Annotated in this window: 51 protein-coding genes, 1 tRNA gene and 1 pseudogene (1 of these 53 running past the window's edge); 27 read left to right on the forward strand and 26 right to left on the reverse strand. The window is 70.9% G+C overall.

Translation table 11 applies throughout. The annotated features are described in order from the left end of the window. Together OO60_RS17975 and OO60_RS17980 are read right to left on the reverse strand one after the other, a co-directional pair. Positions 1-174, reverse strand: partial view of a limonene-1,2-epoxide hydrolase family protein gene (locus tag OO60_RS17975; RefSeq protein ID WP_205624086.1) — the 5' portion only. Its footprint begins 273 nt before the window's first position; 174 of the gene's 447 nt are visible here — the first part of the coding sequence; its start codon is at positions 172-174; its stop codon lies off the left edge, out of view. 16 nt (positions 175-190) lie between these two features. Further along, positions 191-1,108 carry a TauD/TfdA dioxygenase family protein gene (locus OO60_RS17980; RefSeq protein WP_003056135.1) on the reverse strand — a complete coding sequence of 306 codons (918 nt, stop codon included), beginning with the start codon at positions 1,106-1,108 and terminating at the stop codon, positions 191-193. A 311-nt stretch (positions 1,109-1,419) separates the two neighbouring features. Between OO60_RS17980 and OO60_RS17985 the strand changes: the two genes are divergently transcribed. Continuing rightward, positions 1,420-1,770 carry a hypothetical protein gene (locus tag OO60_RS17985; protein WP_244885532.1) on the forward strand — a complete coding sequence of 117 codons (351 nt, stop codon included), beginning with the start codon at positions 1,420-1,422 and terminating at the stop codon, positions 1,768-1,770. Beyond that, positions 1,767-2,339, forward strand: a complete 573-nt coding sequence (locus OO60_RS17990) for a hypothetical protein (RefSeq protein ID WP_003084767.1) — start codon at positions 1,767-1,769, stop codon at positions 2,337-2,339. The genes OO60_RS17985 and OO60_RS17990 overlap by 4 nt, the downstream gene beginning before the upstream one ends. On the opposite strand, the gene OO60_RS17995 is transcribed toward OO60_RS17990, so the two are convergent. From OO60_RS17995 to OO60_RS18015, 5 genes are all read right to left on the reverse strand, one after another. After that, a complete protein-coding gene (locus OO60_RS17995) occupies positions 2,332-3,123 on the reverse strand; it encodes an NAD(P)H-binding protein (RefSeq protein WP_003084764.1) in 792 nt (263 codons plus the stop codon). The two genes, OO60_RS17990 and OO60_RS17995, sit on opposite strands and share 8 nt — an antisense overlap. Positions 3,124-3,183: 60 nt before the next feature. Next, the gene (locus OO60_RS18000; protein ID WP_003084761.1) at positions 3,184-3,591 is read right to left on the reverse strand and encodes a hypothetical protein; all 408 of its coding nucleotides are present in this window, start codon (positions 3,589-3,591) and stop codon (positions 3,184-3,186) included. A 19-nt stretch (positions 3,592-3,610) separates the two neighbouring features. Next, positions 3,611-3,697: transfer RNA gene (locus OO60_RS18005), tRNA-Ser, on the reverse strand. A gap of 76 nt (positions 3,698-3,773) precedes the next feature. Then, entirely contained in the window at positions 3,774-4,202 is a 429-nt protein-coding gene (locus tag OO60_RS18010; protein ID WP_003084759.1) for a nucleoside deaminase, read from the reverse strand. 23 nt (positions 4,203-4,225) lie between these two features. Beyond that, positions 4,226-4,708, reverse strand: coding sequence for a tRNA adenosine deaminase-associated protein (locus OO60_RS18015; protein ID WP_205624177.1), 483 nt, complete (start codon positions 4,706-4,708; stop codon positions 4,226-4,228). A 77-nt stretch (positions 4,709-4,785) separates the two neighbouring features. Between OO60_RS18015 and OO60_RS18020 the strand changes: the two genes are divergently transcribed. After that, positions 4,786-6,051, forward strand: coding sequence for a M20 metallopeptidase family protein (locus tag OO60_RS18020; protein WP_003084754.1), 1,266 nt, complete (start codon positions 4,786-4,788; stop codon positions 6,049-6,051). On the opposite strand, the gene OO60_RS18025 is transcribed toward OO60_RS18020, so the two are convergent. Continuing rightward, entirely contained in the window at positions 6,012-7,961 is a 1,950-nt protein-coding gene (locus OO60_RS18025) for a phosphocholine-specific phospholipase C (RefSeq protein ID WP_033261691.1), read from the reverse strand. The genes OO60_RS18020 and OO60_RS18025 overlap by 40 nt on opposite strands. A gap of 69 nt (positions 7,962-8,030) precedes the next feature. On the opposite strand from OO60_RS18025, the gene OO60_RS18030 reads away from it, so the two are divergent. The 3 genes from OO60_RS18030 to thrS all read left to right on the forward strand — a co-directional run bounded on the left by OO60_RS18030 (position 8,031) and on the right by thrS (position 10,237). Further along, positions 8,031-8,411, forward strand: coding sequence for a VOC family protein (locus OO60_RS18030; protein ID WP_003084751.1), 381 nt, complete (start codon positions 8,031-8,033; stop codon positions 8,409-8,411). A gap of 25 nt (positions 8,412-8,436) precedes the next feature. Then, on the forward strand, positions 8,437-8,904 hold the full coding sequence (locus OO60_RS18035; RefSeq protein WP_003084749.1) for a heme-degrading domain-containing protein: 468 nt from the start codon (positions 8,437-8,439) through the stop codon (positions 8,902-8,904). A gap of 121 nt (positions 8,905-9,025) precedes the next feature. Then, on the forward strand, positions 9,026-10,237 hold the full coding sequence (gene thrS / locus OO60_RS18040) for a threonine--tRNA ligase (RefSeq protein WP_280513807.1): 1,212 nt from the start codon (positions 9,026-9,028) through the stop codon (positions 10,235-10,237). Positions 10,238-10,380: 143 nt separating this feature from the next. On the opposite strand, the gene OO60_RS18045 is transcribed toward thrS, so the two are convergent. From OO60_RS18045 to OO60_RS18065, 5 genes are all read right to left on the reverse strand, one after another. After that, positions 10,381-11,223 carry a MerR family transcriptional regulator gene (locus OO60_RS18045; protein WP_003084742.1) on the reverse strand — a complete coding sequence of 281 codons (843 nt, stop codon included), beginning with the start codon at positions 11,221-11,223 and terminating at the stop codon, positions 10,381-10,383. A gap of 111 nt (positions 11,224-11,334) precedes the next feature. Beyond that, positions 11,335-12,162: an ABC transporter permease gene (locus OO60_RS18050; protein WP_003084732.1), complete on the reverse strand. Its 828-nt coding sequence runs from the start codon at positions 12,160-12,162 to the stop codon at positions 11,335-11,337. Continuing rightward, positions 12,159-13,052: an ABC transporter permease gene (locus OO60_RS18055; protein WP_003084731.1), complete on the reverse strand. Its 894-nt coding sequence runs from the start codon at positions 13,050-13,052 to the stop codon at positions 12,159-12,161. The genes OO60_RS18050 and OO60_RS18055 overlap by 4 nt, the downstream gene beginning before the upstream one ends. 238 nt (positions 13,053-13,290) lie before the next feature. After that, positions 13,291-14,334, reverse strand: a complete 1,044-nt coding sequence (locus tag OO60_RS18060) for an ABC transporter ATP-binding protein (RefSeq protein ID WP_003084730.1) — start codon at positions 14,332-14,334, stop codon at positions 13,291-13,293. After that, complete coding sequence (locus OO60_RS18065; protein WP_205624176.1) at positions 14,331-15,557, reverse strand: extracellular solute-binding protein; 1,227 nt, start codon at positions 15,555-15,557, stop codon at positions 14,331-14,333. The genes OO60_RS18060 and OO60_RS18065 overlap by 4 nt, the downstream gene beginning before the upstream one ends. A gap of 62 nt (positions 15,558-15,619) precedes the next feature. On the opposite strand from OO60_RS18065, the gene OO60_RS18070 reads away from it, so the two are divergent. The 3 genes from OO60_RS18070 (at position 15,620) to lysA (ending at position 18,710) form a co-directional block, all read left to right on the forward strand. Beyond that, positions 15,620-16,324: a GntR family transcriptional regulator gene (locus tag OO60_RS18070; RefSeq protein WP_033261694.1), complete on the forward strand. Its 705-nt coding sequence runs from the start codon at positions 15,620-15,622 to the stop codon at positions 16,322-16,324. Beyond that, positions 16,321-17,226, forward strand: a complete 906-nt coding sequence (locus OO60_RS18075; protein WP_003084724.1) for a dihydrodipicolinate synthase family protein — start codon at positions 16,321-16,323, stop codon at positions 17,224-17,226. The genes OO60_RS18070 and OO60_RS18075 overlap by 4 nt, the downstream gene beginning before the upstream one ends. 140 nt (positions 17,227-17,366) lie before the next feature. Beyond that, entirely contained in the window at positions 17,367-18,710 is a 1,344-nt protein-coding gene (gene lysA, locus OO60_RS18080; protein ID WP_003084721.1) for a diaminopimelate decarboxylase, read from the forward strand. On the opposite strand, the gene OO60_RS18085 is transcribed toward lysA, so the two are convergent. After that, on the reverse strand, positions 18,688-20,232 hold the full coding sequence (locus tag OO60_RS18085) for an APC family permease (RefSeq protein ID WP_003084715.1): 1,545 nt from the start codon (positions 20,230-20,232) through the stop codon (positions 18,688-18,690). The genes lysA and OO60_RS18085 overlap by 23 nt on opposite strands. A 262-nt stretch (positions 20,233-20,494) precedes the next feature. On the opposite strand from OO60_RS18085, the gene OO60_RS18090 reads away from it, so the two are divergent. Further along, positions 20,495-20,971, forward strand: a complete 477-nt coding sequence (locus tag OO60_RS18090) for an Lrp/AsnC family transcriptional regulator (protein ID WP_033261695.1) — start codon at positions 20,495-20,497, stop codon at positions 20,969-20,971. Between the two features lie 44 nt (positions 20,972-21,015). On the opposite strand, the gene helR is transcribed toward OO60_RS18090, so the two are convergent. Both helR and OO60_RS18100 read right to left on the reverse strand, forming a co-directional pair. After that, entirely contained in the window at positions 21,016-23,220 is a 2,205-nt protein-coding gene (helR, locus tag OO60_RS18095) for an RNA polymerase recycling motor ATPase HelR (protein ID WP_081655862.1), read from the reverse strand. Between the two features lie 101 nt (positions 23,221-23,321). Next, positions 23,322-25,139 (reverse strand): laminin G domain-containing metallophosphoesterase family protein, encoded by a 1,818-nt coding sequence (locus OO60_RS18100; protein WP_033261696.1) that lies wholly within the window; start codon positions 25,137-25,139, stop codon positions 23,322-23,324. 79 nt (positions 25,140-25,218) lie between these two features. Here OO60_RS18100 and OO60_RS18105 point away from each other — a divergent pair, with 79 nt between their 5' ends. Beyond that, entirely contained in the window at positions 25,219-25,611 is a 393-nt protein-coding gene (locus OO60_RS18105; protein ID WP_003084705.1) for a VOC family protein, read from the forward strand. Here the strand turns inward: OO60_RS18105 and OO60_RS18110 are convergent. From OO60_RS18110 to OO60_RS18125, 4 genes are all read right to left on the reverse strand, one after another. Next, a complete protein-coding gene (locus OO60_RS18110; RefSeq protein WP_003084702.1) occupies positions 25,587-26,069 on the reverse strand; it encodes a DUF6328 family protein in 483 nt (160 codons plus the stop codon). The genes OO60_RS18105 and OO60_RS18110 overlap by 25 nt on opposite strands. Positions 26,070-26,165: 96 nt before the next feature. Continuing rightward, complete coding sequence (locus OO60_RS18115; protein WP_003084695.1) at positions 26,166-26,555, reverse strand: TIGR03667 family PPOX class F420-dependent oxidoreductase; 390 nt, start codon at positions 26,553-26,555, stop codon at positions 26,166-26,168. A gap of 69 nt (positions 26,556-26,624) precedes the next feature. Continuing rightward, positions 26,625-28,451: a DUF2339 domain-containing protein gene (locus OO60_RS18120; RefSeq protein ID WP_033261697.1), complete on the reverse strand. Its 1,827-nt coding sequence runs from the start codon at positions 28,449-28,451 to the stop codon at positions 26,625-26,627. Between the two features lie 44 nt (positions 28,452-28,495). Continuing rightward, positions 28,496-29,461, reverse strand: a complete 966-nt coding sequence (locus OO60_RS18125; RefSeq protein WP_081655815.1) for a Gfo/Idh/MocA family protein — start codon at positions 29,459-29,461, stop codon at positions 28,496-28,498. Between the two features lie 83 nt (positions 29,462-29,544). Between OO60_RS18125 and OO60_RS18130 the strand changes: the two genes are divergently transcribed. Beyond that, positions 29,545-30,366: a hypothetical protein gene (locus tag OO60_RS18130; protein WP_003078593.1), complete on the forward strand. Its 822-nt coding sequence runs from the start codon at positions 29,545-29,547 to the stop codon at positions 30,364-30,366. A gap of 9 nt (positions 30,367-30,375) precedes the next feature. Here the strand turns inward: OO60_RS18130 and OO60_RS18135 are convergent, their stop codons facing one another. Together OO60_RS18135 and OO60_RS18140 are read right to left on the reverse strand one after the other, a co-directional pair. Further along, positions 30,376-34,074: a caspase family protein gene (locus tag OO60_RS18135; RefSeq protein WP_033261698.1), complete on the reverse strand. Its 3,699-nt coding sequence runs from the start codon at positions 34,072-34,074 to the stop codon at positions 30,376-30,378. Then, positions 34,075-37,821 (reverse strand): ATP-binding protein, encoded by a 3,747-nt coding sequence (locus tag OO60_RS18140; RefSeq protein WP_003078600.1) that lies wholly within the window; start codon positions 37,819-37,821, stop codon positions 34,075-34,077. Between the two features lie 126 nt (positions 37,822-37,947). Here OO60_RS18140 and OO60_RS18145 point away from each other — a divergent pair. The 3 genes and pseudogenes from OO60_RS18145 to dusB all read left to right on the forward strand — a co-directional run. After that, positions 37,948-38,175: pseudogene (locus tag OO60_RS18145) on the forward strand (tRNA-dihydrouridine synthase); the annotation flags it as partial. A gap of 266 nt (positions 38,176-38,441) precedes the next feature. Next, positions 38,442-39,260 carry an abortive infection family protein gene (locus OO60_RS45875; protein ID WP_205624144.1) on the forward strand — a complete coding sequence of 273 codons (819 nt, stop codon included), beginning with the start codon at positions 38,442-38,444 and terminating at the stop codon, positions 39,258-39,260. A 78-nt stretch (positions 39,261-39,338) separates the two neighbouring features. Continuing rightward, a complete protein-coding gene (gene dusB, locus OO60_RS18150; RefSeq protein WP_003078608.1) occupies positions 39,339-40,478 on the forward strand; it encodes a tRNA dihydrouridine synthase DusB in 1,140 nt (379 codons plus the stop codon). Here the strand turns inward: dusB and OO60_RS45880 are convergent. Continuing rightward, entirely contained in the window at positions 40,399-40,800 is a 402-nt protein-coding gene (locus OO60_RS45880; RefSeq protein ID WP_240490674.1) for a hypothetical protein, read from the reverse strand. The two genes, dusB and OO60_RS45880, sit on opposite strands and share 80 nt — an antisense overlap. Positions 40,801-40,909: 109 nt before the next feature. Between OO60_RS45880 and OO60_RS18155 the strand changes: the two genes are divergently transcribed. The 12 genes from OO60_RS18155 (at position 40,910) to phoU (ending at position 54,735) form a co-directional block, all read left to right on the forward strand. Further along, entirely contained in the window at positions 40,910-41,557 is a 648-nt protein-coding gene (locus tag OO60_RS18155) for a VC0807 family protein (protein ID WP_003078614.1), read from the forward strand. Positions 41,558-41,589: 32 nt separating this feature from the next. Continuing rightward, on the forward strand, positions 41,590-42,282 hold the full coding sequence (locus OO60_RS18160; RefSeq protein ID WP_033261700.1) for a GntR family transcriptional regulator: 693 nt from the start codon (positions 41,590-41,592) through the stop codon (positions 42,280-42,282). Then, entirely contained in the window at positions 42,279-43,274 is a 996-nt protein-coding gene (locus tag OO60_RS18165; protein ID WP_033261701.1) for an ADP-ribosylglycohydrolase family protein, read from the forward strand. Before OO60_RS18160 ends, OO60_RS18165 begins: the two co-directional genes overlap by 4 nt. Further along, positions 43,271-44,146: a PfkB family carbohydrate kinase gene (locus OO60_RS18170; protein ID WP_003060128.1), complete on the forward strand. Its 876-nt coding sequence runs from the start codon at positions 43,271-43,273 to the stop codon at positions 44,144-44,146. Before OO60_RS18165 ends, OO60_RS18170 begins: the two co-directional genes overlap by 4 nt. Then, the gene (locus tag OO60_RS18175) at positions 44,143-45,576 is read left to right on the forward strand and encodes a purine-cytosine permease family protein (RefSeq protein ID WP_003060126.1); all 1,434 of its coding nucleotides are present in this window, start codon (positions 44,143-44,145) and stop codon (positions 45,574-45,576) included. The genes OO60_RS18170 and OO60_RS18175 overlap by 4 nt, the downstream gene beginning before the upstream one ends. Continuing rightward, positions 45,573-46,100 (forward strand): cysteine hydrolase family protein, encoded by a 528-nt coding sequence (locus OO60_RS18180; protein ID WP_003060123.1) that lies wholly within the window; start codon positions 45,573-45,575, stop codon positions 46,098-46,100. Before OO60_RS18175 ends, OO60_RS18180 begins: the two co-directional genes overlap by 4 nt. A gap of 10 nt (positions 46,101-46,110) precedes the next feature. Next, positions 46,111-49,080 (forward strand): NACHT domain-containing protein, encoded by a 2,970-nt coding sequence (locus OO60_RS18185; RefSeq protein WP_033261702.1) that lies wholly within the window; start codon positions 46,111-46,113, stop codon positions 49,078-49,080. A 9-nt stretch (positions 49,081-49,089) separates the two neighbouring features. Continuing rightward, complete coding sequence (locus tag OO60_RS18190) at positions 49,090-49,923, forward strand: alpha/beta fold hydrolase (RefSeq protein ID WP_003060117.1); 834 nt, start codon at positions 49,090-49,092, stop codon at positions 49,921-49,923. Positions 49,924-50,009: 86 nt separating this feature from the next. Further along, positions 50,010-50,573: an isopentenyl-diphosphate Delta-isomerase gene (gene idi, locus OO60_RS18195; RefSeq protein WP_033261703.1), complete on the forward strand. Its 564-nt coding sequence runs from the start codon at positions 50,010-50,012 to the stop codon at positions 50,571-50,573. 105 nt (positions 50,574-50,678) lie between these two features. Continuing rightward, the gene (locus OO60_RS18200) at positions 50,679-51,365 is read left to right on the forward strand and encodes a GGDEF domain-containing protein (protein ID WP_003060109.1); all 687 of its coding nucleotides are present in this window, start codon (positions 50,679-50,681) and stop codon (positions 51,363-51,365) included. Positions 51,366-52,552: 1,187 nt separating this feature from the next. Further along, complete coding sequence (locus OO60_RS18205) at positions 52,553-53,986, forward strand: LCP family protein (RefSeq protein WP_003057005.1); 1,434 nt, start codon at positions 52,553-52,555, stop codon at positions 53,984-53,986. A gap of 83 nt (positions 53,987-54,069) precedes the next feature. Beyond that, positions 54,070-54,735, forward strand: coding sequence for a phosphate signaling complex protein PhoU (gene phoU / locus OO60_RS18210; protein ID WP_003057003.1), 666 nt, complete (start codon positions 54,070-54,072; stop codon positions 54,733-54,735). A gap of 127 nt (positions 54,736-54,862) precedes the next feature. Here the strand turns inward: phoU and pstB are convergent, their stop codons facing one another. The 3 genes from pstB to pstC are packed head-to-tail and all read right to left on the reverse strand — an operon-like array spanning position 54,863 to position 57,490. Beyond that, positions 54,863-55,639 carry a phosphate ABC transporter ATP-binding protein PstB gene (gene pstB, locus OO60_RS18215; RefSeq protein ID WP_003057001.1) on the reverse strand — a complete coding sequence of 259 codons (777 nt, stop codon included), beginning with the start codon at positions 55,637-55,639 and terminating at the stop codon, positions 54,863-54,865. Positions 55,640-55,649: 10 nt separating this feature from the next. Then, positions 55,650-56,567 carry a phosphate ABC transporter permease PstA gene (pstA, locus tag OO60_RS18220; RefSeq protein ID WP_003056999.1) on the reverse strand — a complete coding sequence of 306 codons (918 nt, stop codon included), beginning with the start codon at positions 56,565-56,567 and terminating at the stop codon, positions 55,650-55,652. Between the two features lie 2 nt (positions 56,568-56,569). Further along, positions 56,570-57,490 carry a phosphate ABC transporter permease subunit PstC gene (gene pstC, locus OO60_RS18225; protein WP_003056996.1) on the reverse strand — a complete coding sequence of 307 codons (921 nt, stop codon included), beginning with the start codon at positions 57,488-57,490 and terminating at the stop codon, positions 56,570-56,572. Positions 57,491-57,671: the final 181 nt, after the last annotated feature.

Raw genomic sequence — 57,671 nt, forward strand, 5'->3', positions numbered from 1 at the left:
GTACTTGGCCATCACGCGCAGCTGTTTCTCCACCGCCGCGACGCCACGGGCGGCCGGCAGCGGCACGTTCTGGTACACGATGTCGCTCGCCACGAACGTCAGCGCGCGGTCGACGTCGAGGTCCTCGAGGGCCTTCAGGAAACCGGTCACCACTGCTTGGGGTTCATCGGTCATGAGCACAGGCTACGGCTCAGTAGGGTCGATCGCCCGCGATCGCGACGCGCTCGGCGATCCGGACGTGCGGGTGGTAGTCGTTGACCGCGTAGTGCTGCGTCGCGCGGTTGTCCCAGAACGCCACCGAGCCGGGCCGCCAGCTGAACCGGACCTGGAACTCGGGCGTGTGAGCCTGCAGGAACAGGTACCGCAGCAGCCGGTCGCTCTCGTCGCGGTCCAGCCCGACGACGTGCGTGGTGAACGCCTGGTTGACGAACAGGGTGCGCCGCCCGGTCTCCGGGTGCGTCCGGACCACCGGGTGCTCGACCGGCGGGAAGCGGTCCTGCCACCGCGCCAGCAGCGCGGGGTCGGAGAACCGCTCGAAACCCGGGAGGTAGTCGTGGACGGCGGTGAGCCCGTCGATGCGGGCGCGGACGTCTTCGGGCAGGTTGTCGTAGGCCGCGGCCATGTCGGCCCACAGCGTGTCCCCGCCGACCGGCGGCACCTCGATCAGCCGCAGCACCGAGCCGAGCGCGGGGGCGGGCCGCCAGGTGACGTCGACGTGCCAGATGTTCTCGTAGCCGGGCATGGCCGCGGTGCGCTCGAAGCGCGTGACGGCGTCGTCGTCGCCCTTCGGGATGAACGGGTTGGTCTCCAGCTCGCCCCAGTTCGCGGCGAAGGCGCGCTGCTGCGCCGACGTGATGCGCTGGTCGCGGAAGAAGATCACCTTCCACTCGAGCAGGGCGCGGTTGAGCTCTTCGCGCAGGGCCGGGGTGAGCGGCTCGGCGAGGTCGACGCCGTCGATCTCGGCGCCGATCACCCGGCTCAGCGGGCGGAGGGTGAAGAGTTCGAAGTCGTTCTGCGGTTCCCGCAGGATTCGCGGGCCTTCGAGGAGGCCATCCGCGGGCGTGACGGCTTCGCGCAGCGGAATCCGGGCAGGCAGCTCAACGGACATGGTTGTGCTCCAAGGGGTTTCGGGGAATTCGGGCGCCGGGTTCGCCTCAGGCGGGCGGCGAACCCAAGCGGCCGCGGCGCAGCAGGAGCTCTGCGACGCCCTCCCCGATCGACCGCGCGAAGGCCCGGATCGGCGTGCTTTCCGAGGTGGCGGGCATGTGTTCATGGTCGCTTTCGTCGCGGTGCGCGGTCAAGCCGTCCACTTGGTGGAACGCTGTTCAACGCCGCAGGTCAACCGGGATGCCGGCGGCTCGGGAGCATGAGGCAAGATCTTCCCCGATCGGGTGAGCGCCCTTGATGACGGAGGTCTCCATGCCCGAAGGCAGAGGCTCGCGGATCGACAGTGTGAATCCGGGCGGCTTCGGCACTCACGGGAAGGTGCCGGATCGGCTGCGCGCCGGAGCCGACCTGCTCGACCAGGCGGCGGCCGCCGACGACAAGGCGGCGGGCCGGTTCGCCGAAGCCCGCGTCGAGTCGACGCCGTTCGGCATTTCGCCGCAGGCCCGCGAACTGGCTGCGCGCTGGGCCGCGGCGCTGGCAGCGCGCGAGGCGGACGCGCGCGTCCTCGGCGACGCGACGTCCGACCTGGCCGGCCGGCTGCGCATGGCGGCCGAGAGCACCCGGAGCACCGGCTTCCGGGGGCGGTTAGCGGTGGCGCCGTGACCATCGAGGTCTTCGAACACCCGGCTCTGTCGTCGGCGGCGGCGCAGCTGTCGGCGTTGCGCGCGGCGGCGGGCCGGCTCGGCGTCCCGGACCCGGTGGCGGCGCTGCGGCACCTCGACTGCTCACCGGCGTCGATCAGCGCATCGGCGTCGGCGGTCGACACCGGCGCACTGGGGATGACTGCGGCGCAGGAGGAGTTCCGCGCGGGCGTCGACCGCGCGGAAACCGGCGGCAGCAGCGAGGCGTTCGGCACCTGGGCGGACACAGTGGACGGTCAGTACGGCGCGGCGGCCCGCGCGGCCGCATCGACGGCGGCCCTCGGCGTCCGCATCGCCGCCGCACTGGACGAACTCGCGAAATCGGCGGCGGCCGAGGTGTGCTCGCTAGCCGAGGCGGCCTCGGCGGCGGTCGACGCGGTGCTGGCGGGCGACCGGTCCGCCGAGGTGGTGAGCGAGGTCAGCGCCGCGTGCACGGCCGTCCTGCGGACGGTGTCGGCGAAGGTCGCGGCACTGACCGGGCTGGCGGCGGAGCTGGAGCCGTTGACGACCCCGGCGGTCCAGCTCAGCTGAAGTGCTCCCGCGCCCACTCGTCGAAGGGCCGCGCGGGATGCCCGGTGACCCGGGCAACGTCCAGCGACACGGGTTCCGGGTCGTCGACGAGCGACGCCCAGTGATCCACAGCGGCCTTTGCGAATTCCGCACCGAGATAGGTGGCCAGCTGCTCAATCGCCTCTTCCGGCGGCTGTTCTTCCCACGCGACAGGCGTTCCGAGCGCGTCCCCGATGAGCCGCGCCTGTTCGGCGTGCGCGAGGGCTTCCGGGCCGGTGACGAGGTAGATCTGTCCTTTGTGGTCTTCGGTGAGCGCCTTGACGGCCATGTCGGCAACATCACGTTCGTGGACGACGGACCGTTTCGCCTGACCGTAGGCAGCGCGGACGACACCGGTTTTGGCTTGCGGCGCCCAGGCGAGCGCGTTGGTGGCGAGGCCCGTGACGCGGAGGAAGGTCCAGTCACCGGTGACCTTTCGGACGGCGGCCTCGACGTCTCCCCAGACCCCACCGTCCCCGGCTTCGGCTTCGGCTTCGGCGGACATGGCGGAGAGGTAGACGATCTTCTTACCTGCCAGTGGTTCCAGGGCTTCTTCGATGCCGTCAGCGGTGAAGAAGGGCCACAGGAGGTAGACGGCGTCGACCCCTTCGGCGGCTTCCGCCAGGTCCCGGATGTCGCCGCGCACAGCGTCCGGGTCTCCGGTTTCGCCGCGGACGAGAGCCCTGGTGTGGACACCCACGGCCTTGAGCCCGGCGACGACGTGGCGTCCGGTGTGGCCGGTGGCCCCAGTGACGAGAACGGTCATTGGCGTGCTCCTCGTGATCAGCTTGTGCCGCCCACGGTCACACTTCAAGAGCCCTTCAAGTCAAGCGCTCAGTTCGTCCCGCGCCGCATCGAGGAACGCGACCTTGGGGCCCCGGAGGTGGTCCCAGAGGGAGCCCTCGCCGGGTTCCTGCCACAGAACGTGGTCGAGGGCCTTGACGTAGGCACGGGCGAGGCTGTGCAGGGCCGGGGCGAACAGGACGTGGATCATCCGTTCGCCCACCCACAGCTCATCGAGGGCATCAAGGGCGGCCGCTTTCCAGGCTTGCGTGTCATCCCGGTCCTCGGCGGCCCGTTCGGCCTGCTGGGCGACGCGGATGAACTGACGCAGGAGGTCGAGCCGTTCCTCGCGCCGAGCGTCGGCCCGCTCGGCGGCGAGCCGCGAGCCACACCTGCGTCTGCATGCGGCGATTCCTACCGCAAAAACGCCCGGCAACCCTCTATGGGTCACCGGGCGTTCTGCTTGAGAGCGGTGGCGGTGGGATTTGAACCCACGGACGGGATTAACCGTCACACGATTTCGAGTCGTGCTCCTTCGGCCGCTCGGACACGCCACCGCGAAGAACAATACCGGAGCCCCCGCGCACCCCGAACAAGGGGTCCGCTGCCACGCCTGACCTGCGGCAGATGCCCTCAGCGGCACCGAGCGAAGTACGTCTCCAGGACAGCGGCGCACTCCTGCGAGAGCACGCCCCCGTGGACCTCCGGCCGGTGGTTCAACCGCCGGTCCCGGACCACGTCCCACAACGACCCCACCGCGCCCGTCTTCGGCTCCCACGCCCCGAACACCAGCCGTGAGATCCGCGCCAGCACCAGCGCGCCCGCGCACATCGTGCACGGCTCCAGCGTCACCGCCAGCGTGCAGCCCTCCAGGCGCCAGCCGTCGTCGACCACGCGGGCCGCCGCGCGCAACGCCAGGATCTCCGCGTGGGCCGTCGGGTCGCCCAGCTCGATGCGGGCGTTGCGGGCCGCCGCCAGCGGGGTTCCGTCCGGGGCGAACACCACCGCTCCGATCGGGACGTCCGTGCCCGGGGCGCGCGCTGCCTCCAGCGCCGCCTCCACGGCTTCGGTGTCGGACGGGCGTCTCAGAGCTCGTCCAGGAGCTTGGCGAACTCGCTGCCGAACCCGCAGCGCTGCGCCACCATCTGCAGCTGCTCGTCCGGGTACAGGTCGACCTCGCCGACGATGACCTCCAGCTCCGGGCCCGGCAGCCCGAGGTCCGCCAGGATTCCGAGGTCACCCTCGGGCCAGACGGAGTCGTCCTCCTCGTCCGGCGGGTCGACGCGCAGGACGTCGAGGACATCCGCCGCGATGTCGTAGTCCAGCGCCGCCGCCGCGTCCGAGAGCAGCAGCGACGGCCCCCGTGGGCTCGGGCGGACGATGACGAAGAACTCGTCGTCGACCGCCAGGAGCCCGAAGCTCGCGCCGGTGGAACGTAGTTTGCCCAGTTCCGTGATCGCCGCGTCCAGCTCGGTCAGCGCCCCCGGGTCGAGCGCACTGCACCGCCACCGACCGTCTTCTCGGACCACAGCCACCGCGAAGCCCGTGACCGGCTCTTCCACCGCCATGCGCACACCGTATTCCGCCGGGAGATCCGGCGCACGCACGGTGCGCCCGAACCGCCGCATGCGCCACTATCGGGAGCATGACCGGACCTGCTGACCTGCCCACCCTGCCCGGCACCCCGTTCGCCGGCCTTCTCGACGACGCGCGGGCGCTGCAAGGCCGCACGGTCGCGCTCCGGCGCGCGGTGCACCGCAGGCCGGAGCAGGGGCTCCACCTGCCGCAGACGCAGGCCGCCATCCGCGAAGCCCTCGACGGGCTGCCGCTGGAGATCACCGAGGGCAAGGCCACGACCTCGCTGACCGCCGTCCTGCGCGGCGGCCGGCCCGGTCCGGCCGTGCTGCTGCGCGGCGACATGGACGCGCTGCCGCTCACCGAGGAGACCGGTCTGGACTTCGCGTCCGAGGACCCCGAGTCGATGCACGCGTGCGGCCACGACACGCACGTGGCGATGCTGGCTTCGGCGGCGCGGCTGCTCGCGGACCGCCGGGACCGGCTCGCCGGGTCGGTCGTGTTCATGTTCCAGCCGGGTGAGGAGGGTCACCACGGCGCCCGGTTCATGATCCACGAGGGCGTGCTCGACGCCGCCGGCCCGCGGGTCGAGCGCGCGTTCGGCGTGCACATCCTCGCCAACGCGCGCAGCGGGCTGCTGCAGCTGCGGCCAGGCCCGCTGATGGCGTCGGCCGACTCGTTCACCGTGCGCGTCACCGGCAAGGGCGGCCACGGCTCCGCCCCGCAGCACACGATCGACCCGGTGCCCGCCGCCGCGGCGATGGTCGGGGCGCTGCACACGATGATCACGCGCCGGGTCAGCGTGTTCGACCCCGCGGTGCTCTCGGTGACCCGGATCCAGGCCGGCACGACGTCCAACATCATCCCGGAGACCGCCGAGCTCGAGGGCACCATCCGCACGCTGTCCGAGCAGACGCGCGCGCTGGTCCGCGCCGAGCTGCCCAAGGTGTGCGAGCAGGTCGGCGCGGCCTACGGCTGCCGCGTGGTCGCCGACGTCGAGCCCGGCTACCCGGTGACCGTCAACGACGACCGGGTCGCCGCCGAGGTGCTGCGGCTGGGCGCGGCCGTGCTCGGGCCGGGCAACGTCGAACTGCTCGCCGACCCGCTGATGGGCGCCGAGGATTTTTCCTACGTCCTGCAACGCGTTCCCGGCGCCTACGCGTTCCTCGGCGCGTGCCCGCCCGGCGTCGACCCGGCCGAGGCGGCGGCCAACCACTCCAACCGCGTGGTCTTCGACGAAGACGCGATGCCCAGCGGCGTCGCGATGCTCGCCGCCTTCGCGCTCGACGCCCTGGGTCATGGCCCGGTCCGCGACGGGTTGCCGTCCTCCAGGTGACCGGCGAAGCGGCGACGCCACCCCGGCGCCTCGAGCGTCACGTCGTACCAGCCGTTGCTCGCCGGGACCGGGAAGTCGTGCGCGCCCTCCGGGGCGATGGTGACGTCGCTCAGCGCGACCGGTGACGGCCCGCGGTTGGTCACCCTGACCGTCAGGGCGGGCGTGTCGGCGAAGGTGACCTCGGCGTCGAGGCCCACCCCGCCCGCCGCTTCGACCAGGAACCCGTTCGGGCCGTGGATGGCGACGTCGTAGGTCCCGCCGTGCGGGATTTCGCCGGTCATCGAGGCGCCGGGCCCGACGTCGAAGCGCTGCGACGTCCCGCCGGCGTGGTAGGCGTACGCGGCCAGCTGCAGCGCCTGCGTTCCGTGGTTGGCCAGGTGCAGCGTCAGTGCGCCCGGCTCGGCCGCGACCCACGCGACCGGCTGGTACGGCAGCGGGCGCGCCTTCGCCGTGCCGGCGTCCTGCACCAGCGCACCCGGCCCCAGCCCGGGCTTCGGGAGCCGCCGCTGCGTCCGGTCGGCTTCGGCGCGCAACGCATCGGCGTCCGGCAGCAGCGGGATGGTCGTGTCGGGGGCGCGGAAGTCGAAACAGCTGGTCAGGTCGCCGCAGATCGCACGGCGCCAGGCCGAAATGTTCGGCTCGCGCACGCCGGTCCACGTCTCCAGGAAACGCAGCACCGACGTGTGGTCGAAGACCTGCGAGTTGACCCAGCCGCCGCGGCTCCACGGCGAAACGACGGTCATCGGCACCCGCGGGCCCAGCCCGATCGGCACCGGCGGCCCGGACGGTGCACCCTTCTCCGGCCGGTTGCCCGGCAGGTACTCGCCCGGGGTGCCGGGCGGTGGGGTCGGCGGGAGGACATGGTCGAAGAAGCCGTCGTTTTCGTCGTAATTGATGAAGACGACGGTCGATTCCCATAGTTCCGGGTTGTCCCACAACGCTTTCAGCATGCGGTGGACGTAGGCGGCGCCGTCGACCGGCCGAGCCGCGGGGTGCTCGCAGTAGCCGTACGGGGCCACCACCCACGACACCGCGGGCAGGGTCCCGCCCTCGCAGTCGGCGATGAACTCGGCCAGCACGTGGTCGAGGTCCTTGCCCTGCCCCGAATCCGGCAGCAGCTTCTTGCGCAGGTTGGCGCGCTCGGCGAGCCGTCGCTTCACCGGGTCCAGCGAATGCAGGGCGTCGTGGAAGTTCTGGAACAGCCAGAGCGGGTTGTCGCCGTAGTCGCCGACGAAGTGCTCGGGGACGCCGCGCTCTTCGTCGTTCGCGTAGATCCGCCAGGAGATCCCCGCTGCCTCGAGCCGCTCCGGGTACGTCGTCCAGCGGAACGACGGTTCGTAGTCCGGCGCGTTGTGCGTCGCGGGCCCGCCGGCGAGGCCGTCCGGGTCGATCGTGCCGGTCCAGTGGTAGAGGCGGTTCGGGTGCGTCGGGCCCTGGATCGAGCAGAAGTAGTGGTCGCAAAGGGTGAACGCGCTCGCCAGCGCGTGCTGGAACGGGAGGTCGTCGCGGGTGAAGTAGCCCATCGTCATCGGGCTCTTCGCCGCGATCCAGCGGTCGTACGCGCCGCCGTTCCACGCGCGGTGGGTGCTGTTCCAGTCGTGCGGCAGCTCGCCGAGGTCCTGACCGTCCACAACGGACGTGTCGATCCGGAACGGCAGCACCGGGCCGCCCCGGTCGCCGCGCTGGCGGAAGACGTCGCGCAGGGCCGCGCGGTCGCCGAAGCCGCGCACGCCGGCCATCGTGCCGTAGTAGTGGTCGAACGACCGGTTCTCCTGCATCAGCACGACGACGTGGCGGACGTCCTCGACGGTGCCCTTCCGCGGCGCCGGGGCGCAGCCGGCGGACAGCGCGCCGGCGACCGTGGCCGCGGCCGCACCGCCGAGCACCGTGCGGCGCCGGATCCGGCCCATGCCCACCTCCTCGTCCCCCGGACGGCGGCCCGGCCGAGGGGTACGTTCGCCACCGAGAGAGGTGAAGCCATGCTCAACTCAGCGGAACTGGTCGCCTTCGCACCGTCGGCAGACCTCGAGCGCTCGCGCGCCTTCTACACGGATGTCGCCGGGCTCGAGTTCATCGAGCAGACCCCCTTCGCGTGCGTGTTCCGCAGTGGCGCCACCATGCTGCGCGTCACCGCCGTCGCCGAGTTCACGCCGCAGCCGTTCACGGTGCTCGGCTGGGCGGTCGCCGACATCCGGGCGGCGGTGGCCGAGCTGCGCGGCCGTGGCGTGGAGTTCCTCACCTACGACACGCTGCCACAGGACACCGACAAAATCTGGACCACGCCGGGCGGCCGGATCGCGTGGTTCGCCGATCCGGACGGCAACGTGCTGTCCTTGACCCAGTTCGCCGCTGGCAATTAAACAACAGTGTTGATTTAATAGGCCCATGACCGAAGCCGAACGCCTCGCCCAGCTCTTCGAGCAGGAGGAACGCCTCCAGTTCACGACGTTCGACAACGAAACCGCGCTCGCCCTCGGCCGGCAGATGCTGGACGCCGCGGCCGACCGCGGGCTGGCGGTGACGATCTCGATCCGGCGCAACGGCCAGCGGCTCTTCCACGCCGCGCTGCCCGGCACGTCGGCGGACAACGACGGCTGGATCGACCGCAAGAGCCGGGTCGTCGACCGCTACGGGCACAGCTCGTTCCTGATCGGGACGCAGTTCCGCGCGAACGGCGGCTCGTTCGAGCAGCACTCCCGCCTCGACCTCGGCGAGTTCGCGGCGCACGGCGGCGTGTTCCCGGTGCTGGTGCGCGGGGTCGGGCCGGTCGGCACGGTCGGCGTGTCCGGGCTGCCGCAGGCCGAGGACCACGCGTTCGTCGTCGAGCAGCTGGAGCGGTTCCTCGACTCCTGAAAAGGAGTGGCGGCCGCTGCTACCGTCAATTCCATGAAGCGCGCACAGACGACGACGCCGGAGAGTGTCCCGGCGCGCTGAACGACGTTTCGAGCCCGGGGCGGGTGCCCCGGGCTTCGTCTTGTGGTCTCCCGCCTCGCCGTCCACGAGGGAGTCCCCGATGCACGACCACCGCAAGCTCGGCCGCGAACTCGGCCTGTTCGGCACCGACCCGCTGATCGGCGCCGGCCTGCCCTACTGGCTGCCCGACGGCGCGCTCGTCCGCCACAGCCTGGAGGAGTACGTCCACGACCTCGAACGGCGGGCGGGGTACCGGCACGTCCATTCGCCGGTGCTGGGCAAACGCGAGCTGTACGAGATTTCCGGGCACTGGTCGCTCTACCGCGACGACATGTTCCCGCCGATGGACGTCGGCGGCGAGCAGCTGGTGCTGCGGCCGAGCCTGTGCCCGCACCACGCGCTGATCTACCGCTCGGCCGGCCGCAGCTACCGCGAGCTCCCGCTGCGGATCGCCGAGCTGGGCGGGATGTACCGGTCCGAGCTCTCCGGAGTGCTCGGCGGCCTGAACCGGGTGCGCGCGATCCAGCTCAACGACGCGCACGTCTTCTGCACCCTCGACGAGGTCGAAGCCGAGGCCGCAGCCGCGCTGGCCCTGATCCGGCGGGCGTACGACGCGCTCGGCATCAGCCCGGCACGCTTCCGCCTGTCGCTGCCCGATGACGGCGGGAAATACGTCCAGGGGGACTGGGACCGCGCGATCGGCATCCTGCGTTCGGTCCTCGACGGCCTCCCGTACGACGCCGTCGAGGGCGAAGCGGCGTTCTACGGACCGAAGATCGACATCCAGATCGCCGACGACGCGGGCCGCGAATCGACCCTGTCGACCATCCAGGTCGACTTCCACCAGCCCGCGCAGTTCGGTCTGGAGTACGTCGGCGCGGACGGCGCGAAGCACCGGCCGGTCATGCTGCACCGGAGCATCATCGGCAGCGTCGAACGCGCGGTGGCCCAGCTGATCGAGGTCCACGGCGGCGCGTTCCCGGGGTGGCTGGCGCCGGTGCAGCTCCGGTTGCTGCCGCTGTCGGCTGCGGAACTGCCGTACGCGCGTGAGGTCCTGGAGCGGTGCGGTGACCTGCGGGCCGAGATCGCGTCGGAGGGCAGTTTGGGTGCCCGGATCCGGGAGGGGCGGCTGGTGCCGTACCAGGCTGTGATCGGGCCGCGGGAGGCTGGTAACGGGCTGCTTTCGCTGCGACTGCGGGACGGAAGCCGACTTGATGCTGCTGGGGCGGCGGAGGTGCTGGCGCGGATCGGGGCGGAGGTCAAGCGGCCGTAACCGCGGCCAAGCGGCCGTGACGATCGGGCAGCCACAGCCGCGATCAGGCGGTCGCAGCTCCGGTCAGCCAGCAGCCGCCGGGGTCAAGCAGCCGCAGCGCAATCAGCCGACCGCAGCCCCCGGTCGCCCAGCCGCAGCCGCGGTCATGCGGCCGTAGCCGCGGTCAGCCAGTCGAGCGTCGGGGCCAGGCTTTCCGGCGCCGCCCAGCCGTTGACCACCGCGAGCAGCTCCAGGTACCGCTCGCGGCGGGGGTCGCGGACGAGCCCGAGCCAGGTCCGCAGCTCGCCGCGGTCGCGCCCGAGGCGCTCGACGATCGCCGCGGCTTCCGGCGACGCCGGGTCCACGCCCGCCGCCAGCGCCGGCGTGACGGCGTCGCGCACCTGCGCGGCCAAGTCGCGGCGCAGCCCGCCTTCGTGCTGCTCCACGAGGCGGCGGAGAACCGCGCGGAACTCGCCGTCCCGGGTCAGCCCGGCCAGCTCGATCCACGCGTCGAGCTGGCCGGGGCTCGGGTCCTCGGGCAGTTCCGGGGTCAGCGTGCGGGCGACCCCGGCGAGTTCGGGACGGTCGCCGAGGGCTTCGGCGAGGAAGTCGCCGACCAGGCGGCGGCGTTCGGCGGCGGACAGCCGGGCCAGCTCGTGCATGCGCGTGGTCTCCTCAGTGGTCGAGCCGCGGCCGGCGACGGCCGTCAGCACCGCGTGCCGCAGCCGCAGCACGCGAATTTCCGCTTCCAGCGCCTTCGCGTGCGTCGCCGCGACGTCGGCGACGGTCGCTTCGCCGTCGACGATCCGGCGGATCGCAGCCAGCCCGAACCCCAGCTCACGCAGGGTTCGCACCAGGCCGAGCCGGGCGAGCGCGGCGTCGTCGTACTGCCGGTGACCGGCGGCGTTGCGCCCGGACGGCGGCACGAGCCCGCGGTCGGAGTAGAACCGGACGGCCTTGATCGTGAGCCCGGTCCGGCGGGCCAGGTCGCCGATCGAATACCGCATGCCGCCAGCCTGGCACCTCCCCTTGCGGGAGGCGCAAGGACCAGATTCGCCCGATCGTGTCGATCATTTGTTCGAGTGTTCGCGGTAAAGTCGATCACATGAGCGAACGAATCAGGTTTCCTCCCGGATCCGGGTCACCAGCTGGGTCGGGTTCACGAACCGCAACGCGACGAGAAGGAGCACGAGCATGGACGCGGTGTAGATGGTCGCCATGGCATCGACCGACTGGTTCGCGCGGATGCCGGCCGCGAACACGGAGTTGTACAGGGCCACCACCAGGGTCGTCGAGTCCGGGCCGGCGGTGAGGAACGTCAGCTCGAACATGCCGACCGTGCGCACCAGCACCAGGATCGACGCCGCGAGGATGCCCGGCAGCAGGAGCGGGCCCAGGACGCGGGTGAACACCGAGACCGTCCGGGCGCCGGACATCCGGGCCGCGGCCTCGATCTTCGGGTCGATCTGCTCGATGAACGGCGTCATCGTCAGCACGACGAACGGCACCGACGGTACGAGGTTGGCCAGGATGACGCCGGTGATCGTGCCGGCCAGGTGGAACTTGTAGAGCACGGTGGCCAGCGGGATGCCGTAGGTGATGGGAGGGATCAGGATCGGCAGCACGAACAGGAGCATCACCAGGCGCTTGCCGGGGAACGAGCGGCGGGCCAGCGCGTAGGCGGCCGGGACACCGACCGCGACCGACACGGCGATCACCACCAGGGCGACGATCGCCGTGGTGAGGAGCACGTCGGAGAGGCCGAACTCGCGCCAGGCGTCGGCGTACCAGTGGGTGGTGAAGGCGTCCGGGAGCCAGCTGCCGAACCACTGCGTGCCGAACGAGTCGACGACCACCGACAGCACCACGCCGGCGAGGTTGACGAAGAAGAACGCGACGACGGCCCAGACGACCCAACGTCCGGGACGCGCGACCCAACCGGTCATCCCTTGCCTCCGGTCGCTCCGCGGTACAGCGTGCCGCGCCACGCCATGACCAGCCCGATCACGATCAGCATGATCACCGCCATGAGCATCGCGACGGCCGAGCCCATCGAGTAGTCGTACTCCTCGAACGCGGCGTGGTAGGCGGCGATCGAGATGACGCGCGTCTCGTTCGCCGGGTCGCCGACGAGTTGCGCGCTCGGGAAGACCGAGAACGCCATCACGAACGAAAGGCAGAAGGTGATCGCCAGGCCGGGAGCCAGCAGAGGCAGCGTGATCCGCCGGAAGCGCTGGACGCCGTTCGCGCCGAGCGTCGCGGCTGCCTTCTCCAGGGAGGGGTCGATGCCCGACAGGTAGGACAACGTGAGCAGGAAGGAGAACGGGAAGCCGGTGATCACCAGCGACAGGAGAACGCCGGTGTAGTTGTGGATCAGCGGCAGCGGCTGGTCGGTGACGCCGAGGACGGTGAGCACCTTGTTCAGCCAGCCGGCCGGTCCGCCGTACATGATCAGGCCCTGCGCGGTGAGCACCGTGCCGAGCGTGATCGGCACGACCAGGATCGTGGTCAGCAGGCGCTTGCCGCGGACCCGGCCGCGCATCACGTAGGCGATCGGGATGCTGGCGAGGACGTTGATGAACGTCGCGGGCAGCGCGATGCCGAGCGTCGTCCAGATCGTGTCGCGCAGGTACGGGTCGCCGAAGAACCGCGCGTAGTTCGCGAAGACGCCGCCCTTGCGCGGCGTGAACGACAACTGGAGGCCGTAGAGGAAGGGGTACAGGAACAGACAGGCGGTGACCAGCAGGCCGGGCACCAGGAGCAGCAGGGTGCGGTCGACACCGCGTTCGGCGAGCCGGTGCCGCAGCGCCGGACGAGCGCTCACGACGGACGTCATGGCGCAACCTCCACAAGCCCGGCGCCAGCCCACACGGCGACCGCCGCACCCCGGACGGCAGCAGCAAGCCGCCCGGCGACCACCACCGCACCAGGGAGGGCAGGAACCCACACCGCGACCACCCCCGCCACACCGCTCCTCGCGGCGGCCACCACACCACCCCGGGCGCCATCCACCCTCGGCGCACCCACCGCGCAACCACCGCGGTGCCCGGCTCCCGCCCTCGCGATCGCGGCCGTCACGGCGCGAACACCAGGACCCGCTCGGCCGGGACGCCGATCTTCGCGGTGTCGCCGGGGGCGAGGCGCTTGTCGGTCCGGAAGTAGACCGGCACGCCGGTCGCCAGCCGGGCCGAGATCGACAGCTCGCGGCCGTGGTACTCGACGATCTCGACCGTCACGTCGAGGGCGTTCTCCATGCCGTCGCCGACGACGAAGTCCTCCGGGCGGATTGCCACCTTTGCCGGGCCCTCGGTCTGCGAGCCGCGGCCGGTGAGGCGGACGCCTTCGCCCGACACGGTGACCGTTGAGCCCGCGGTGCCGGTGACCGTCACGTCCAACAAGTTGCGATACCCCATGAAGGAGGCCACATAACTGTTCACCGGCTGGGCGTACACCTCCTCCGGCGTGCCGATCTGCTGGACCGCGCCCTCGCGCAGCACCACCAGGCGGTCGGCCAGTGACAGCGCCTCCTCCTGGTCGTGGGTCACATACACCGTGGTCAGGCCGAGCGTCTGGTGGAGGCGGCGGATCTCCATCCGCATCTCCAGGCGGAGCTTGGCGTCCAAATTGGACAACGGCTCGTCCATCAGCACCACCGGCGGCTCCAGCACCACCGCGCGGGCGATGGCGACGCGCTGCTGCTGGCCGCCTGAGAGCTGGGCGGGGAACTTCGCCGCGTGCTCGGTGAGCTGGACGAGGCGGAGGGCCTCGTCCACCCGGCGCCGGGCCTCGGCGCGGCCGACCTTGCGCATCTTCAGGCCGAACCCGACGTTGGCGCGGACCGACATGTGCGGGAACAGCGCGTAGTTCTGGAACACCATCCCGAACCCGCGCTGCTCCGGCGGCTGCCCGTCGATCCGGGTGTCGTCGAGCCAGATGCTCCCCGCGGTCAGCGGCAGCAGGCCCGCCAGGCAGTTCAACGCGGTCGACTTGCCGCAGCCGGACGGGCCGAGCAGGGCCACGAACTCGCCGCGCGCGATGGCGAGGTCGAGGCCGCGCAGGGCGTTCGCGGTGCCGAAGCTGCGCGAGACGCCGTCCAGCCGCAGCTGCCCGAACGTCACTTCTTGCCGACCTTCGAGCCGCCGACCAGCTGGTTCCACTTGTCGAACGCCTTCACCTGCTGCTCGGCCGGCAGCGAGGTCTCCTTCGGGTACTGCGAGATCCACTGCTCGTACTCCGGGCGCCCGAACTGCCGAAGCGTGTCCTGGCTCTTCTGGGGCGCCATCTGCAGGGTGACGTCCTTGACCGCCGGACCGGGGTAGAAGTAGCCGTCGTCGTAGGCGATGGCCTGCTGGTCCGGCTTCAACATCCACGCCACCAGCTGCAGGATCGCCGACTCCTGATCCGGCGACAACCCCTTCGGGATGAGTGCGTACTGGGCGTCGGTGACCCAGTGCATCGGCTGCATGATCGCCGTCTTGACCGTGTTGGGCACGGTGCCGAGCTTGCGCGGGTTGATGTCCCATCCGGTGGTCGACATGATCATGTCCACCGACCCGGACGCGAGGTTCTTCATCGTCTCCGTGGTGCCCGACGGGTAGTACTTCACGTACTTGCCGAGCTCCTGCAGGAACGCCCAGGTCTTGTCCCAGCCCTTGTCCGGGTCCTTCGGGTCCTTGTCGCCGAGCAGGTACGGCAGGCCCATCAGGAACGTCCGGCCCGGGCCGGAGTTCGACGGCTGGGCGTACTGGAACTTCTCCGGGTGCGCCTTCGCCCAGTCGAGCAGGTCCTGCGGGGACGCCGGCGCGGCGGGCACCGCGCCGGGGTTGAACTCCAGGAGCGGGCCCGACGGGTAGTAGACGACCTCGATGCCATAACCGTTGGCCAGCTCCTGCATCTTGGCCGCGGGCTCGAGGTAGTTCTGCATCAGGTTCGGGAACCGGCTCGAGAAGTCCGGCAGCACCTTGACCAGCGTGCCGTTCGCGATGCCAGCCGAAAGGCCGTCGGTGCCGCTGAGGACCAGGTGCGTCTGGGCGACGCCGCCGTCCTGCTCGGCCTTCAGCTTGCCCGCCATGCTCGGCGCGGGCGCCGTCGAATAGGTGACCTTCGCGAGGACTTCGGGGTGCGCGGCCTTGAAGTTCTCGATCATCTGCTTGGTGAGCTGCAGGTTGCCCGCGACGTCGAGGATGTTCAGCTCGACGGGCTTGCTCGGTTTGTCCGGCACCGCCTTGGGGTCCGCCGCCTGGCCGCCGTCACCGCCGGGTGCGCCGCAGGCCGCCAGGCCGGCGGCGAGACCCACCGCCAGCAACACTCGTCGGAATCGGAAGCCGGTGCAACGCTGCATGGCTGCTCCCTAGGTCCGTGATAATGTTGTATGTCGCATCGTATATCAGATCGGACATGCCAGTGGCGAGCACTTCATCGGCCCGGAGGCCGCCGCCGCCCGTCTCGCGGACGGATTTCGTGCGTGACGCCATCAAGGAAGCGATCTTGAGCGGCGAGTTCGGGCCGGGCGAAACGCTCGTCGAAGCCGAGGTCGGCGCCCTGCTCGGGGTGTCGAAGACGCCGGTGCGCGAGGCCCTGCGGATCCTGGCCGGTTCCGGTTTGGTCACGATGAGCACGTACAAGGGGGCGGCGGTCCGGGTCATGGACGCCGAGAGCGCGTACGCGGTGTGCGACCTGCGCGCGCTGCTCGAGCCCGAAGCCGTCCGGCGCGCGGTCGAGCACGGCGCGGACTTCGGTCCCGCGCGGCAGGTGCTGGCCGGCGTCGAGACCGGCACGGCCGCGTCCGACCGCGCGAAAGCCAGCCTGGCCAACCGGCTGTTCCACCGCGCGCTCTACGCCGGGTGCGGGAACCCGCTGCTGGTCGAGGTCCTGGACGGGCTGCGCGACCAGGCCGCGCTGATCACCGTCACCGGCTGGGGCATCAGCCCGACGTGGCAGGGCGAAGCGGCCGAGCACCGGGCGATCCTGAACGCCGCCGAGAGCGGCAACGCCCGGCAGACCGAACACCTGCTGCGCAAGCACATCACCGATTTCATCGACCGGGTCGCCTTCGAGCTGCCCGGCGAGCGCACCACCGAGACCGGCGATCCGAAGGGGGCCCGATGACGTTCGAGGAGCAGAGGCGGCGGCTTTCCGGGGTGGTGGCCATCCCGGTCACGCCGTTCGACACCGAGGGCGCCGTCGACGACCAGACGTACGCGAAGCTGGTGGACCGGCTGATCACCGGCGGCATCGAGGTCGTGACGCCGAACGGGAACACCGGCGAGTTCTACGCGCTGGACGCGGACGAAGCGCGGCGGTGCCTGGAAGTCACCGTCGAAGCGGCGGCGGGCCGGGCGAGCGTGCTGGCGGGGATCGGGCACGACGTCGCTTCGGCGACGCGGGCCGCCGCGCACGCGCGGGACGCCAGCGCGGACCTGATCATGATCCACCAGCCGGTGCACCCGTACGTCTCGGGCGACGGCTGGGTCGATTACCACGCGGCGATCGCCGCCGCGGTCCCGGAACTCGGCGTCGTGCTGTACGTCCGCAACCCGGCGATCACCGGTGACCAGCTGCGCGCGCTCGGCGAGGCGGCCCCGAACGTGATCGGCGTCAAGTACGCGGTGCCGGACCCGGTGCGGTTCGGCGCGGTCGCGCGGGACGCGGGCTTCGGCCGGTTCGTGTGGATCGCGGGCCTGGCGGAGCTGTCGGCGCCGGGCTACTTCGCCGTCGGGGCCACGGGGTTCACGTCCGGTCTGGTGAACGTCGACCCCGCGATCTCGCTGGAGATGTTCCGCGCACTGTCCACAGGGGACTACCCGGCGGCGATGACGGTCTGGGAGCGGATCCGGCCGTTCGAGGAGCTCCGGGCGGCGAACGGCAACGCGAACAACGTCAGCGTGGTCAAGGACGCGCTGAGCCAGCTCGGCCTGTGCCGTCCGGACGTCCGGCCCCCGAGCCGGCTGCTGACCGGGCCCGAGCGGGAGCAGCTCTTCGGGCTGCTGTCGTCGTGGGGGCTGTCGTAGGTGACGCAAGTTACTGGCGCGTTAACAACGCGTCAGCGGGCGCCCGGAATCCGTCAGGACGGCATTGGCGGGTGATCTCCGGGCGCGCCGGCGGGGGTGTTCTGACGGGGTCCGATCCGCCGTGATGCCCGGAGGCACCCGTGACGCTCAGCGAGCTTCTTCCCAGCCTCGGCTGCGAAGCCGCCGATCACCTCGAGCCAGGAGTCTGGCCGCGTAGCACCCGACTCGGCGAAGACGGCGAACTGTTCTTCGCCGGTGCGCCCGTCAGCCACCTCGCCGCCCGCTTCGGGACGCCGTCGTACTTCATCGACGAACAGCAGGTCCGTGACACCGCGCGCGAGTACCGCGAAGCGCTGCCGGACGTCGAAGTCGCGTACGCGAGCAAGGCGCTGTGTACGCGGGCCGTGCTGCGTTGGGTCGCCGAAGCGGGACTGTCGCTCGACACCTGCTCCGCCGGTGAGATCGCCGTTGCGCGCTCGGTCGGCTTCCCCGCCGAACGCATGCTGCTGCACGGCAACGCGAAGACGCCCGAGGACCTGAAGGCCGCGCTCGGCTACGGCGTGCGGCGGATCGTCGTCGACTCGCTCGACGAGATCGGCCAGCTCGGCGTGCTCGCCCACGGCGCTCAGCAGGTCATGATCCGGGTGACGCCGGGCGTCGCGGCCGGGGCGCACGCCGCCATCAGCACCGGCGCCGAAGGCCAGAAGTTCGGCTTCTCGCTCCTCGACGGCGTTCCCGACAACGTCGACGCCGCCGTCGAAGCCGTGAAGCGACAACCCGGGTTGCGGCTGACAGGGCTGCACTGCCACATCGGCTCGCAGGTTTCCCGGGTCGACCGGTACGAGGCCGCCGCGCGGCGGATGGCCGAAGTCCTGTCGCGGATCCGCGACATCCACGGCGTCACGCTGCGGGAACTCGATCTCGGCGGCGGGCACGCGGTGCCGTACGTCGGCGGCGAGCCCGCGTTCGACCTCGGCGGCTACTCGCGGCGCCTGCGCGTCGCGCTCGCCTACGAATGCGCCGCGCGCGGCTTCCCCCTGCCCCGGCTGACGATCGAGCCCGGCCGGGCGATCGTCGGGCCGGCCGGGATCACGGTCTACCGCGTGTGCGCGGTCAAGCGCGGGAGCCGCACGTTCGTCGCGGTCGACGGCGGCATGAGCGACAACGCGCGGCCGTCCCTCTACGGCGCCCGGTACACCACGCGCCTGGTGGGACGGCATTCGAAGGCGCGGCGCGTCCCGATGACCGTGGTCGGCCGGCACTGCGAAGCCGGTGACATCCTCGCCGAGGGCATCAGCCTGCCCGCCGACCTGCACGCGGGCGACCTGCTGGCCGTGCCGTGCACCGGCGCGTACCACCACTCGCTGGCGTCGAACTACAACCAAGTCGGCCGCCCGCCGCTGGTCGGCGTCCGCGGCGGCGTCGCGACGCTGCTGGTGCGCCGCGAAACCGAGGAGGACCTCAGCCGACGCGACTTGGGCTGACGATCGAGTCGCCGCCGCGCGGCACGACCCCGCGCGGCAGGCGGCGGCCGGCGAAGAACTCCCGGCAGGCGCGGTGGACCGCGAACATCAGCGGCACCCCGAGCACGATCGACACCACGCCGATCACCGCGACGCCGCCGATGCCGAACACCGTCGTCTCGCCCGCGTCCGGCCGCGCGTACTCGATCAGCGCGAACACCAGCACCGCCAGGAAGAACACGCCACCGGTGAACGGCAGCAGCCCGCGCAACACGAAGTTGCGCACGCTCGCGAAGAGCGTCCGGCGGAACACCCAGACGCAGGCCAGCGCCGTCATCGTGTACTCGATGGCGATGGTCAGGCCGACCGCGTCCACCGAGTCGGCCAGGACGTTGTCGCTGATCAGCGCCAGGAGGACGTACACGGCCAGCGAAACGAGCCCGAACGCCCAGGTCGCCACGGTCGGCGTCCGGAACCGCGGGTGCACGCGGCCGAACACCCGCGGCAGGGCGCCGTGGCTGGCCATCGACAGCGTCGTGCGGGCCGCCGGCATGATCGTCGCCTGGCTGGTGGCCGCGCCGCTGGTCAGCACGGACACGATCAGCAGCACGCCCAGCACCTTCCCCGTCGTGCCGTCGCCGAACACCGCGCCGCCCAGGCCGGCCAGGACGTCCTCGGAATTCGCCGCGTTCGCCAAGCCGATCCCGTCCTCGCCGACCCCGGCGAAGGCGAGCGCGGCGACCGTCACGAGCAGGTAGTTCAGCACCAGCAGCACCGTCGAAAGCACCGCGGCCCGGCCCGGTGCGCGGCGCGGATCGGCCGACTCCTCGTTGACCGACAGCGAGCTTTCCCAGCCCCAGTAAATGAACACGGCCAGCAGGACCGCCGAAACCGCGGTGCCGGCCGATACCCCGCCCGGCCACAGCCAGTCGAGCTTCGGCAGCGACGCCTGCGGCCCGGCCGTGCCGTCGAAGACGCGGACCAGCGCGACGACCGAGAAGAGCACCAGGACGGCGAGCTCGACGCCGAGCAGGATCCACTGCGCCCGCGCGGAGACCTCGATCCCGCGGTAGCAGAGCCAGCACAGCGCGAGCAGCCACGCGGCGCCGATCGCCGTCGTCACCCACCGGTTGTCCGCCGCCCCGGACGCGCCGAACAGCAGCAGCGTGTACCGGCCGGTGAGCGCGGACTGGCTGCTCATCACCAGCAGCTGCGCGACCGTCACGACCCAGCCGGTGAACCACCCGGCGTGCGGGCCGAACGCGCGCGCCGCCCAGGTGAAGTTGGTGCCGCAGTCGGGTTCCGCGGTGTTCAGCTCGCGGAAGGCGAACGCCACGAACAGCACCGGCACGAAGGAGAGCAGCACGAACGCGGCCGCCTTGAACCCGGTGCCCGCCAGCACGATCAGCCCGAGCGTGGCCGCGATGGAATAGGCCGGCGCGGTCGACGACATCCCGATGACCATCGACGACACCATGCCCAGCGCACCACCGCGCAATCCCTTCGCGGGAACGGCGGGGGCGAACGCCACGGCCTCCGACATGCGTTGGTCCTCCTGGGTCACCGGTACGACAGAGCCGCCAGACGGTACCTGCCGCGGTGCGGTACGCGCGTCCCGCTGTGCGCGGGCGCACAAAACCGCCTCGGAAAACCTCGTGAGTTTCACCCGCAGCCACCGATTCCTCGGCTGATCGTGGCGTGTACGCCGAATCACGCGAAGCTGCCGCCGAGGGCTCGCTTTCTCGGCAGGTCTCGATACGCTGCGCACTTGACAAATCACATGCCGAAACACAGGGAGGGACGGCATGGGTGACGAAACACGTGCGCGCGCGCTGGACAATACGGACAGATCGTTGATCGCCCTGCTCCAACAGGATGGCCGCGCCTCGTTCACCGCGCTCGCCAAGGCGGTCGGGCTTTCGGAGGGAGCGGTCCGCCAGCGCGTGCAGCGGCTGCTCCGCGACGACCTGATGCAGATCGTCGCGGTGACCGACCCCGCCAACGTGGATCTGACGCGGCAGGCCATGGTCGGCATCAACGTCGACGGCGCTGATCCCCGCGACGTCGCGGACAAGCTGTCCGAGCTCGAAAACGTGCACTACGTCGTGTTGTGCGCCGGGCGCTACGACCTGCTGGCCGAACTCGTCTGCCGGGACGACGACCACATGCTCGAGGTGCTCGGCGACGAAGTGCGCAAGATCCCGGGCGTGTCCGGGACCGAGCTGTTCGTGTACCTGAAGCTGGCCAAGCAGGACTACTCCTGGGGCCGGCTCACGGCGTAACGGGACCGGGGATGACGGGCCTGCACCCGCCACCCCCTGGCCCGCTACAGGAACCGCCGGTGCCCCGCCCGCACCGGAACGCCGGCCTCGGCGAGGCCGGTCAGCGCCGCCGGGAGCGGATCCCGGTGCAGCACCCCGAGGCGCTGCGTGGCGCGCGTGAGCGCGACGTAGAGCTCGGCCGCGCCGCGCGGGCCCGCGGCCAGGATGCGCGCGGGCTCGACGACGAGGACGGCGTCGAACTCCAGCCCCTTCGCGGCCGACGGCGGGATCGTTCCCGGCACCCCCGGCGGGCCGATCACCACGCTGGTCCCTTCGCGGCCGGCTTCGTCACGGACGAAGTCCTCGATGGCGTCCGCGAGTTCGCCGTCCGCCACTCGTCTGGACCACGGCCGGACGCCGCACGCCCGCACCGATTCCGGCGGCCGCGCGGACGGCGCGAACCGGGCCAGCACCGCGCCCGCGACGGCCATGATCTCCGCCGGGGTCCGGTAGTTCACGGTCAGTTCGCGGTACAGCCAGCGGTCCCCGGCGTACGGCGCCAGCATCGTCGCCCAGTCCCGTGCCCCGGCCGCGGACCGGCGCTGCGCGAGGTCGCCGACGATCGTGAACGACCGGCTGGGGCACCGCCGCGCCAGCACCCGCCAGTCCATTTCGGACAGTTCCTGGGCCTCGTCGACGACGACGTGCCCGTAGGTCCAGTCCCGGTCGGCGGCCGCCCGCTCGGCGAGGTCGCGCGTGTCGCGTTCGACGAACCGCCCGGCCAGCTCCTCGGCGTCGAGGAGGTCTTCCGCGACCAGCTGGACGTCCTCGTCGAGTTCCTCCTGGTCGAGCTGCATCAGTTCCATGACGCCGGAGGCGTACTCGGCCTCCGCTTCCGCACGACGGCGCGCCGCGGCCCGTTCCTCGGTGTCGTCCCGGCCGAGGAGATCGACCAGCTCGTCGAGCAGCGGCACGTCCGGCACGGTCCAGACCGCGCCGTCCGCGCGGAACAGCGCCGGGTCAGCCCCGGCGGCCTCGAGGCGGCGCGGAGACTCGTACAGCGGCGCCAGCAGCGTTTCCGGTGTCAGGTACGGCCACAGCTCGTCGAGCGCGGCTTCGAGTGCTTCGTGCTCCGCGAGCTCGTCCAGGACGTCGGCGCGCAGGTCCGCCCACAGCAGGCGGTCGGCCGGGGTGAGCCAGCCTTCGCCGATCTTCGCCACGACCCGCTCGGCGACGAGCGCCACGACACGCTCGCGGAAGACCGCGCGGGCTTCGTTGTGCGGCAGCCCCGTCTCACGCGCTGCGAGCCGGGCCTGGCCCACGAGGTCGGCGTCGAGCGCCACGACGACGTCACCCAGGTCGATCGGCACCGGCTCCTCGGGCACCTCTTGGCGGTCGGCAACCGCGGCCGCCAGCACGTCGAGGATCGCCAACGAACCCTTGAGCCGCGCCACTTCCGGCTGGTCCTCGGCCGTGACGTGCAAGCCCGGAACCAGGTCGCCGGTGGTCTGGAAGACGACGTCCGACTCGCCGAGCGACGGCAGCACGCGGCCGATGTGGTCGAGGAACAGCGGACTCGGCCCGACCACGAGCACACCGCTGCGGGACATCCGCTCGCGCCGCGTGTACAGCAGGTACGCGACCCGGTGCAGGGCCACCGCGGTCTTGCCGGTACCGGGGCCGCCTTCGACGACGAGCATCCCCGCGTGGCCGAGGCGGATGATCTCGTCCTGCTCGGCCTGGATCGTCGCGACGATGTCCCGCATGCCTTCGCCGCGGGGTGCGTTGACCGCCGCGAGCAGGGCCGCGTCCCCGCGTTCGGTGTCACCGGGGCGGCCGAGGACTTCGTCGGTGAAATCGAGGACCCGGCGGCCCATCGTGTGGAACTGACGGCGGCGGCGCATGTTTTCCGGCCGCGCCGCCGTGGCGACGTAGAACGGCCGCGCCGCCGGCGCCCGCCAATCCAGCAGGAACGGTTCGTAGTCGTTTTCCGCGTCGAACAGCCCGAGCCTGCCGATGTAGCTGGTTTCGCCCGAAAGGGCGTCCAACCGGCCGAAGCACAGCCCGTTGTCGGCGACGTCCAGCCGGGCCGCCTCCCGCGACCGGCAGCGGACGTCGGTCTCCCGTTCCCCCGGCGTCACCCCGGTTTGCCCGAGTGCGCCGTGGTAGCGGGCCTGCGCCGCCGCGCGCTCGCGGTCGAGCCGCTCGTACAGCGCGGCGACGTAGGCCCGTTCTTCCCGCAATTCCTCGTCGTACCCCTGGTTTGACAAGTTCCCCTCACAGCGGTTAGACTCATATCAGGTTCGGCGATCGCTCCCGTTGTTTCCGGAGGGCACGCCGATTTTTTATTGTCCACCCGCTGTCAAGGGCCTCAGCCCAGCATGAATTCGCGCGGGTTCAGCGGCCGGTCGGCCACCCGCACGTCACCCAGCAGCCCCGCGAAACTGCGGTCCACCTTCCCGCCGTAGGACGACGCCCCGACCAGCCACGGACCGCCCGGATCGGCGAGCCCGACCGCCGGCGTGGCCGGGTTCCGCACCACCGGGCAGCCGTCGACGTAGACGACCGTGCGACGGCCGTCGTTGACCACGGCGACGTGCCACCACTTCTCCACCGGCAGCTCGTGGCCCCAGTTCGTCGACGTCCGGTCCTGGTTGAGCGGGTACACCGCCCACTGCAGCTCACCACCGTCCGAAAGGGACAGTGTGGCCGCGGACTCCTGCGGATCGTCGCCGGTCTTGCCGGCGGCCGCGCCGCTGCCCTGCCGGGCGAACAGGCCGCACCAGCCGTGGTGGCCGTCCTTGAAGTTCGCCGGCAGCCAGAAGAACGCCTCGACGGTGTAGCCGCGCTCGAACTTGAGCTTGTTGATCGGCGCGGTGTCGACCGTGCGCAGGTACGCGCCGCGGCTCGGGTCGCGGCCGCCGTCGAACCGCAGGCTCGCCCGCGACGGCTGCCGCGGCGAGAACTCGCTCGAGTACTTCAGCGCGTCCGGGCCGCTGCCGGGCGCGGTGACGCGGGTGAGGTCGTTGCCGCGGCCGGTCTGGTCGCGCACGACGACGTTGTCCGGCACTACTTTGCCGTCCTGGCCGCCTTCGAAGCGCCAGTAGGCGACGGTGCCGAGGATCAGCAACTGCTTCGCCGGCCGGGCGGGCGGGACCGGCACCGGCGCGAAGGCCTTGAACCGCTCGGCGAAGTCGATCTCCAGGCTGAAGTAGTCGGCCGCGCCGCTGCGCTCGACCTCCTGCTGCTGCAGCTCGCTCAGGTGGTCCTGCGCGGCCAGCCACGGCGAGATCGTCCGGACGTCGATCACGCCGCGCGCGAGGTCGAACTGGTAGAGCCGGACCATCGCGCTGCCGCCGTAGTAGCGGTCCTGGTAGTTGGCGAGGTGGACGTGCACGTCGTGCCCGGCGGCGTTCTTGCGGACGGTGCGCCCGGTCGGCCAGTAGTGGCCGTTCAGCGTCAGGAAGATCTGGTCGTTGCCCTGGACGAGCTCCTGCCAGACGTGCTCGCCGAACGTCGAGAACTGGGCCTGGTGGTCGTCGTCGGCCCAGACGAGCTCGTGGATGGTGAGGATCGCCGGCAGCGTCGGGTGCTGCGCGAGGACCTGCTTCGCCCAGTTCAGGCCACCCGCCGAGGGCCGCCAGTCCAGCGCCAGCAGCAGCCACTCGCGGCCGCCGCCGCGGAAGACGTGGAAGGTGTTGTAGCCGTCCTTGGACGCGCCGCGGAACGTCGGCGAGTTGCGCTGGCGCTGCGGGCCGAACGCGTCCAGGTACGGCGAGGGGCCGCGCTGGTCGTCCTTCGAGCCGTCGATGTCGTGGTTGCCCGCCAGCGTGCTGTACGGGAACCGGCGGCGGTCGAGCGCCTGGAACGACCGGCTGATCCTGGCGAACTCGTCCGCCCGGCCGTTCTGGGTGAGATCACCGAGGTGCGCGAGGAAGACAACGTTGTCGGCCGACTCGTCGAGGACGTACCGCAGCGAGGCGTCCAGCGGGGCCGCGTCACCGCGGTCCTCGTCGAACAGGTACTGCGTGTCCGGCATGACCACGAGCGTGAAACGCGGATCTTCGGCGTCCGGGCGGTGCCGTCCGGTGGCTTCGGCGGCGGGCGCGCCGAGGACGTTCGGCAGGGTCACCGCGGCGGCCACGGCGGGGGCGCCGAGGAGGAAGGTCCGGCGAGAAGTGTCAGTCACGGGCGGGAAGCTACGGGCGGCTTCCGACCGCACCGGCAACTGCTGCCGAACACGGGATGAACAGCGGTACTGTGCCCGCATGAGCGGCCCGCGGGTGTTCCGGTTGATCCAGCCCGTCGACGACGTCGAAGTCGCCGTCACGTTCTACGCCGCCGTCTTCGGCGACCCCGGCGAGCGCATCGCGGTCAACCGGCACTACTTCACCTGCGGCGGTGTGGTGCTGGCCTGCGTCGAGGCGCCGCCCGAGCACCGCGAGCCCCGGCCGCAGCGGGACCCGCGGATCGTCTACCTCGCGGTCGAAGACGTCGAGGAGACGTTCGAGCGGGTGCGCGCCGCCGGGCCGCGCTGGCTCGACGACGCGATCGAGACGCAGTTCTGGGGCGAGCGGTCGTTCTACGCGGACGACCCGTTCGGCAACCCGCTCTGCTTCGTCCAGGAGGACACGCTCTACTTGGGCGGGCCGCTCGGCTGAGGGTCCGGGTTCAGCCGGAACGGCATGACGAACCAGAGGATCCCGAACAGCAGCAGGCACAGCACGGCCATCACGGTCATCGCGCCCCAGCCGTAGACCACCTTGGCGATCAGCGCGACCGTCGAGGTGATCGCCAGTGCCAGGCAGACCAGCCCGGCCAGCACGAACCGGTTGCCGACGCGCAGGATCCGGTCCCGGCTGCCCGTGCGGAACAGCAGCCGGTGCCAGGCCGCGGGCGCGGTCAGCAGCGCCGTCGCCGCGACGGCGAGCGCGACCGCGGACAGGTGCAGCGCCTTCTCGAACCCGCTGGCGTCGTGGAACCGGTCGGTGAACACGACCGACAGCAGGAAGCCGAAGAGGATCTGCACCCCGGCCTGGGCGACCCGCAGCTCCTGCAGCAGCTCGCCGACGTTGCGGGTGAGCTGCTCGTTGCGGGTTTCGCCGGTGTGTTCGGCCACCCAGGCACCATAACCGGCCCGCGGACCGGCCACCGGCTGGGAAATCCGTCACTTTCTCACGAACTCAGGCTCGGTGGCGGTCCGAAGTGGACCGGTTCAGAACCCCCAGGTGCGCTCGGGCACCACGCGGATGCGGACGGAGTACTTGGCGTCGAACCCGTCCGCGGTCAAGCCGATCGCCGCGTAGTGCGGGCCGTACTTGTCGAGGTACCCGGGCGCCTCGGACGCCTTGCCCTCCTCGACGTGCGCCGTTCCGGTGACGACGAGGATCGAGCCGCCGCCGGGGTCGCTGTTGAGGTGGAAGCTCACCTCGGGGTTCGCTTCGATGTGCCGGAGCTTCGCGGTGCCGGGCTCGCTGAACAGCACGATGTCGTCGCCCTCGAGGACGAACCACACGGGCCGTGGCGCGGGCCGGCCCTTCGGCGTGACGGTGGTCAGCCAGGCGATCTTCTCGCCCGCCCGGTCGGTGAGCTGGGGTGTGGCCATGTCGGTGCCCCTCGGTAGCCGGTCTGGTGACCCAGGTAACCACGGGGCACCGACAATTTCTTCCCGCACTTAACGTGACGCGACCCGTCGCGCGTACCGCGTCCCGGCCGCCAGCAGCACCAGGCCGGCGCCGAGGAACGCGCCCACCCTGGCCAGCCCGTCCAGCGCCGACAGGTCGAACAGCACCAGCTTGAGCACCGCGGCCCCGACCAGGATCAGCCCGGTCACGCGGAGCGCGACGACGTCGATCCCGCGCAGCAGCAGCACGAGCGCCGCGACCGTCCACGACACCGTGATCAGCGCGTGGCCCAGCAGGAACCCGGTCCGGCCGGGAACCGCCAGCAGCGCGCCGCACAGCACGACCCCGGCGGCGCCGTAGAGCGCCGAAACCCCGGCGAGGAGCCAGATCGGCAGGTCGTCGGCCGGCCCGCGGAACACCGCCAGCCGGGCCGCGGCCCACGGCAGCGCGACCGACACGGCCAGGATCAGCGCGGCGACCGCGAGGGCCCCGGCCAGCTCGGCGGCCGAGCGGCTGCGCGGCACGATCAGCAGCGCGGGCGTGACGTCGAAGACCACCCCGATCAGGCCGCCGATCGCCGCGAAGCCGAGCGCGGCGGCGAGCGCACCCCGGTTGCGGCCGCCCACCGCGGCCACGACCAGCAGCAGCGCCTCCCCGAGCAGGACCCCGGCTCGCGCCGATCCGTCGAACTGCGTGACCGTCGCCTGCAGGACCGCCAGCAGGCCGGCCAGCCCGGCCACCTGCCCGGCGAACCCGGGCCACCAGCGGCGCGCCGCCCAGACGGCGAGCAGCACGACGCCCGCGCCGGCCGTGATCGGCACGGCCTGGGCCTTCGGCAGCAGCACGGCCGCGATGAACGTCGGCAGCACGGCGGTCGCCAGCACGGACAGCGCCCCGGGGTCGTTCTCGCGGCGGCGCAGCACGATCAGGGCGAGCGCCACGCCGGCGACCCCGGCCCCGGCGGCCGCGGCGGTGTTGGCCCAGCTGCCGCCCCCGCCCAGCACGGCGGTGCTGATCACGGAAGCGAGCAGCGGCGGGACGCCGGCCGCGAGCGTCAGCGACGACCAGTCGCGGCGCAGCTGCACCGGCGCCGTCGCGAGCTGCACCATCAGCAGGAAGGTGACCAGCTCGGGGGTGAACCCGCGAACGATCATCGGCGCGCACACGACACACCCGACGACGACGGCGGAAGCCAGCAGCGGCGACTCCCAGCGCACGGCGACGAGCAGGCCGCCGACGGCGACCACCAGCCCGGCGGCGAGCCCGGCGAGCACCGGCAGGAACCCGTACAGCGTGGTCGCGGCGACGGCGTCCAGGTAGAGCGTGGCGATGCCGGTGGCGGCGAGCGCGAAGGCACCGGTGCGGCCGGCGGGCTTGCGGTGCAGCCACACCCCGGTGCCGGTCAGCGCCAGCCCGAACGCGGCCCCGACGAGCACCCGCGGCAGCGGCCCGAGCCAGCCCCGCTGCACGGCGAGCACGAGCAGCAGGACGACACCGAGCAGGGTGACGGCCCCGCCGACCCAGGCGAGCACGCGGCTCCCGGCGCCTTCCCGGCCGAGCTTCTCGCCCAGCGTCGGGCGCGGAACGGGCTGGTGGGGCGGGTACGGCGGCGGCGGGAAGTACTGCGGCGGCGGAGGCGGCGGCGGTTGCCACTGGTACTGCGGCCACGGGACCGGCTCAGGCCGGACCGGCCCGGGAGGCGGTTGCGGGTGGGGCTGCGGCTCGGGCTGCGGTGCCTGCTCCGGCTCGGCGGCCTGCTCGGACCGGACGGTCCGCAGTTCGGAACCCACCAGGGCGAGACGACGCCCCAGGTCGTCGATCTCGACGGCGAGCCGGAGGAGCACAGCTGCTTCGGTGGTCATACCGGACAGCGTCACGCACCGCGCCGACCTGCGGATCCGTAGCACTACTCAATCCGCGGTCACGTCCTGGTCGCGGCCAGCACCTGGTCCATGGTGGTCATGATCGAGACGGTTTCGGCCAACGGCATGAGCGGGCTCTCGGTCTCCCCGGCGGCCAGCCGGAGCGCCACCTCGTCGGCCTGGTGCCGCAGGCCACGCCCCTCGTCGACGTACTCGAAGCGACGCCGTTCGCCTTCGCGCGGGATGAAGGTGAAGGAGGCCGGGGCGTAGAAGGGCCCGTCGATCTCGATGCGGCCGTCGGTGCCGACGATCGACGCGGTGGTCGGCGAAACGGCGCTCAACGTGCAGGTGAGCACGGCCTGCGCACCACTGGCGTAGCCGAAGAGCATCGACGTCTGCGCGTCGACACCGGTGAAGGCGGGGCTGGCCATGGCGGCAACGCGCTCGGGCGCCCCGAGCACCATCGAAGCGAAGGACACGGGATAGATCCCCAGGTCGAGCCGCGCGCCCCCACCGAGTTCCGGCGCGAACAACCGGAAGGCCGGGTCTTCGGCGAACCACTGCCCGTGGTCGGCGGCGACGGTGACGACGGCCCCGAGCTGCGGCAGGAGTTCGCGGACGTGCCGGATGTGCGGCAGGAAGCGCGTCCACATCGCTTCCATGAGGAAGAGGTTCCTGCTACGCGCGAGCTCGACGAGGTCCCGGGCTTCACCGGCGTCCATCGTGAACGGCTTCTCGACGAGCACGGGTTTACCGGCCTCGAGCGCGAGCCGCGCGTTCCCGTGGTGCATCGGATGCGGGGTGGCGACGTAGACGACGTCGACGCCGGGATCGTTCGCGAGGGCCTCGTAGCTGCTGTGCCGGACGGGGACGCCGTGCTCGTCGCCGAACCGCGCGGCGCTCCCGGCCGCCCGCGACCCGACCGCGGCGACGACACCGGAACCGGTGAGCTTCAGGTCCTGGGCGAAGGCCCCGGCGATCCCGCCGGTTCCCATGATCCCCCAGCGAAGGGGCGTGTCGGTCATGCGGCGAGCCTAGGCGTAACGACGCCGATCGGGCGGGCGACTCCCAGCGGTACCGCCGACCGCCGCAGGAGGGATCCGCCGGGATGGGTGCCGAAGTTCTCGGGGTGCACGGCGTCGGCAACTGGCGATCGGTGCTGCCCGCCGACCGGGCCGCGACGCTGAAACGTGACTGGTCGGACGCGCTGGGCGTCACGTCCCTCGAGGTGGCGTACTACGCCCACCACCTGTCCCTCGACCACCACGGCGACGACGATCTCGAGCTCCTCGACAAGGCGTTCGCCGGGGCGCCCGCGGAGCTGCTGGCGTGCTGGATGCAGGCGATCGCCCTCGCCGGTGAACCGGACCACGGCCGCGCGCTGGCGCCGATCCGGCAGCTGGCGGCCTGGTGGGTCCAGCGCTACGGGCTCGACCGGGACGTCGTCGACCGGTTTCTGGCGGCGTTCCTCGGCGAGGTGGTGTGCTACTTCGACCCGCTCGCCCCGGCTCGACGGCAGGCCGTGCGCACCGAGGTGGCGACGGCGATCAGCCTGCACCGGCCGCGGGTCGTCGTCGCCCATTCCCTGGGCTCGGTGGTGACGTACGAGACGCTGTGGAGTTATCCGGCGCTGCAGGTGGAACTGCTGGTGACGATCGGCTCGCCGCTCGGCCTGCCCGACCGCATCCACCCGCTGCTGCAGCCGGCCCCGGTCGACGGGAAGGGCGGCCGCCCGCCGGGCGTCGGGCGCTGGGTGAACGTCGCCGACCCGGCCGACCTGGTCGCGATCCCACCTGAGCTGCAGGGCTGCTTTTCGGACGTCGAAGACTTCTCCGCACCGGCCGGGATGGGCTTCACCCATGCCGCAACGAGGTACCTGGCGACGCGGGTGGTGCGTTCCGTCGTCGGCGAGCACCTGCGCCCGCGATGAGCGCGGCCGTCAGCCGGCGCCTTCGAAGCAGATCAGCTCGCCCATCGTCAGCACCAGGATCCGTTTTCCGTCCTCGTGCAGGAGGATCCGCCGGACCGGGGAGCCGACGAACGCCGTCTCCAGGAGGAGGCGGCTCGCCAAGTTCCAGAACCGCACCACGCCGTCCTGGCCCCCGCTGACCACCACGGCCGTACCCCAGCAGTAAACGCACCGCAGCGCGGTGAGCCCTTCGTGCCGCCCCAGGATCTCGGTCTGCGTATCGTCTTGGCCGAGGGTGAGCAGCTCGTTGGCGCGGCCGATCACCGTGACGAGCCTGCCGCCCACCAGGATCCGGTCTTCCTCCGCGTCCCGCGGCTGCCACCAATCGACGAAATCGAGCCGGGAGATCGGGACTGGATCGTGGCCGATGGCTAGAAAGTGCCCTTCGCGGCCGACTCGGGCCACCACCACGCCCTGGCCCGCGACTTCGGTGTACCTCAGCTCGTCGACCGGCGCCCGGAAGTACCGCAGTACGCTTTCCACGCCGTCCGCCATCAAGGATATATGACCGTCCGAATAGGAAACGAAAATATCGTCGTCGCGATCGACCTCCACACTGGTGACGGGCACCTCTCCCGGGGCATCGTCGATCGGCGGGGCGAGCGGCGACCTTTCGGAGAAGTGGTAGGCAACTCCGGTCTTGTCCAGTGCCACGCCTCGCATCCCGTCGCTCAGCGAAATCGCGACAATGGCTGCCTTCGACGGCGCACACCGGATAATCACCTTGCTGTCCCGCCACGCGATGATCCGGCCGTCGACCGTACCGGCGGCCCCGCCGGACGCATCCGGCAAAAAGGCCACCGCGGACAGCTTGGTGTCGACCGCCTTTACGGGGGCCCAGTCGTCGATGTTCTTCACCTCGTTGACCGCGACTTCACCGTTCGCAGTTCCGGTCATCAGGTAACGACCACAATCGGACAAAACGATACACGAAATCGAATCATCAATGGTGAATTCGTTGGTGGCGCTCCTCAAGACATCGATGACTCTGCCGACACCGGACCGGGTAGCGAGCGCAGTGATCGAATCTTCTGACGCACCCAGGCGAACCGAACCGCTTTCGGGAGCCAGTCGGCAAAGGACTTCAGTCCTACCGGAACGGTGGGCCCTGAAGATCGTGCTGGGACCAACGCACAAGTAGCTTCCCGACGGCTCACGGACCGCCTGGGAGATAACCCCGATGGCCAACAAGAACGTTCTCCCCGCACCCTCGTAAACCACGAGACCACGTTCGGATATGATCCCAACTTCCCCTTCGCCTGTAGGCCTGGCGACAACTCTTCCGGCTACCAGCTTTTCCCGCGAAACAAAATCCGGCGCGAACTCGGTCGCCCATTGCCATTCGTGCAATCCCTCCGCGCCGATACCGGCGATCCGGCGTCCGTCAGCCGAGATCGCGACGGACGTCAGTCCGGCCACCAGCGGCCCGGAAACGGTGGCCGGTTGCTGCATCGCACCGGTGACCCACCTCGGCCGCCACCGCAACCCCGCGAGCTTGGCCGCGCGCAACGCCAGCACCGGCATCCCGGCCCGAGCCGCGGCCATGGCCAGCTCGGCCGGCCCGCCGATGGCGCCGAACGGGCCGCCCCCGGTGAACCGCTCGCTGAGGAGGAGCCCCGGGTCGGACAGCAGTTCCGCGACCGCGGCACCGTCCCCGGCGTGCTCGAGCAGGTGCCTGAACAGGTACGGCTCGGCCGCGTCCCAGTCGCGCGCGTCGGCCGGGCCGAGGGAGGAGAGCAGGGCGTCGAGCGCGCGTTCGCCGAACGGCTCGGCCGCCCCGAGCGTGTCCGCCAGCCCCTGGTGGAACAGGCGGTAAAGGTTGCTGTGGTCCGAATCGACGGACTGCCGGATGTAGAAACTGCCTGCGTGCAACGCCTCCCGGATTTCCGCCGCTCCCGGCGCACCGGCCGGGCCGCCGAACACCGGGGCCAGCCGCCGCAGGACCGAAACGGGCACCCCGGCGCCCCTGGCGTGCGCGAGCACGGTCAGCACCGGACGCAGCCACGGGTTGTCGCGGTGGAGTGCGAGGTCGAGCTCGAGCACCCCGGCGAGGTCGCGGGGCACGTCGCCGCCGATTTCGGCCGCCGCGGCCGTGTCGTCGGTTTCGGCCCTGGTGACGAAGTAGCGGGTGTAGAGCCCGGCGACCAGGAACGGTCCCGACTGCCCGGGCACCGCCAGCGCGGCCGACACCGCGCCCGCGAACTCGGCGGAAACGCTGTGCCTGCCCCGATAGGTCGGGGTCGCGCGCAGCAACCCCTGCACGTAGTCGAAGAGGTCGTTCTCCAGCACCTGCGGCTCGACCCGGTCGAGGTCGACGGTGGTGGCACGCGCGAACAGCGGCTCGAAATCGGCGTAGTTGCGCACCCCGACCAGCAGCCGGACCGGGTTCCCCGGTTCCACGAGCGGCAGCAGCAGCTCGTTCATGATCCGGGCCGGGTCGTTCGCCTCGTCCAGCGCGTCGACGACCAGGACGGCGGACCGGGACCGCAGGGCCGTGACGAGGTCGGCGACCGGCAGGCTCTCCGGCAACCCCAGCTGGCGGATGACCGACGCGGCGATCCCCTCGACCCCGCGCTGCCGCGCGTGCACCGCCACGAGCCCGTCGATGGTCACCGGCGCCTGGGCGACCTGGTTCCAGATGTGCTGCGTCGCCGACCGCAGGGTGGTGCTCGCCGCGCAGACCAGGATGCCCAGCAGCGCCGACTTGCCGGAGCCGGGACTGCCGGTGACGACGTACAGCGGTGCCGCGTCGCCGTGCCCGCTGAGCCACGGCGAGATCCGGCGGAGCTCCCGCGCCCGGCCGGAGAAGCAGCCGATCGAAGCGCCCATTTCCAGCAGCCCGCCGAGGCCGCTGGCCCGCTCGACGAAGTGCCGGGCGTCCAGGCCTTCCTTGAGGTCGTCGAGGAAGGGCAGGACGCCTTCGTCGACCGAAGCCCGCAGCTGCACCCGCTGATCGGGCAGGTAGGCGGGATTGCGGAAGAACGGCGGTTCGGCCGCCGAGCTGAGGTCGACCAGGCTGGCGGTCACGGTCTGCGGAATGGCGTTCGCCGCCCGGGAAAGCCGGTTGACCTCCTGCCTGATCGCCCTGGCCACGGTCCGCAGCGGCACGTGTTCCACGCTGGGCCCGATGTCGAGCTCCCCGGTCCGCAGTGCCCGCAGCACGTTGACGACGGCTTGGCTGAAGCGCCCGCGGTACGCCCGTTCGTGCGGGCCGCAAGCGGCGATGACCCAGCTCCGCTGCGTGGCCGCGAGCCGGCCCTGCCAGGGCAGCCGGGCGGCGATCCCGGCGTCGCAGAGGTCGAGCAGGAACAGCGTGGTCGGGCCGTCGGCGGTTTCGCACATCGTCAGCCAGTGGGCGATGCTGCTGTCGGCGTGCGCCACCCCGTCGCTGCCGAGCGCGAAGACGGTGGCGTCGCCGTCCGTGCCGCGGCCGTGCGTGCTCAGGTGGATGACGGTCAGGTCCCCGGCGGCGCCGTCGGCGAGGGTCCGTTTGACGAGCGAGCCCACTTCTTCGCTGGTCAGGCGGGTCGCCTCCGGCACGGCCTGTGGAACGTAACCCAGCTGTTTCAGCTCGTCGGACAGGGTGAGCGCCAGGTCGGGGGCGTAGGCGAGCCGCGGGTGGGCGTCGAAGTCGGCCACGCCGATGGCCAGCACACGAAGCTGGTTCACTCAGCCTCCCGCCACGGCGGCGTTCCGGAACGCGATCAGCTCACCGCCGGCCGCGACGAGCAGGTGATCCGCCCGCGGGGTGACGAAGATCCGCCAGACCGGACCACCGGCGGAAAGCGCGTCCAGCAGGGTGGCCCGGGCGATGTCCCAGATCCGGACGACACCGTCCGCACCGCCGCTGACCGCCACCGCGCGGCCGGCCAGGCGAGCGCACCGGACGACGGCGAGCCCGTCGTGCACACCGACGACCCGTTCTTGCCGCCCGGCCTCGGACGCCACGACGTAGTCGCCCTTCCGCGCCACCGTGACGATGCTTTCGCCGATCTGCACGTCCCCGGAGGCCGTCCGGTCCCGGAGCCGGTCGAGCACCCAGCCCGGCGCCAGGATCCGGCTCAGCCCGGAGCCCGGGCGCCACACGAAGTCGCCGTCGCCGGTGCGGACCAGGAGGACCCGCTCTTGTTCCAGTTCGGTCAGCACCAGCTCGGTCGGCACCGCATCCACGGCAACCTCCGCCACCACATCGCCGGTCGGCAGGTCGACCTGGAGAACCCGGTTCTCCGTGGCGACGAAGGTGCCGTCCCGGCTGTCCCCGGCGACGGCCAGGACCGGCGGCCGCTGATCCGCCGTTCGCGGCGGCGCCGGCTCGCTGGGGATTTCCAGCGTGCCTGCGCCCTCGGGCCCCACGTAGTGCAGGTTCCCGCCCGCGTCGAGCGCCACGCACCGCCCTTCGGGGCTCACCTTGACGTGCACGATGGCGACGTCGGCCGGTTTCGCCGCAGCCAGCTCCTGCCTGCTGCGGGCGAAGATCACGACGACGCGGCCGTCGGCCAGTCCCACGGCGAGCACCGCCGAATGGGCAGAGACCCCGACGGCCGTCACCGGCTGGGCGAAGTTGCGCTCGTAGTTCCAGCTCGCGAAGCGCCGCCGATCGACGAGCCCGGTCCACCCGCCGGCCGTCCCGGCCACGAGAACGTCACCGTCCTGGCTGATGTCGAAGCAACTCACCCGCCCGGCAATCGGGTAGAGGTTCGTCCAGCTCGCCCCGCGTTCGAAGAGCACCAGCTGATCCTCGGAATCCACCGAAACGGCGACCGGCTCCGCCGGTCTCGCCCCCAGCGCCCACGACGTGCTCCGGTGCCGGGTGTCCTGGTGACCGATCACGGTGCCGTCGTCGGCGATCTGCGTCACCAGCCCGCCTGCGGTCACGCACACGTATCCGGACGGGTTGCCCCGGCTGAGCGCGATCGCTGGGGACACCAGACGCGAAGTCCCGGTGACCCGGCTGCCGCCGACGAACGCGACTTCGTTCTTCCCGCCCACCGCCTTGGCGACCGCGAAGGTGCCGTCCGCCGCGGGGAGCGTCACCAGGTGTCCGGCAACGGCCGGGTTCGTTCTCGAAAACACGGGTTCACGGCCCGTCGGCCAATGCCATTCGTGCAGCCCGTCCGGTCCGGCCGCGAGCACGCGGTGACCGGAAATCGACACCGCCGCGGCCGCGGCCTTGCGAGGCCCGGCGGCACCTTCGCCGGACGACCCCATGGACCAGCACGGCCGCCAGGTGAGCGCGGCGATCTCGGCCGCGCGCGCCGCGAGCGAAGGCATGCCCCGCCGGGTGGCGGCCAGCGCCAGTTCGGCCGCGCTCGTCACGGGGCCGAAACCGTGCTCGCCGACGAACGCCGGGTGCAGGAACAGCCCGGGATCGGCGGTCAGCTCGTCGGCCAGCCCGACGTCGGCGGCGTGGTCCGCGGCGTGCCGGAACAGGTAGGGCTCGGCGGCGTTCCAGTCCCGGCTCTCCGCCGGGCCGAGCGAGGAAAGCAGCGCATCGAGGGCCGTCGCGGTGAACGGGCGATCCTTCACCAGGGCGTCGGCCAGGCCCTGGTGAAACAGCCGGTAGAGGTTGCTGTGGTCGGTGTCGAGCGACTGCCGCAGGTAGAAACTGGCGAGCCGGAGCGCGGCCCGGACCTGGGCGACGCTCGGCCGGGCCGCCGAATCCGCGAACGCGGGGGCCAGGCGGCGCAGGACGGAGATCGGCAGGCCGGCGCCCCGCGCGTGCGCGATCGCGGTGAGCACCGGCCGCAACCAGGGTTCGTCCTGGTGCAGCGCCAGGTCGAGGTCGAGCACGCCGGCCGGGTCGCGGGGCACCCGCCGTCCCAGCTGGGCCGCCTCGGCCGCGTTGCGGACGGCCTTGCCGGTCACGAAATGCCGCGTGTACAGCCCGGCGACGAGGAATGGGCCCGTCTGCCCCGGCTGGGCCAAGGTGGCCGAGACGGCCGAAGCGAACTCACCGGACACGCCGCCGTTGGCGCGGTAGTGGGGCGTGGCCCGGAGGAGGTTGATCACGTACGTGAACAGGTCGTTTTCGAGGACGTGCTGCTCGACCTGGTCGAGGTCGACCAGCGTGGCCTGCTCGAACAGCGGGCGGAAGTCCTCGTAGTTGCGCACCCCCACCAGCAACCGCGCGGGCTTGCCCGGCCGCACGAGGGGGAGGAGCAGCTCGTTCATGATGCGCACCGGGTCGTCGGCTTCGTCGAGGGCGTCGACCACCAGCACCGCCGACCGGTCGCGCAGCACCGTGATCAGCTCGCCGACCGGGAGGCTCTCCGGGAAGCCGAGCTGGCGGGCGATCGAACCGGCCACGCCGTCGAGACCACGCTGGCGGGCGTGCACGGCAGCGAGGCCGTCGATCGTCACCGGCGCCTGGGCCACCCGGTGCCAGATGTGCCGGGTGACGTCACGCAGCTGGCTGCTGGCCGCGCAGGTCAGCACGCCGAGCAGCGCCGACTTGCCCGATCCGGGGCTGCCGGTGACGACGCAGAGGGGCCGGTCGTCGCCGTGGCCGCTCAGCCACGGGGAGATCCGGCGGAGTTCCTCGTCACGACCGGAGAAACAGGCGATCGTCGCGCCGGTTTCGCGCAACCCGCCCAAACCGGTTGCGCGCTCGACGAAGTGGCGTGCGTCGAGTCCTTCGTCGAGGTCGTCGAAAAAGGGAATGACACCGGGGTCCACTTCCGCGCGGAAACTCCGCCGCGGATCCGGGTCGTATTCCGGGTTGCGGAAGAACCGCGGCTCTTCGTCGGAACTGAGGTCGACGAGGCTGGCGGTCACCTGCTGCGGAATCGCTTTCGCCGCGACGGCCAGCCGGTTCACCTCCTGCCGGATCGCCCGCGCGATGGTCGTCAACGGCACGAATTCGGTGCCGGGATCGATGTCGAGTTCCCCGCCGCGGAGCCCGCGCAGCACGTTGATGACGGCCTGGGTGAACCGGCCGCCGAAGGCCAGCTCCCGCGGCCCGCACGCCGCGATGACCCAGCCCCGCGGCGCGTCGGCGAGCCGGGTCTGCCACGGCAGCCGGGCGGCGGTGCCGGCCGCGCAAAGGTCGAGCAGGAACAGGGTGGTCGGCCCCGGCACGCTCTGCCGCATGGTCAGCCAGTGCGCGACGCTGGCTTCGCCGTGCCGGGCGCCGTCGCTGCCGATGGCGAACACCGTGGCGTCGCCCGCGACGCTTTCCCCGTGCGTGACCAGGTGCACGATCGACAGGTCGTCGTCGTCACCGTCGGCCAGCGCCCGCGCGACCATGGCGCCCAGGTCGTCGCCGTTCACCCGGGTCCGCGTCCGGTGCCCGTTCGTCGCGTAGCCGAGCTCGGCCAGTTCCCGCTCGAGCTGTTCGGAGAGTCCGGGCGCGTAGTCGAGCGGGTGGTGCCGGTCGAACGAGCCGACGCCAACCGAGAGCGCACGCCGCTGGACCACTCCCTGCCCCCTCATCGATAGAGACGGGGTGGATATCGCAGTCCGCTGCCGACTTGCTACACCGTTCGGCGGTGGTCGCGAGCCCCTGGATCGGCGTGACCGACACCACAGGCGACACGTCGCCTTCGGCAGCTGTGCGCCGAGTACGGCGCCGGCATCTAGGTGTGCGAGATGATCACCGCCCGCGCCGTCGTTGAATGGCACCCCCTCACCATGCAGATGATGACCTTCAGGGCGACCGAAAAGCCCAGGTCCGTGCAGCTCCACAGCGTCGACCCGAAGACCATGGCCGAAGCCGTCCGGATCATCGTCGGCGAAGGGCTCGCCGACCACGTCGACTCCAACTTCGGCTGCCGGATGTCAGCACATTGACAACTTTGTTGTCTTCCCCCTCCGTCCGACTTTCCAGTCCGTCGACCCTGGAGGCAAGCCCAGTGGTCGCCCGGTGAGCACCGCGAGCATGCTTCTAAGTCTGCAACTCGGTCTTCGAGCTGATCGGAACTTCCAGCCGCAGCCTCATCACCTGAGCTCTGACAGCAGAGCCGAAGGCTGGTCAACCGACACTGCGTCCACAATCTAAACTGGTGGGTTACGCCTGAGCTGACCGAAAGCCGAGGACCATGATCGAGTTGATCGAACTAGGCGGAGCCCTTACACCCTTCTTCGAACAAGGGTTAGATAGCCCATCCCATGACGAGCTGGACCGAGCATTCGAACGCGCCGGGCTCACAGAAGGCGACCCACGCAGAAGTTCGACCGACCCAATCGGCAAGGCCAAGCGCGTGCGAGCAGTATTCATCTACGCCGCCGACCATGTTCCACAGTCCGGTTTGGCGCTAGCGCAACACCTTGTAGCTCTCTGTCGCGTAAAGAACGAGTTTGACACCGATAGCGCCAGCTGTCCAGGCTTAGATAAAATTGAAGCGCTTCGTCGTTCCTTTGAAAGTCTCGGATACAGTCTCGACAACACTGGCGCTCTGCGGCCGCTTGTCATAGACAACCTTTCAGGAACCAAACTGACCGACGCATTGCAGTCTTACGTTCGCCGAGCCAACGCCAGCCCGGACGATGCGCCTCTTCAGATTGGCAACGGCAAAGACCTCGACGAGGCGACGGCGCGGCACGTTTTGGAACAGAAAATTGGCGCGTACTCCCAAAATGGGAACTTTCCGTTCACGCTGGCGCAGGCTTTCCTTCAACTCGGCCTAGAGCCGGCGCACCAGAATACGGCCAAGACGCTAGACGGCGACCCCCATAAGGCCGTCCAGCAATGCCTCTACCAGCTCGCATGCGCGGTGAACAAACTGAGGAACGAAGTCGGCACTGGACACGGCCGCCCGTCCGCACCCTCGCGAACAACACCTCTGACATCAGCCGAAGCCCGGCTCGTAGCCCGCGCAACCGCCCTGGTCTCCGGCATGCTCCTGGATAGTTTGTGACGACGACGACCGGTCGAAATCGTCGCTGACGACCCGGAACGTCGCCCTGGATCGGCGTGACCGACACCACAGGCGACAATGGAGGACGTGACCGCCACCCTGAGCAAGCCCGCCCTCAAGATCGGCCCCTACCGGGTCGATCCCCCGGTCGTGCTCGCCCCCATGGCCGGGATCACGAACGTCGCCTTCCGGCAGCTGTGCGCCGAGTACGGCGCCGGCATCTACGTGTGCGAGATGATCACCGCCCGCGCCGTCGTCGAACGGCACCCCGGCACCATGCACATGATGACCTTCGGGGCCACCGAAAAGCCCAGGTCCATGCAGCTCTACGGCGTCGACCCGAAGACCATGGCCGAAGCCGTCCGGATCATCGTCGGCGAGGGCCTCGCGGACCACGTCGACTCCAACTTCGGCTGTCCGGTCGCGAAGGTGACGCGCAAGGGCGGCGGAGCGGCGCTGCCGTTCAAGCGGAAGCTGTTCGAAGCCATCGTCCGCGAGTCGGTGAAGGCCGCCGGGGACACGCCGTTCACCGTGAAGTTCCGCATCGGCATCGACGACGACCACCACACCTACCTCGACGCCGGCCGCATCGCCGAAGCCGAGGGCGCCGCCGCCGTCAGCCTGCACGCCCGCACGGCCGCGCAGCGCTACTCCGGCCAGGCCGACTGGACCAGGATCACTGCCTTGAAAGAGGCCGTGACCAGCATTCCCGTGCTCGGCAACGGCGACATCTTCAGCGCCGCCGACGCCCTGCGCATGGTGTCCGAGACGGGCTGCGACGGCGTGGTCGTCGGCCGCGGCTGCCTCGGGAGGCCGTGGCTGTTCGGCGAGCTCGAGGCCGCCTTCGCGGGCCGCCCGCTGCCGACCCCGCCGAACCTGGGTGAGGTCGCGGCCGTACTCCGCCGCCACACCGAGCTGCTCATCGAGCACGACGGCCACGACAAGGCCATGCGCGACATCCGCAAGCACATGGCCTGGTACCTGATGGGCTTCCCGGTCGGTTCCGAGCTGCGCCGCGGCTTCGCGATGTTGTCGTCGATGGACCAGCTCGACGACCTGATCGCCCAGCTCGACCACGACGCACCCTTCCCCGAAGCCGCCACCGGCCCCCGCGGCCGCCAGGGCTCACCGGGCAAGGTCACGCTGCCACACGGCTGGCTCGACGACCCGGACGACGACTGCGTCCCCGAGGCGGAAGACATGCACTCGGGCGGCTGAGCTGCACCAGGCTCACCCCGAACAGCAACACACCGAGCGGCACGTGCAGGGCCTTGACGTGCGCGATCCCGAGAAAAACCTGCGCCGTCACCAGCACGAGGAACCCTGCAGCGAGCAGAACCGCCCGCGGCGAGCCCCCGCCGGGCCGCCAGACGAGCCCGGCCACGACCACGTGCCCGACGGCGACGACCCACACCGTGTAGGCCGACGCGCTGTGGAGAACGTGCCCGTGCGGAGTGGTCAGCAGCAGCCCGGCGGTGACCGCCGAGAGGAAGGCGGCGAGGGTCTGCAGCGCGATGGTGACGCGCAGGAACGTTGTCATGCCCACCCGACGACGCAGCGGCCCGGAATGTGAGGCCGTGACATCTGTCAGCCCCAAGTCGTGGCGGACGGCATCCTTCCCGAGACCCCCGCCGCGACAAGCTCAACGCATGACGACGAACCAGCCCGGAACCGCCCTCTTCAAGACCCTCGCGATCGAAATCGCCGTCCCGATGGCGGTCTACTACGGCCTTCACTCGCTCGGCGCGAGCGACTTCGCCGCGCTCGCCGCCTCCGGTGTCTTCCCGCTGGCCCGGACCCTCTTCCAGTTCGCCAAGGACCGCACGCTCAACGGCCTCGCGCTGGTCGTGCTGACCACGAACGTCGTCGGCATGCTGCTCACCTTCGTCACCGGTGACGCCCGGATGATGATCGCCAAGGACTCGCTCGGCAGCGGCATCACCGGCCTCGTCATCCTCGCCTCCGCGTTCACCGCGGCGCCGATCATGACCAAGACCATGCGCCCCTTCCTCACCCGCGGCAACGCGGAGCGCGAAGCCGCGTGGGAGCGGCTCAGCGGTACCGCGCGGTTCGACGCCATCCTGCGGCGCTGCAACGTGATCTGGGGCATCGGCTTCGCGCTGGAAAGCGCGGCCCGCGTCGTCGGCGCGTTCACGCTGCCGGTGTCGACCATGGTCTGGCTGAGCACCACCATCTTCGCCGTCGCCTTCGCGATCGTCATGGTCGTCTCCGGCAAGGTCGCCGAAAAGGCGGGCCGGCTGATCGCCGCGGACGCCCGGGTCCTGGTAGCCGCTTGACCTGCGACAACGCCGGGTGTACAGGTGTGTACATGTACAGCAAGCGGCAGCAGCTGGTCGGCGACCTCACCGACCTGATCCGCTCCGGGCGCCTCGCCCACGGCGACCGCCTCCCCGGCGAGCACCAGCTCGCCGTGCAGTACCAGGTCAGCCGCGGCACCGTCCGCAGCGCGCTGTCCGAGCTCCAGCAGCTCGAGCTCATCTCCACCCAGGCCGGCGTCGGCTCGTTCGTCACCTTCGACGGCGTCCAGCTCGACCAGCGGATCGGCTGGGCCCGCGCCCTCGCCGACGCGGGCGCGCCGGTCACCACCGAACTGCTCGGCATCGAGACCGTCGAAGACGTTGCCCTGGCCGAAGAGTTCGGCGAGACGGCCTACGTCGCCGTGCGGCGGCTGCGGCGGGAGCACGACCGCGGCATCTCGCTCGAAACCGCCACCGTGCCCGCCGTCGGGCCGCTCGCCGACCTCCCCGGCACCGGCCTGCGGGACGGCTCCCTCACCAAGACCCTCGAGGCCGCCGGGCGGATCTCCGCCGGGGGCGACCAGTGGATCAGCACCGAACGCCTCGACGCCTGCGCCGCCGGGCTGCTCGGCCGGAGCATCGGCGAGCTCTTCCTCCGCGCCGAGCGCACCTCGGTCGACGCCGAAGGCCGGCTCGTCGAGCGCGTCGTCAGCCTGCTGGACCCGGACCGGTTCCAGTTCCACCTCACCTTCGGGCACCCGTGAGCGCGCGGGACCGGGCGCTCGGCGCGTTCACCGGGCTGGCCGTCGGCGACGCGCTCGGGATGCCGACGCAGTCGATGTCCCGCGCCGCCATCGCCGCCACCTACGGGCCGGTCACCGGCCTGCTCACCGCCGTCGCCGAGCAGCCGGTCGCGCCGTCGATGCCCGCCGGCTCGGTCACCGACGACACCGAGCAGGCCCTCCTGCTGGCCCGGCTGCTCATCGACGGCCGCGGCACCGTCGAGCCGCACGTCTTCGCCGATGCCCTGCTCATCTGGGAGGCGGACATGGTCCGCCGCGGGTCCGCGGACCTGCTCGGGCCGTCCACCAAACGGGCGCTGTCCCGGCTCCAGGACGGCGTCCCGGCCGACGAAGCCGGCCGCACCGGAACGACCAACGGCGCCGCCATGCGGGTCGCGCCGGTCGGCATCGCCACGCCGTCGGAGGACCTGCACACGCTGGTCGACGCGGTCGTCGCGACCGCGAGGCTCACGCACAACACCAGCCTCGGCATCGCGTCGGCCGCCGCGGTGGCCGCCGTCGTCTCCGCCGGCGTCGACGGCGCGAGCCTGGCCGAAGCGCTCGACGCGGGCGAGCGCGCCGCCGTCGTGGGCGGGGAACGCGGGCACTGGGCGCCCGGCGGGGAGATCGCCGCGCGGATCCGCTGGGCGCGCGGCTGGGTGCGCGGCATGGCCCCGGCCGCCGTCGCCGACGCGGTCGCGCGGGTGATCGGCACGTCGGTCGCGTCGCAGGAGTCCGTCGTCGCCGCATTCGCGCTGGCCGAGGCCATGGGCGACGACCCGCCGGCGGCGCTGCGCCTGGCCGCCGGGCTCGGCGGCGACACCGACACGGTGGCCGCGATCTGCGGGGCGATGCTCGGTGCCGCGCACGGCATCGGCGCCTTCCGGCCCGACGTCGTCGAGACCGTGCTCGCCGTCAACCGGCTCGAATTCGGGCCGCTGGTCGACGAACTCCTGAAGCTGCGCCGGCGATGACCGGGCGGCTGGTGCACACCGGACAGGTCGTCGTCGACCTCGTCATGGCGGTGCCGGCCCTGCCCCCGCGCGGCGGCGACGTCCTGGCGTCTTCGACGAACCTGGTGCCCGGCGGCGGTTTCAACGTGATGGCCGCCGCCGCGCGGTCGGGGGGGCGCGTGCTCTACGCGGGCAGTCACGGTACCGGCGCCTTCGGTGATCTCGCCCGCGCGGCCCTTGCGGCGGAAGGGGTCGAACTGGCACACGCACCAGTGTCCGAAGTGGACACTGGGATCGTCGTCGTGCTCGTCGACACGACCGGCGAGCGCACCTTCGCGACCGGCACCGGCGCCGAAGGACGGCTGCGCGCCGAACTGCTCGACCGGATCACCCCAAAGACTGACGACGTCGTGTACCTGAGCGGATACAGTTGGTTGCACGAGTTCAATCGCGGGGCCCTCCTCGAGTGGCTGCCCCGTCTTCCCGGCTCGAGGATCCTGTTCGATCCTGGCCCGCTCATCGGTGACATCGACCCTGGAGACCTGCATGCCTTAATGTCCACAATAGACATCCTGAGCTGCAACGCCCGCGAAGCCGAGGTGCTGGGCGCGCTGCCGCCGGTCGCCGTCGTCCGCGAGGGCGCGAAGGGCTGCCGCGTGCACGAACACGGCCGGATCACCGACGTCCCCGGGTTCGCGGTCGACGCGGTGGACACCACCGGCGCGGGCGACACGCACTGCGGCGTGTTGGCCGCGGAGCTGCTTCGCGGCAGTACTCTCCTCGACGCTGCCGTGCGCGCCAACGCGGCGGCCGCCCTTTCGGTGACCCGTCCCGGCCCGGCGACCGCGCCGGTCCGGGAGGAGATCGACCAACTGGTGGAGGCCACGCGATGACCGGTTCCCGCAGGCTCGAGGTGGAAACCAACGGCCTCGACGTGATCGACGACGCCGAGCGGCGCGGAAGGCCGCGGCAGCTGTTCTGGCCGTGGTTCGGCGCGAACGTGTCGGTGCTGGGGCTGAGCTACGGCTCGTTCACCCTCGGCTTCGGGATCTCGTTCGGGCAGGCGCTGGTGGCCGGTGTCGTCGGCATCCTGTTCTCGTTCCTGCTGTGCGGGTTCATCGCCATCGCCGGCAAGCGCGGGTCGGCGCCGACGATGTTGCTGTCGCGGGCGGCGTTCGGCGTGCGCGGCAACCGGCTGCCGTCGGCGATCTCGTGGCTGCTGACGGTGGGCTGGGAGACCGTGCTCGCCGCGCTGGCGACGCTGGCCACGGCGACCGTGTTCGAGCGACTCGGCTGGGGCGGCGGGACACCGACGAAGGTGGTCGCGCTCGTCGTGGTGGCGGCGCTGACCGTCGCCGCCGGCGTGCTGGGCTTCGACGCGATCATGAAGCTGCAGACGTGGATCACCTGGATCACCGGGGTGCTCACCGTGGTGTACGTGATCCTGGTGGCCGGCGACGTGCACTGGGACGCGGTCAGCGCGCTGCCGTCCGGCTCGGCGCAGCAATGGGTCGGCGCGCTGGTGTTCCTGATGACCGGCTTCGGCCTCGGCTGGGTCAACGCGGCCGCGGACTACTCGCGCTACCTGCCGCGGTCGTCGTCGAGCCGCGGCGTGGTCGGCTGGACGACGTTCGGCGCGTCGGTGGCGCCGCTGGTGCTGCTGGTCTTCGGGCTGCTGCTGGCGGGGTCGTCGCCGGACCTGAACAAGGCGATCGCGGCGGACCCGATCGGCGCGCTGACGACGTTGCTGCCGCTGTGGTTCCTGGTGCCGTTCGCGATCGTCGCGGTGCTCGGCCTGGTGGGCGGCGCGGTGCTGGACATCTATTCGTCCGGGCTGGCGCTGCTCTCGGCGGGGCTGCGCATCCCACGCCCCGCGGCGGCGCTCGTCGACGGCGTGATCATGATCCTCGGCACGATCTACATCGTGTTCTTCGGCGGCGAGTTCCTCGGCCAGTTCCAGGGCTTCCTGGTGACACTGGGCGTCCCGGTCGCGGCCTGGTGCGGCGTGATGCTCGCGGACGTCCTGCTGCGACGCCGCGACTACGCCGAGCCGGACCTCTTCGACCCGGCCGGCCGCTACGGCGACGTCCGCGTCGGGCCGATCGCACTGGTGCTGGTGGCGACGGCGCTCGGCTGGGGCCTGGTGACGAACACGTCCGCGGACTGGCTGAAGTGGCAGGGCTACCTGCTGGAACCGTTCGGCCTCGGCGGCCGGGAAGGAGCGTGGGCCTACGCGAACCTCGGCGTCCTGCTGGCGCTGGCACTGGGCTTCCTGGCAACGCTGCTGACGCGCCGCTGGATCCGCGCACAGGAGGCGGCGTGAGGTCGGTCCTGGCGGTCATCGACCTGCAGAACGTGTTCGCCGACAGGACAAGCCCCTGGTTCACCCCGCGCTTCGCCGAGGTGGTCCCGCAGATCGCACGCCTGGTGACGGCCTTCGGCACCAACGTCGTGTTCACGCGGTTCGTCGCGCCTACGCAGCCGGAAGGAGCGTGGAAGCGGTACTACGCGCAGTGGCCGTTCGCCCTACAGCCCCCGAGTGCCCCGCTGTACCAGGTGATCGACAACTTCCAGCCGACGTCCACTGTGGACGCAACAACATTCGGCAAGTGGACCCCCCGAATGGCCACCCGAGTAGGAGGAGCCGGCCTGGTCCTGGCGGGCGTCTCAACGGACTGCTGCGTGTTGTCAACAGCCCTGGCGGCAGCAGACGCAGGCGTCTCGGTAACGGTGGTATCCGACGCCTGCGCAGGCGTCGACGACGAAAGCCACGCAAAAGCCCTGGACATCCTGCGCCTGTACGGCCCACTGGTGACGGTGGCCACAACGGAGGAGGTCCTCGGCTAGGCTCGGCTCGGTGAGCCTCGAAGCCTCAGCGATCGCGTTGACGACGGCGGTGGTGAAGGCGGCCGCGAAGATCTGGCTGGGCAACCGCCCGATCGCCGCCGACGCCTCGGCCAAGGCACTCGACCTGCTGGAGAAGCAGGTAACGGGCCTCAACGACCGCCGCAAGCTCCGGCTCCTGTTCACCAACCTCGAAGACCGCGTCGCCGACCGCCTGCTGCCGTTCCTCGACGTGGAGTTCCGCGCGGTCCCGGAGAACGAGCGAGCAGCCGCGGTGGAGGCGGTCCACGACACGTTCGAGCGCGCAGCATTGACCGACGACGACCTGTTCGCCACCGACCTCGACGCCGCATACCTCTACCGCTACCTGCTCCGAACGGTCCCCGACGTCACCCGGCTCCTCTCGGTCGACGCGACGGAGCTGTACCAGCGAGTCCTGCGGGAATGCTGCGCGTACCTGGTGCAGGTGACGAGCACCCTGCCCCGCTTCCAGCCGGGTGCCCTCGTCGAGATCCTCCAACGCGAGACGGAGATCCTCGAGACGGTCCGAACGGTGCTGGCAACACTGCCCGAACGCCGCCACCCGGAAGACTTCGCCGCGGACTTCCGCCGCCAGGTCGTGACGAAGCTCGACCGGATGGAGCTGTACGGCGCGGGCCTGACCGAGGCAACCCGGCTGTATCCGCTGTCGGTCGCCTACCTGAGCCTGAGCGTCACGTCCGACAAGGAGGTGCCTGGCGACCGGATCGAGCACGTACTGCCACGGACGTCGAAGATCCTGCTGCGCGGCGAAGCAGGCTCCGGCAAGACGACGTTGCTGCAGTGGCTGGCGGTCCAGTGCGCGAGCCGGCAGCTGCGGAACGTCGACGGCTGGGACGACATCGAGCCGTTCCTGATTCGGTTGCGCCGGTTCAGCCACGCGCCGCTGCCATCGCCGGAACGCTTCCTCGACGAGGTCGGCAGGCACATCGCCGACGAGATGCCACCGGGCTGGGTGCACCGGCAGCTGCGCCACGGCCGGGCCGTCGTGCTCGTCGACGGCCTCGACGAGGTCCCGGACGAGCGCCGCCGCGAGGTGCACGAGTGGCTGCGCGAGCTGGTCGGCACGTTCCCCCGCGCCCGGTTCGTCGTCACCACGCGCCCGGCCGCGGTGACCGCCGGCTGGCTCAGCGGCGAAGGGTTCACCGAGGTGGGCCTCCAGCCGATGACCCCGCGAGACGTCCGGACGTTCGTCACCCGCTGGCACCAAGCGCTGCCGGGCGAGCCACGCGACGAAGAACGCGACGCCCTGATCACGGCCATCGGCGCCCGCAGCCCTCTGCGGCGACTCGCTGAAAACCCGCTGCTGTGCGCGTTGCTCTGCGCGCTGCACCACCAGGGCAACGGACGCCTCCCGGAAAACCGCATGGAGCTGTACGACGTCGCGCTGCGCATGCTGCTCGACAGCCGCGACATCGAGCGCAAGATCGACGTACCGGTCCGGCTGTCGCTGACCGAGAAGCTGGTGTTGCTGCGAAGCCTGGCGTACTGGCTGGTCCGCAACGGCCACACGGACGTCCCGGCCGCCGACGCCGAAGCCCGCATCACGGCGAAGCTGCGTTCGATGGGCCAGATCGACGTGACACCGCGGACGGTGTTCCGCCACCTGCTGGACCGCGGAGGCGTGCTGCGAGAACCGGTCCCGGGCCGCATCGACTTCGTCCACCGCACGTTCCAGGAATACCTGGCCGCCCAGGCGGCGATCGAAGAGGACGACATCGGCATCCTGACGGCAAACGCCCGCCGGGACGAGTGGCGCGAAGTGGTGGTCCTGGCGGCGGGCCACGCCCATCCCGCACAGCGCGAGCGCCTCCTGGACGGCATCCTCCAGTGGGACACGGACGAGCAGGAGCGGCTGAAGCTCGACCTGGTGGCACTGGCCTGCCTGGAGACATCACCGACGTTGAGCGAGCGGCTGCGAAACGAGATCGAAGACCGGGCCAGCACCCTGATCCCGCCGCAAAGCTTGAGCGAAGCGCGGGCTCTGGCGTCGGCGGGCGAGTTCGTTCTCGACCTCCTGGCCGCCAGCGAACCCGAGGCTCCGGAATCAACCGCGGCGACCGTCCACGCGGTCGCGTTGATCGGCGGCCAAGGGGCGTTCGAACTGCTGACCCGCTATCGCAATACCCGGGACCAGGTTGTGATCGACGAGCTGGTCGAGGCTTGGCATATGTTCGATCCGGTCGAGTTCGCCGAACGCGTGCTGGCCGAGCTCCCGATCGAGGACATAATCGCGGAAGACCTGGCAGAACTGGCCAGCCTGAGGCACCTGCCACAGCTCAGGCACCTCGGCTTCGTTGTCAGTGGCTCGGACGAGTTCGACTTCGCCCTGCTGGCGGGCGTTCCCTTGGAGAGCATTCACCTGATGGGTGGCGGCTTCCGCGCACAACCGATGGACATCGGGACGCTGGCCCGGATTCCGACGCTGCGCACGATCATCGCTGACAAGCCGACTTGCGGGTGGGATCAGCTGGCCAACCTTCCGAACCTCAGAGAACTCACACTGAGCAACATCGAAGACATCGACCAGCTCTCCGAGCTGACCCCCTTGCGGTACCTGCGCGCGCTGACGCTGGAACAGGTTCCAGGCCTTGAGGACTTGCGAAGTTTGTCCTTTCTGGACCAGCCGCACAAGCTCACATTCGATCGCTGCACCAACCTCCGGGACGTCCGCGCGCTGGTTCGCTGGGCCAGCAGCTTGACCGAGCTCAGCTTCATCAGGTGCCCCGAGGTGGATCTGAGCTCGCTACCTTCCCTGACTGAACTCCGGGTGTTGGAGCTCGAGCACACCCCCGTTCCGGATCTTCGGCTCGTGGCCGGCCTCACCGGACTCCGGGAGCTGAGCCTGTACAGCTCCGACGACATCGACTTGACCCCGCTCGCCGACCGGCCCGACCTCGAGGTCAGGGCTGCTGTCCGACACGCGCTCTCCGACGAGCTATAGATTCAGGTTGTGATCGACCACATCAGCATCCCCACCGAAGCCGGTTCCTTCGACGCCATCGCCGCCGGCCCCGAAGACGGCCGGCCGGTGCTGCTCCTCCACGGCTTCCCCGAAGCCGCGGTCGAATGGGAGCACCAGGTCGCCACCCTCGGCGTTCTCGGGTTCCGGGCCGTCGCGCCGGACCAACGTGGCTACTCGCCCGATGTGCGGCCCGAGCAAGCGAGCGACTACTCCATCGATCACCTCGTCGGGGACGTCGTCACCATCACCGAAGCGCTGGGCTGGCCGAAGTTCGACCTCGTCGGACACGACTGGGGTGGCGCCGTCGCCTGGTGGACCGCCGACGCGCACCCCGAACGCCTTCGCAGCCTCGCCGTCGTCTCCACGCCGCATCCCGCCGCGCTCGCCGAGGCCATGAAGACCGATGAAGACCAGCACCTGCGCACGCGGTACCTGACCGAGTGGCGGCAGACCCGCGTCACCGAACGGCGGATGCTGGAGAACGACGGCCGCGCGCTGCGGGACATGTTCGAGCGGCGGGTGTCGCCGTCGAAGGTCGATGACTACGTCCAGCGCCTCTCCGAACCGGGCGCCCTCACCGCCGCCCTCAACTGGTACCGGGCCGGGCGGCCCGCCGGGAAGATCGGGAAGATCGCCGTTCCGACGCTGTACGTGTGGAGCACCGAGGACGTCTCCTTCGGCTCGACCGCCGCCCTCGACACCGCGAACTGGGTCACCGGGCCCTACCGCTTCGAAATGCTCGAAGACGTCACGCACTGGGCGCCCGAGGAGGCCCCGGAAGCCGTCACCTCGCTGCTCGTCGAGCACCTCCACGCGCGGTAACCGCCCGTCACCCCGGTGGGCGGACCGGCCGTAACCCACCCGCCTCGCGGTACGGGCCGCCGTTGGGCGTCGTGTTCACTGGGGACGTGGATACCGCGACCGAAACCGAGACCGAGCAGATCGTCTTCGTCACCGAGGACGGCGTGCCCACCGGCGAAACCGGCCCGAAGCTGGCCAGCCACCACGAGCACACCCGGTTGCACCTGGCCTTCTCGTGCTACGTCCTGCGGCGCAGCGACAACGCCCTGCTGATCACCCAGCGCGCCCTCCACAAGAAGGTCTGGCCGGGGGTCTGGACCAACAGCGTCTGCGGCCACCCGGCACCCGGCGAAACCCTCGAGGACGCCGTCCGCCGTCGCGCCGGCTACGAGCTCGGGATGCCGTCGCTGTCCGGGCTGCACTGCGTGCTGCCGAACTACCGCTACCGGACGCCGCCGTTCCAGGGGATCGTCGAGAACGAGTTCTGCCCGGTGTTCGCCGCGTGGGCCGACACCGCGCCGGCGCCGAACCCGGAGGAGGTCGGCGACTGGCGCTGGGTCGCCTGGCCCGACTACACAAAGCTACTGAACGACCCGTCGGCCAATGTGAGTTACTGGGCCAAGGACCAGTTCGAGCAGCTCAAGGCCCTTGAACCGTTCTCCGGACTCTGAGCCGGTGATTCCGCAGCGTAACCACCACAGTCCCGTTTGAGCGAAATTCACCTTCCTCCGCACCGGCACCTCAAGCGCGACCTCCACCGCGACGACAACCAAGGGGTGGTGGAGGTGGGCACAGCCGAGGGCGAAGGCGCGCTGAGCCGGGCGGCCGGCCCGCGGCCGCCGGACCTGCTCCGCGTGCACGAAGCCATCGCCGGCGTGCTGGCCACCCAGGGCGACTGGCGCCGCGCCTACCAGCACCTGCGGTCCGCGCTGGACATCGCCCGCGACGGCAGCCTCCGCGACGCGCTGACGTCGAGCTACAACCGCCGCTACCTCGACGAGCGGCTGTACGGACCGTTCACCGACCGTCCGCCGCTGGGGATCGCGCTGATCGATCTCGACCGGTTCAAGAGCGTCAACGACACGTACGGTCACCTCGTCGGCGACCGCGTTCTGCGCCGGGTCGCCGATCTGCTGCAGGAGGACCTGCCGCCGGACGGCTTCTGCGCCCGCTACGGCGGCGAGGAGTTCGTGCTGTGGCTGCCGGGCGTCGACGCCGGGGACGCGGTCCGGTTCGTCGAGGGTGCCCGGCTCCGCGTCGCGCGTCACCCCTGGTCAGAACTCCAGCCGGGGTTGCGGGTGACCATCAGCGCCGGCCTGGCGCACGCGGCACCGGGCGCCGGGACGGCGGAGCGCCAGCTGCGCAGCGCGGACACGCTGCTTTATGCGGCGAAACGCGCGGGCCGCAACAAAGTGGCCTATCACGACGCGCAAACGACACAGTTAATAACCCACTCTGAGTAACGCAAACAGGGCATTACTCCGGGCTGCCGACGCGGTGACTCACCCGTTTGTCGACGCGCACCGGCCGTTCGTCGACTCAAGGTGAAGAAAATTCCGGGAGGGTGTCGTCACGAACGGGGGGTATCCGTACGATAACGAAAACCGCCGGGGGAACGATCACCTCCTGCGGGGGAAGGCGGCCAAGTTCCAGCCCGCCCAGCGGACGCGCGAAAGGAGACCGAGTGCCGGACGAGCACGACAGCCCGGGAACCGGTCGCCGCACCGGCCGCCGCCGGTCGATGGAGGACCAGGGCGGGATCAGCGTCTCCGACGTCGTCGCCCGGACCACCGGCACCCGCCCGGTGCCGCCCCGCGAACAGCAGGACCGCCCCGACCAGCCCGGACGCCGGGTTCCGCCGGCTCACCCGCGCCCGGCGCAGGGCCCTGCCGAAGACCCAGTACCCACGGACGCGACGCGTCAATCACGCACCCCGCGCCCCCGCCAGCCGAGGCGCGCCACGACGGCGGCCCCCCAGCCGGAAGCGCCCCTCCAGCGCCGCCCCCCGGCGGCGAACCCGGGCCCCCAGCAGACGGCGGCGGCCCAGCAGCCCCCGCGCCGCCTCCGCCGCCCGGCCGGCGAGGCACCGGACGGACCCGCTCAGCGCCCGACGCCCGACAGCCCCCGCCCCAGGCGCGCAGCAGGCGAAGGGACGACGGCCCAGCGGCCGGCGGCCGACGGTCCCGCACCCCGCCGGACCGCACCTCGCCGTGCCGCGGGTGCCGCTGACGGGCCCGCCTCCGACGGCCCCGCACCTCGCCGCACCGCTGACGGGGCCGCCCCGCGTTCGGCTCCCGACGGCCCAGCCGTCCGCCGCACCGCGGCCGAGACGGCTGCCCAGCACCGCCCGGACGGCCCCGCGCCCCGCCGCGCAGCTGCGGAAACCCAGCGGCCCACCCCCGACAGCCCGGCACCTCGCCGAACGGCCGGCGCCGGCGCCGATGCGGCACCGCGCCGCACCGCCGAGCACCCCGCACCTCGCCGTCCCGCGGCCGCCGCCGAAGGGGCCGCCCCGCGTTCCGCCCCCGACGGCCCGCCCGCCCGCCGCGCTGCAAACGTGGTTGACCCGCAGCGCCCGGACGGCCCCGCGCCCCGCCGTGCCGCGGCAGCTGCGGAAGCTCAGCGGCCCAACCCCGACGGCCCGGCCGCCGTGCCGCCGCGGGCCGCGCTCGATCCGCTGACCATGACCGACGAGATGGAAGCGATCGACGAGGCGACCCAGTACCGCCGCAAGATCGACCACACCCTCGCCCGGTTCTCCGCCGCGCACGACGAGATGGAAGCCGAAGAAGCCAAGCGGCGGGAACGCCGGGAACGGCTCTCGCCCACCTCGCTCATCGAGAGCACCCGCACCGCCCTGCAGCGCGTCGTCGCGACCACCCCCTCGCCCGAAGAGGCGCAGGCCGAAGCCGAACAGACCCGGCTGCAGGAGAAGAAGCAGCTGAAGGTCGAACGCTCGGCGCGGTTCGGGCGGATCGCCGCCGCCGTGGTGGCCGGGCTCGTCTTCCTCGGTGTCGGTGGCGCCTGGGGCGCGCAGACCTACTTCGACGCGAAGTTCACCCAGGTCTCCGCGCTCGACGAGAACTCCGCCGACATCCAGGACGCCGACGCGCAGGCCAACGACGAGAACTTCCTGATGGTCGGCTCCGACACCCGCGACGGCGCGACAGACGAGGAAGGCGTCGGCACCGCCGACAGCAACCCCGGCGCGCGCAGCGACACCGTGATGGTGGCGCACATCCCGGCCGACCGGAAGCGGGTCGTCGTCACGTCGTTCCCGCGCGACCTCGAGATCGACCGGCCCGACTGCCAGCGCTGGGACCCGGCGCAGAACAAGACGACCGACCAGGTCTCGCCGCGGCAGAAGATCGCCAAGCTCAACACCGCGTACGCGGTGGGCGGGCCGGCGTGCGTGACCAAGGTGATCCAGCAGATCACCGGCCTGCGGATCAACCACTTCGTCGGCATCGACTTCAACGGCTTCAAGGAGATGGTCGACGCCGTGCACGGGGTCACCATCCACACCGACATCCCGATCGACGACGAGATCCTCGGCAAGGTCCTGATGCAGACCGGTGACGTGACGATCTCCGGCGACCAGGCGCTGAACTTCGTGCGCGCGCGGCACGTCAAGGCGGACGTGGCGAAGTCGGACTACGACCGGATCAAGCGGCAGCAGGAGTTCATCGGCGCGCTGCTGAAGAAGGTCATGTCGTCGGACGTCGTGCTCGACCCCGGCAAGCTCAGCGACTTCATCAGCGCCTTCGCGAAGGCCACCTTCGGCGACAACCTCGGCGTCAAGCAGATGATGACGCTGGCGCAGTCGATGAAGGGCCTGGACCCGTCGAAGATCACCTTCCTCACCGTCCCGACGGTCGGCATCGCCAACAGCCGCGGCAACGAGGTGCTCGTCGTCAGCAAGACGAAAGCCCTGTTCGAGGCGCTGCGCAACAACACCCCGCTGCCCGACCCGAACGCGCCGATCCCGCGCGCCGAGCAGGCCCCGCCGACCAGCACGTCGAAGCCGAAGAGCAGCGGCAGCTCCAAGCCGACCAGTACTCGCAAGAGCACCTCGACGGGCTGATCCGCGAGGATCGTTAGTCCGGGTTCACGTGCGGTTCACCCGGCGATGCGGTGTTTGGTCACGGTTGGCCGTAGGGTTGGGCCATGCGTGAGGCCTACCATGTCGAACTCGAACAGCTCGCCGACCACCTGGCCGGGATGTCGGTCCAGGTCGCCGACGCCATGGAGCGCGCCACGCGCGCCCTCCTGGAGGCCGACCTCAGTCTCGCCGAGCAGGTGATCAGCGACGACTCGAAGGTCGACGACGCCCGTGCCCAGTGCGAGGAGCAGGCGTACGCCCTGCTGGCCCTCCAGGCGCCGGTGGCGACCGATCTGCGCACGGTGCTCGCGGCGATCCACGCCGCCGAAAGCTTGGAGCGCATGGGCGACCTGGCGCTGCACGTCGCGAAGGCCGCGCGGCGCCGCCACCCGGAGCCGGTGCTGCCGGACGCGGTGCGGCCGTACTTCGCCGAGATGGGCGAGGTGGCGGTCAAGCTGGCCCGCCAGGTCGAGCAGGTCATCCACTCCAAGGACGTCGAAGCCGCGAAGACGATCGAGGCCGACGACGACCAGGTGGACGACATCCACCGGCACCTGTTCACGGTCCTGATGGACCGCGAGTGGCCGCACGGCGTGGCCGCGGCCGTCGACGTGACGCTGCTGGGCCGCTTCTACGAGCGCTACGCCGACCACGCGGTGTCGGTGGCGAAGCGGATGATCTTCGTGGTCACCGGCAAGATGCCGGGCTACGGCTCCGACGACGACATCTGAGCCCGACGACGAGAAAGCCCCCGGTCGCGGCCGGGGGCTTTCTCGTTACTCCACTTAGGACGAAACGAAAGGCCTTCCCCGCCGGCCCCGAGCGCCGGCGGGAAAGGCCTTTCGCGGCAACGGCAAATCAGCCGAAGCGACCGGAAATGTAGTCTTCCGTGGCCTTTTCGTCGGGGTTGGAGAAGATCTTCTCCGTGTCGTTCAGCTCCACCAGCCGGCCCGGCTGGCCGACGCCGGCGAGGTTGAAGAACGCCGTCTGGTCGGAAACCCGGGCCGCCTGCTGCATGTTGTGCGTGACGATGACGATCGTGTAGTCCTTCTTCAGCTCGCCGATCAGGTCCTCGATCGCCAGCGTGGAGATCGGGTCCAGGGCCGAGCACGGCTCGTCCATCAGCAGGACGTCCGGCTGGACCGCGATCGCCCGCGCGATGCACAGCCGCTGCTGCTGACCACCCGACAGCCCGCCGCCCGGCTTGTTGAGGCGGTCCTTGACCTCGTTCCACAGGTTCGCGCCGCGCAGGGCGCGCTCGGCGATCTCGTCGAGGGTCTTCTTGCCCTTGGTGCCACCCAGCTTCAGGCCCGCGACGACGTTGTCCTTGATGGACATCGTCGGGAACGGGTTGGGGCGCTGGAACACCATGCCGATCGTGCGGCGCACCTGGACCGGGTCGACCGCCGACGCGTAGATGTCCTCGCCGTCGAGCAGCACCTGGCCGTCCACGCGGGCGCCGGGGATCACTTCGTGCATGCGGTTGAGCGTGCGCAGCACCGTCGACTTGCCACAGCCCGAAGGGCCGATGAACGCGGTGACGTTGCGCGGCGGCACGGACAGGGTGACGCCGTCCACGGCGTGGAACTTGCCGTAGTAGATGTCGACGTCCTTGACATCGATTCGCTTGGCCATCAGGAACAGCTCACTTCTTCTTCGGGGCGACGAGGCGCGCGAACACGGTGGCGAGGAGGTTGACGATCGCGATGATGAGCACCAGGGTCAGTGCCGCGCCCCAGATCCGGTCGAAGCCGACCGAACCGGGCTCCATCGAGTTGGTGACGCGTTCGTTGTTCATCACCAGGGGCAGCGCGGCCTGCTCGCCGCTGAAGATGTCCCAGTTGACGTAGGCCGAGTAGCCGACGAGCACCAGCAGCGGCGCCGTCTCGCCCATCACGCGCGCGAGCGCCATCATGATGCCGCCGATGATGCCGGACAGCGCCGTCGGCAGCACGATCTTCATGATCGTCTTCCACTTCGGCACGCCCAGCGCGTAGGACGCCTCGCGCAGGTCGTCCGGGACGATCCGGAGCATCTCCTCCGACGACCGGACGACCACCGGGATCATCAGCAGCACCAGGGCCAGCGACACGGCGAAACCGCTGCGCGGCAGGCCGAGCGTGGTGATCCAGAGCGCGTAGATGAACAGCGCGGCGACGATGGACGGGACGCCGGAGAGGATGTCCACCATGAACGTGGTGACCTTGGCGAGCCGGCCACGGCCGTACTCCACCAGGTAGATCGCGACCAGCATGCCGATCGGGACCGCGATGATCGCGCAGACGAGCCCCTGCAGCAGGCTGCCGATGACCGCGTGCAGCACACCGCCGCCGACCTCGTCGGAGAGGACGTTGCCGAAGTCCTGGGTCCACCAGTTGCTGTACGGAAGCCGCTTGATGCCGTTCGCGATCACCGTGTAGAGCACCCACACCAGCGGGACGACGGCGACCAGGAACGACAGCCAGACCAGCGTGGTCGCGAGGCCGTTCTTGACCTTGCGACCGAGGCTGACCTGCTGGAACGCCGGGGTCGTGGCGGGGGCTTCGAGAGTCGGGGTGGACATGTTCAGTCCCCCTTCTTGGCGATGATGGACCGCGCGGCGAAGTTCACGACGAAGGTGAGCACGAACAGCACCAGGCCGGCCGCGATGTACGCACCGGCAGAGACCTCGTTGTTGAACTCGCTGTAGTTCGCGGCGATCTTCGAGGCGAACGTCGACCCGCCGTCGAAGAGGCTCCAGTCGAAGTTGCGGCCCTGCGGGATCAGCAGGATGACGGCCAAGGCGATCGTCTCGCCCAGCGCGCGGCCGAGGCCGAGCATGGACGCGCCGACGTACCCGGCCTTGCCGAACGGCAGGACCGTGGTGCGGATGACCTCCCACCGGGTGGCGCCGAGCGCCAGCGCGCCTTCGATGTGCGGGGTCGGCGTCCGCTCGAACACCTCGCGCGAGAGCGACGTGATGATCGGCAGGATCATCACGGCCAGCACGATGCCGGCGGTGAAGATCGTGCCGCGCACGCTCGGCGCGACGTTGCCGGGCGCCAGCAGCGGGAACCACGAGAACACGTCGTTGACCCACTTCGAGAACGGCTCGATCGCCGGGGCGAACACCAGGATGCCCCAGAGCCCGAAGATGATCGACGGCACCGCGGCGAGCAGGTCGACGACGTAGGCGAACGGCCGGGCCAGGCGCGGCGGCGCGTACTGCGTCAGGAACAGCGCGATGCCCAGCGAGACCGGCATCGCGATGATCAGCGCCACCAGCGACGTCGCCACCGTGACCTCGAGCAGGTCGAGGATGCCGAACGACATGTTCGCGGGGTCACTGGTCGACCAGCCGTGGTTGGTCAGGAAGTTGCCCTTGTTCGCCTTCAGCGCCGGGATCGCCTGGATGAGCAGGAAGAGCCCGATCAGGCCGATCAGGCCGACCACGAAGACGCCGGCCCCGGTGGTCAGGTTCTGGAAGATGCGGTCACCGGGCCGCACCTTCTTCGGTTTCTCTTTCGAGGGCGGCTCAGGCGTCGCCGTCGAGGCTGGTTGCTCCGAAATCGGATCCTCCGGGGGCGTGGTGGCGGACGACGAACGCCCACCGGGGTCGCCGGTGGGCGTTCGCGTCGAGCTTGACTCGCTCATCGACCTACTTCTAAGCCTGTATCAACTCGGGAGA

The sequence above is a fragment of the Amycolatopsis vancoresmycina genome, from assembly GCF_000716785.1.
GTDB classification, from domain to species: domain Bacteria; phylum Actinomycetota; class Actinomycetes; order Mycobacteriales; family Pseudonocardiaceae; genus Amycolatopsis; species Amycolatopsis vancoresmycina.

Excerpts from the sequence above, each read along its gene's own strand:
- OO60_RS17980 (WP_003056135.1), bottom strand. The coding sequence starts at position 1,108 with ATGTCCGTTGAGCTGCCTGCCCGGATTCCGCTGCGCGAAGCCGTCACG.
- OO60_RS17985 (WP_244885532.1), top strand. The coding sequence starts at position 1,420 with ATGCCCGAAGGCAGAGGCTCGCGGATCGACAGTGTGAATCCGGGCGGC.
- OO60_RS17995 (WP_003084764.1), bottom strand. The coding sequence starts at position 3,123 with ATGACCGTTCTCGTCACTGGGGCCACCGGCCACACCGGACGCCACGTC.
- OO60_RS18015 (WP_205624177.1), bottom strand. The coding sequence starts at position 4,708 with ATGGCGGTGGAAGAGCCGGTCACGGGCTTCGCGGTGGCTGTGGTCCGA.
- OO60_RS18020 (WP_003084754.1), top strand. The coding sequence starts at position 4,786 with ATGACCGGACCTGCTGACCTGCCCACCCTGCCCGGCACCCCGTTCGCC.
- OO60_RS18025 (WP_033261691.1), bottom strand. The coding sequence starts at position 7,961 with ATGGGCCGGATCCGGCGCCGCACGGTGCTCGGCGGTGCGGCCGCGGCC.
- OO60_RS18030 (WP_003084751.1), top strand. The coding sequence starts at position 8,031 with ATGCTCAACTCAGCGGAACTGGTCGCCTTCGCACCGTCGGCAGACCTC.
- OO60_RS18035 (WP_003084749.1), top strand. The coding sequence starts at position 8,437 with ATGACCGAAGCCGAACGCCTCGCCCAGCTCTTCGAGCAGGAGGAACGC.
- OO60_RS18045 (WP_003084742.1), bottom strand. The coding sequence starts at position 11,223 with ATGCGGTATTCGATCGGCGACCTGGCCCGCCGGACCGGGCTCACGATC.
- OO60_RS18050 (WP_003084732.1), bottom strand. The coding sequence starts at position 12,162 with ATGACCGGTTGGGTCGCGCGTCCCGGACGTTGGGTCGTCTGGGCCGTC.
- OO60_RS18055 (WP_003084731.1), bottom strand. The coding sequence starts at position 13,052 with ATGACGTCCGTCGTGAGCGCTCGTCCGGCGCTGCGGCACCGGCTCGCC.
- OO60_RS18065 (WP_205624176.1), bottom strand. The coding sequence starts at position 15,557 with ATGCAGCGTTGCACCGGCTTCCGATTCCGACGAGTGTTGCTGGCGGTG.
- OO60_RS18075 (WP_003084724.1), top strand. The coding sequence starts at position 16,321 with ATGACGTTCGAGGAGCAGAGGCGGCGGCTTTCCGGGGTGGTGGCCATC.
- OO60_RS18085 (WP_003084715.1), bottom strand. The coding sequence starts at position 20,232 with ATGTCGGAGGCCGTGGCGTTCGCCCCCGCCGTTCCCGCGAAGGGATTG.
- OO60_RS18090 (WP_033261695.1), top strand. The coding sequence starts at position 20,495 with ATGGGTGACGAAACACGTGCGCGCGCGCTGGACAATACGGACAGATCG.
- OO60_RS18105 (WP_003084705.1), top strand. The coding sequence starts at position 25,219 with ATGAGCGGCCCGCGGGTGTTCCGGTTGATCCAGCCCGTCGACGACGTC.
- OO60_RS18115 (WP_003084695.1), bottom strand. The coding sequence starts at position 26,555 with ATGGCCACACCCCAGCTCACCGACCGGGCGGGCGAGAAGATCGCCTGG.
- OO60_RS18125 (WP_081655815.1), bottom strand. The coding sequence starts at position 29,461 with ATGACCGACACGCCCCTTCGCTGGGGGATCATGGGAACCGGCGGGATC.
- OO60_RS18130 (WP_003078593.1), top strand. The coding sequence starts at position 29,545 with ATGGGTGCCGAAGTTCTCGGGGTGCACGGCGTCGGCAACTGGCGATCG.
- OO60_RS45875 (WP_205624144.1), top strand. The coding sequence starts at position 38,442 with ATGATCGAGTTGATCGAACTAGGCGGAGCCCTTACACCCTTCTTCGAA.
- dusB (WP_003078608.1), top strand. The coding sequence starts at position 39,339 with ATGGAGGACGTGACCGCCACCCTGAGCAAGCCCGCCCTCAAGATCGGC.
- OO60_RS45880 (WP_240490674.1), bottom strand. The coding sequence starts at position 40,800 with ATGACAACGTTCCTGCGCGTCACCATCGCGCTGCAGACCCTCGCCGCC.
- OO60_RS18155 (WP_003078614.1), top strand. The coding sequence starts at position 40,910 with ATGACGACGAACCAGCCCGGAACCGCCCTCTTCAAGACCCTCGCGATC.
- OO60_RS18160 (WP_033261700.1), top strand. The coding sequence starts at position 41,590 with ATGTACAGCAAGCGGCAGCAGCTGGTCGGCGACCTCACCGACCTGATC.
- OO60_RS18170 (WP_003060128.1), top strand. The coding sequence starts at position 43,271 with ATGACCGGGCGGCTGGTGCACACCGGACAGGTCGTCGTCGACCTCGTC.
- OO60_RS18175 (WP_003060126.1), top strand. The coding sequence starts at position 44,143 with ATGACCGGTTCCCGCAGGCTCGAGGTGGAAACCAACGGCCTCGACGTG.
- phoU (WP_003057003.1), top strand. The coding sequence starts at position 54,070 with ATGCGTGAGGCCTACCATGTCGAACTCGAACAGCTCGCCGACCACCTG.
- pstB (WP_003057001.1), bottom strand. The coding sequence starts at position 55,639 with ATGGCCAAGCGAATCGATGTCAAGGACGTCGACATCTACTACGGCAAG.
- pstA (WP_003056999.1), bottom strand. The coding sequence starts at position 56,567 with ATGTCCACCCCGACTCTCGAAGCCCCCGCCACGACCCCGGCGTTCCAG.